A 57,671-nucleotide genomic window follows, 5' to 3' on the forward strand; every position below is an offset into this window, starting at 1 on the left:
CACCGGTTCGCTTTGCTGCACAATTCAATAAGAGAAAAGCAGGATAATTTGTGTCCACATTCTTGACGGAAGTCCAAAATTCCTTCTAAACTCGATTTTCGCCCGAATTGCGCAAAATATCGGGAGTTTTTCCCGTTAATTACCTTTTGCAACCGCAAGCGCTGCTGCTAGGGCAGCTGGCACTTCGGCGGCATTCACTGCTGCATGCATGCCGTAGCACTGCTTCAAGCTTAGCCCCTTGCGCTGCTGCATAGCTCAGCCCCTTGCGCTGCTGCAAATCACAGCCCTTGCTCTGCTGCAAAGCACAGCATCTTTCGCTGCTACAAATCACAGCATCTTGCCTCGCCCCTCGCGCTGCTGCAAAGCTCAGCCCCTCGCGCTGCTGCATAGCTCAGCCCCTTGCGCTGCTGCAAGCACTGCCGCATGCGACGCTGTTATCGCTGCTGCATGCTGCAGCATAGAAAAAGGTTCTCGGCCCTCTTTAGTAGGAGCAAGCTGTTCATCACTTGCTCCCCCCTTCCCTTCAAAAAAACCGCAGCACAAATCGCTCACCTGACACGCGAAAGAGCACTGAAAAAATTCCAGTGCTCTCCTCATCTTTTTCCTATGTTACAAACGATCGATGTTGAAAACAAACGTCAAATCTTGATTTGCTTGAATCAAATATTCGTCATGCACAGGCGCGCCCCAGCTGTCGTCACCGCCGACGCCCATCTGTCTGCCAGCTACTGTTACGACCGTATAGTGAACGTTCGGCAGCTCGTAATGATGATACGCATTTTCCAGCTCAAATGCGGTATACGGCGAAATATTGCATTCGACAGGCTGCGCCGCAGGCGCTGTAACCCGAATGCCGTGGCCATCGTCATTTGTGATGCTTACACGGCGTACGCCTGTGCGGTTGCCTGATTCTTGAGGCACCACGTAGCCGGATACATTATCGGCGGCATCATTTTGGAACACGCCAAGCCGTGCACCAAAGGCGCGGTCGATATAGTTCTCTTCGGGGCCCATCGCATACCAATCCAAATGGTGATAATCAGCCGGAACCTTAAATGACAAAGCAAAAATCGGCAGCTTCGGCAACCCTTCTGCACCTTTGTAGCTCGATGTGACGCTTATGCTTCCGTCAGTAAGCACCTTATAAGCAACGGTGACGAGAACCTCAGCGCTTATGCTCAGCTTGTACTGGAATGTAACGGTGGCGCTTCCCTTCTGCTCAGTCAGCTCCACACCGATGCATTTGCGCGTCAAGCTAGCCGCGAACCAAACACCGGAGTCAAAGCCAAGCGCAAAGCCCTTATCATTGTCCGTTGTCGCACGCCAAAATAATGGAGCCGGCGGAATCGCGATCATTTCTCGGCCTGCATAGTTCAACGAAATGAGCGTCCCTGCCTGCTTGGAGAACATGATGCTGAAATCTCGGCCATGAACGCCGATATTGACATCCCCCTCCACCACGCGAAGCGAACCTTCAGGCTGTGCGGTTACTGCGCCCGCTTCAATCACAAATACATATTGCCCGAACGAAGTCTCATGCCCCGCATCCGCCCATAGCGTCTTCTCCTTCAACTGAAGCGACGCATGGAGCGCGTACTCGCCAGAAGCAGCGACTGCCGGCAGCTCGATGGGCACATATGCCTCGCTTTGCGCAGCTACATCCAACCCCATTTTGCTCCTGAAAATCTCCTTGCCCTCACGTTGAAGCGAAATGACCAATTGATAGGCATCCGTACCTTCGAACAGGTTCTCGTTGATTACCTTCACGCCTTGGCGGTCTGGAATCAGCTTAATGTTCTGGTAGAGGAACTTTACCTCCTGCATCTTCGGCGATTCCTTACGGTCTGCATATACAATGCCGTTTGTACAGAAATTATAGTCGGTAGCCCGATCTTCAAAATCGCCGCCGAAAGCAAGAAACTCTTTGCCATAGCGATCCTTTTTCACGATTACTTGATCGATGTAATCCCAAATGAAGCCGCCTTGATACATCGCGTATTTCTGCTCCAGCTCCGTATATTTGTGCATGCCGCCTACCGAATTGCCCATCGCGTGCATATATTCGCAGCTAATATAAGGCTTCTGCGGGTTATCATTCAAATATTGCTCGATATCGGCCGGCTTCGCATACATGCGGCTCTCCATATCGCTAGTATCATTATACTTGCGGTTATGAAATACCCCTTCATAATGAACGAGTCTGCTCGGGTCCGTCTCGCGGAAATAGTTCGATACGTTTAGCAGCACTTCGCCAGCATACGCTTCATTGCCGACCGACCAGATAAGTATGGACGGATGGTTCTTGTCGCGCTCCACCATTGAAATCGCCCGATCCATTACGATGGGCTGCCATTCCGGTTTGTTCTCCGGGATGTTCCACGAAGGCTCGACAGCCCCCATCTTTTGCCATGATCCATGCGTTTCCAGGTTCATTTCATCAATGACATAGACGCCGTAAATGTCGCAAAGCTCATACCACAGCGATTGATTCGGATAATGTGAGGTGCGAACCGCGTTCAGATTGTTGCGCTTAAGCGTAGCAATATCCCACAGCATATCCTCCTTCGTAATCGCCCGTCCCCTGCGGCTGTTGAACTCATGGCGGTTAACGCCCTTGAATACGATGCGCTTGCCGTTCAGATGCATGACCTTATTGATCATTTCAAATTTGCGGAAGCCTACCCGCTGCGGAATCGCCTCGATTAGCCTGCCTGCTTGATCATAGATCGTAATGTAAAAAACGTACAAATAAGGCTTTTCAGCGCTCCATGCCGTTACTTTGCCAGCATCAAGCGACAACGTCAACGCATCGCTCGCGGATGATTCCGATGACGCAGTCCCTACTGTATGACCATCAGCGTCCTTTAATTCAAGCTTAACGCTATAGAGCTGTTCAGCACCCGTGAGCTTAAGATCGGCACGCAGGTTTCCAATCGTATAAGCTTGATCAAGCTCAGCATGGACAAATAGATCGCGTAAGTGAACGCTAGGAACGGTATATATATAAACGTCGCGGAAAATGCCCGAGAAACGCCAAAAATCCTGATCCTCCAGCCAGCTGCCCGTGCTCCGCTGATAAACCTCTACAGCAAGCTTGTTCTCGCCATCCTGCAGGAACGGCGAAAGATCAAACTCAGCCGGTGTGAAGCTATCCTCGCTATAGCCGACAAATTCGCCGTTTAGCCATACGTAGAAGGCCGATTCTACGCCTTGAAAAGAAATATAAACAGGCTTGCCCTGCATGTTGCTTGGCACATTAAAATATTTTACATAGCTGCCTACCGGGTTATGATCCTCGGGAATAGCCGGCGGTCGTATGTCGTTATGCCCATCCCATGGATACATCGTATTGACATACTGAGGCTTGCCGTATCCTTGCAATTGAATATGCCCTGGCACCTCGATGTCCCTCCAACCATCGCAATCATAATCCTTCTGATGAAATCGTTCAGGACGGTCAGCAGGCTTCACGGAATAGCTGAATTTCCAGCTCCCGTTTAAATCATGACGAAGGGCCATAGGCGCATTTGCCGTCGCTTCCTCTATCGACTCGTAATAACGGTGATCGGAATGCGCAGGCAACCGGTTCACCGCAAATACGCTCACATCGGTGAGCCAGCTAATATTCGGCTTTAATTGATTCATTCTATTTTCCCCTTAAAGTTATTTAAAAGTCAGGCAGCCGCGCTTAAAGCGTGCAGCCGCCTGACTTCATCTTGCTCTATTTTACCGAGCCTGTCATCCCTGCGACAAAATGCTTCTGCATGAGGAAGAACACAAGCGCGGTCGGAATGGTGGAAATAACGATCGCGGTCATAATAATGCCATAGTCCGGCGAGTAACTGGACCCCAAATTCGATATCAGCATCGGAATCGTTTTTTTCTCCGGCGATTGCAATACGATGAGCGGCCATAAGTAGTTGTTCCAGCTCGACATAAACGTTATGATGCCTGCTGCAGCGTAGGTCGTCTTCATCGTCGGCATATAGATGCGGAAGAAGAGGCTTATTTCGTTTAAACCGTCAATACGGCCTGCCTCAAGCAGCTCGCGTGGAAACATTTTCGTGTTTTGACGGAAGAAGAAAATAAGAAACGCAGTCGTAAAGGTCGGCAGCACGACGCCAGAGAGCGTGTCCAAGCCGATAAACGGGATTGCCTGCGATAATCCTGCAAACATTTGATACAACGGTACCATGATCGCTGCGAACGGTATCATCATCGAGAGAAGCAGGATGGTAAATACGACGTCCTTGGCTTTGCTCCTGTAAATTTCAAAGCCGTAGCCGGCTAAGGATGCAATGACCATGGCAAGCACCGTAGTCGTAATTGAGATTTTTGCCGAGTTGAGCAGTGCGGGCACGATATCGACCGTACTGAACAAGGTGTTAATATTTTCAATAAGCTGGCTGCCGGGCAGCAATCTGCCCTTCGTGACATCAGCCGACTTGTTAGTTGCGCTGATTAACATCCATAGAAATGGAAAGATGGAAACGAATGCAACGGCGCTTAGAAAAATATAAACAAACACACGTTTTAATTTATCCATTTTTATCACCTGCCGCCTTAAACTGAATGAACGCCAATATGATGATCATAATTACGATCGAATACGACACGGTTGCCGCATAGCCAAAGTCGGACGAATATTTGAAGGAAAGATTGTAAATATATTGCGAGATGGACATGGAGGCATTCCCCGGTCCGCCCTTCGTAATATTTACGACCTCATCAAACAGCTGCAGCGTACCGATGGTAGACGTAATCGATGTAAACAAAATAATCGGCTTAAGCAGCGGTACAGTAATGCCAAAAAATTGTCTCGTTGACGAAGCGCCGTCAATCTTCGCAGCCTCGTAAATGGAATGATCGATATTTTGAAGCGCGGACAAGTAGAAAATCATGTTATAGCCCGTCCAGCGCCATGTGATTGCGATAATAACCGTCACCTTTGCCCAGAAAGGATCGGTAATCCACTGAATGGGAGTCGCGATCAAATGTAGATTGGTCAACAGCTTATTGACCAGTCCTTCCGTAGCGAACAAATATTTGAAGATGACAGAATAAGCAACAAGCGAGGTAACAGCCGGCAAGAAAATCGCCGTACGGAAAAAACCTTTGAATTTCAATTTGCTGTCGTTGAGTAGAACGGATATGAACATAGCCAGAACAATCATGACAGGGACTTGGATAATCAAATAAACGAATGTATTTTTAACCGCAGTTAAAAATGTCTTATCACTGAACAGACGAACGTAGTTATCGAAGCCGACAAACGATAAATTCATGCCTTTGCCGGATTTAAAGGACAAAAGGAGCGCTTGAATCATCGGATAAAAATAGAATGCCGCAATCATGATTACGGCTAGAATGACGAACATCCAGCCAGTCAAATTGGCTCTTGTGCGAATATTCACGCCAGGCCTCGCTGCTTTCACGGTAGCCTAACCCCTTTCTTTACGGAAATAAAACCTTGGAGACTCCTCCAGCGCTCCTGTTGCCGGAAAAACAACTTATGAATCAGGAGAAGGAGAAGCCCCAGGTTTTATTTAATTGCCGTATGATGTTAGTTATTTAACTTGTGTTTCCGCTTGCGCTTGAGCGTCGCTCAGCGCTTTGTCGATCTCTTTGCCGCCGAGGTAATTTTGCATTTCGACAACGAGAATATCTTCAACCGCATACGTATGCATGCCGTAGTTAACACGCGGAATTTGTTCCGTCCATTTTGCGAAATCTTCTACTATTTTTTGTCCGCCAAAAAATGGATCAGGCTGCTTGTAAGCATCGCCCGCTGCTGCTGCTTTGAGCGTACCGATAGCACCGATTTCCGTCACAAGCTTCTGGTAAAGCTCAACGTCAGAGCCAAATGTTTGTTTCAAAAACTCTGCCGCTGCTTCTTTCCCGTCAACGTTCATAACATACCACGAGCTGCCGCCAAGGTTAGATGCATGAACGGCATTTGGCGCTTTCGCCAGTTTAGGGAAAGGTACGACAGCCCATTTGCCGGACTGCGATGCTTCTGCTTTAACCGAAGCGGTAATCCAGTTGCCTGTAGGCACGGATGCTACTTCTTCGCTGTTGAAAGCACCAACAAATTGACTCCAGTCCGAAGTCACTTTCACGATATCCGCGTTCATTAGCTCTTTGTAAGTTTCGAATGCTTCCTTCAGCACTTCATTGCCGGCAAGGTTAGGCGTTGTGCCGTCATCCTTCAAGTACCAAGAGCCAGCTGATTGAATCATCATGCGAATTAAGCCAAGATCGTTAGGATCTTGCGTAAGAAGCGCTTTGCCTGTTTTGGCTTTCACTGCTTTACCGATTTCGATTAATTTTTGCCAGTCAATATCCTGCAGGTCAGCCGTTTTGAAGCCTGCTTCCTCTAAGTAATCGCTTCTCACGTACAAGCCAGCTACGCCAGAGTCGAATGGCACGCCGTATTGCTTGCCGTCCAAGCTAGTCGGCCCGATTTTGTACTCGGCGAAATCAGCTGGATTAATGAAATCCGTTAGCTCGAAGAAAGCTTCAGGATAAGCTTGCAGGAAGCTTTGGGCACGATAGTCCTCAATCAATACGATTGTCGGCAAGCTTTTTGTTGTACCTGCGTTTAGGCCTGCGTTCAATTTTTGAATAATATCAGCCTGTGCGTTTTCTACAATATTTACCTTCAGATCGGAATCCGGGTTTTTAGCCTTGTAGGCTTCGCTTGCACGCTCCATGGCTCCGATATTAAATACCTTATCCCAAGCCCAAACCGTAATTTCTTTCGTTCCTTCAGCAGTCGTGCCGCCCTCATTCGGTGCATTGTTTTCTTTGCCGCATGCTGTGAGCAGCACGAAGCTGGCCAACATAATAGCGAGTATTTTTTTCAATTCCTTCAACCCCTTTTAGTAACTGTAAGCTTTTTTCTGAAAGCGTTTGCCGGCTAACAAGATTCATTATAGCAACTCGTGAAAATGACTCGTTAGCAATATATTTGTGCGGATTTGTCATTCTATTGTTACCTTTCCCATCGTTAATATGTAATTAGAAATTAATTTGTGAATTGGTACTTTCTTTAGGTCTTCATAAGCGGCAATTTAATTTTCACTCTCGTTCCATCGCCAACATCGCTCACGATTTCAACACCAAATGCTTCTCCATAGAGCAGCGTAATGCGGTCATGCACGTTGCGTATGCCGATGCCTGAGAAGAAATGGCTCGTGCTGATTGAAGCATGATCGGGATTCTCGTGGTCATAACCGCTCATCCCAACGCCGTTATCGACGACCTCGCATACTAATGCATCATCCTCGCGGGAAATAAGCACATAAATATGTCCTTCGTTTCGGTCTTGGAAAGCGTGAAAGAAGGCATTTTCAATAAATGGCTGGATAATGAGCTTTGGAATGTGATAGCCGTAGCAATCATCGGAAACAAAATAGTTCACCAGAATCTGCTCCCCATATCTCACATGGTTTATAAAAACGTAGTTTTTCAAATTAACGAGCTCCTGCGCTACGCTAATCGTCTCGCTAATGTTGCTTACTGTATTTTGCAAAAGCGATATGAGCGCGTTGATCGTAGCCGCCGCTTTCTCCTTATTGCCCTGCTGCACCAATATTTTGACCGAAGCCAGCGTGTTATATAGGAAATGCGGGTTAATTTGCATTTGCAAAGCGGAAAGCTCCGCGTTGCGTTGGTTTTTCTGCGTCTCAATCAGCTTCTTGATATAATCATTCAGCTCATCGAGCATATAGTTATAGGCATTTCCTAGCTCCTTGATCTCATAGCTGCCTGTAACGGTAATATAGTTGTCGAAATTATTTTCCGTAATGCCTGACATTTGTTTGGCCAGCATCGTTAACGATTGCGTCAATCTTCTCGAAATAAGAAACACGATAAAAAGGGCAACGAGTACAATCGCAGCGCAAATAAGCGCGACCGTCTTGAAATCGACCATTTCGCTAAGCACTTCCTGCTTATCGATGAGATTAACCAAATAGAAATCATAAACCGGCAAATAATTGGACAGCACCAGGCTGCTTCGTCCCCTCACGCTCACATCTTTAAAGCTTAGCTGCTGCTCTTCCATTTCTTTGGCGTAGCCAAGCAGATCACGCTCTTTATTGCCAATAAGCTCGTGGCGGTTGCTGGATACGACAATGCCCGAACGATCCAAAATGACTACGTCATTGCCTTTGCTGGTAAAGCTCGAATAAAACCGTTTAAAATCGCTTTCTCTTATCGCAAAATAAAGAATGCCGTACTGGTTGCCGCTGGTGCGCTCCATCAATGCCCTTGAAGCAACGATAGCCGGGTCTTCGTCCGAAGAACCGGCAACATATTGGTTATCCAATTGATAAATGAGCTTCTTTGGGTTGACTAACGTATTCACGGTCAACATGCTGTTTCTCAGCTTGTCCAGCGAATTTGGCCAATACGAGCTGTCTGTCGAGTGGCTCTTCCTATTAATGCCCGAGATCGTCATCGTTACCGGATATGCCGCTACGATGGATTGAATTCGCTTCATTTGCTGGCTCGCCGAATAGTAGCTGTACATCGAGGAAAGCGAATCCATATCCGGCTTCGTCAGAAAACCTTTGATCGCGCCATTTTGCAGCACATTGTTAGATGCCGTTACGACGGAGTAGTTGAAGGATTCAAAATTCGTTTGAATCTGGCTGATGATCTTCGAGTTCGTAATGCTGAATGTATTCATGAACAGACGCTCCGACATCTGTATCGTCACAATCGAGGTAAGAAGTGCAACAGAAACGACGCTGACCAGCGTGACGATAAACATTTTTATAAAAAGGCCGTGATATTTAAATTTTCCCAAAAACCCTCTCATTGCGCTATTCCCTCATTTTGCCTGTGTATTGTTTTCTGTAATGGCTCGGCGACAGGCCCGTTAGTTTCTTAAATACTTTCGTAAAATAGCTATGGTCTGAATATCCTACCATTCCGCTAATCTCGGAGATCGAAGCCGTATCCTGCTGCAGCAGCTCTGCTGCCTTCTCCACTCTAATCTTGTTCAAATATTCGCTAAAGCCTTCTTTGTTATGCGATGTGAAATAACTCGAGAGGTACGACGGATTAAAGTGGAAATGCTTCGCAATTTCCGTCAAGCTCAGAGGCTCGGCATAATGCTCCTGTATAAAATGAAGCAGCTGCACCATGTTCGGGTTGCTGCCCGATGCTCCTCTCGATTGGATTACGTCGCTCGCTTCCGCTATAAAGGAATGAAGAAGAGAAAGCGCCTCGCTTACATGCATCGATTCTCCAATCGATTTGAAATATGCATATTTCGCATCATCCAGCTTTTTCATGTTGGATTCCAGGCGGCCTAACAAAATCGTAATATTAAAAATAACGTTGCCCAAAAAAGACTTAAATTCGAAAACATCGGTTTTATACTGGCTCGCAAGAGCATTCACATGCTCCAGCAGCATAGTAAACGCCTCTTCGAATTGCCGCCGGTTCATAAGCTCAGTGAACGAAGTCATATTAAATGGGCGTGCCTCACCGTTAGCTGCCGGCAGCTCGCCATGAACGATCAAATGCTGGGAAGCCGGAAGAAAGTAGCGGTATGCGTTTATTTTTAGAAAGCTGTCTTTATAGTTCGCTCCGAGCTCTCGCAAGTCGGTAAAGGGTTCACCGATGGTCCAGCCAATCTCAGGGAGCTGCTCCCCTGTCCTTGCAGCAAGCTTCCGAGCTATGCTGGTCAGATGATCCTGTTCCCGGTTGTCTAGGTTAACAAGCAAAACGACCGTATTCGGTTCTGTCGGCAGATGAAAATAGACCGCGTGCGGCAAGCTGGCATCGAGCTCATCCGTCATTTCATTCAGCCACTGCGAATCGGCATGCCGCTCCCTCCCCTTGCCCGCCAGCTGCTTCAAATCTGCTCCAAGCAGTCTGAATCCATGATGAGGAAACGCTTCTGCAATTACCGTGTTTTCTATATCGACCTCATAGCCCGAGATAAGCTTATCGAGGACAAGCTTGATGGACACACCAGCTTCATCGTCAGATTCAACAAGCTTCAAGGAAGGAATTTTCCGTGCTGTGCGCTTCACGATTTCAAGCAGCTGAATAGCTTCCAGCTTCGGCTTTAAAATATAATCGGCTACGCCGCTTTGAAAGGTTGACCTTACGTAATCAAATTCGCCAAAGCTGCTTAAAATAATAACTTCGATCTCCGGGAACCTCTTCTTAATCGCACGAGTCAGCTCCTCTCCCCCCATTATGGGCATGACGATATCCGTAATGACGATATGCGGCTCCAATTCCTCGATCAGCTCAAGCGCTTCTTTGCCGTTGGACGCCTCGCCGACAATTTCAACGCCCTCATTCTCCCAATTCAGCAGGTGCTTGATCCCTTGTCTCGCTAATATTTCATCATCCACGATAAGTACGCGACATGAAAAAGTCATTCCTTAACCTCCGCTTTCAAAATCTTTTTTCCTTGCTTGCCGATTTCCCGCTTACTCGTAGTAGCTGCGAATGACAATATCCTGATCATAATTGCCGAAGCCTTTTCCGTACAGCGTCAGGCCGCCGCGACCGCGCGAGACATCCTCGGCACTGATGCGGAAAGTCCACTGGTTGCTGTCCCATGGGACATCCCTTATCGTCGTCTCTGATATTTGCAGCCCATCTATATAGGTTCCTTGTTCATTGATGCGGAGAACTTTCATCAAGCCGTATTGATTAACATCATTATGCCACCAGGCTGGCGATAATCGTCCTCTCATATTCCCGAAATCGCCTGGGCTTGTCCATACCCCAAGCAGCCTCCCATTGATCGTAAACTGAATGTCCGAAGGCCAATTCTCATCAACATGCGGGGCTTCCGAGCCAATCTCCATCGATATTTCGATTTCCTGAACCGTTTGGTCTTTAAACAGGAAATTAGGTATTTTGTATTCAACAAATCCTCTAGCAAACCACAAGATGCCTGCATGAACTCGCTCCGGGTCTAAAAAATAGGTCGGATTATCATAATGCCCGATCATCTTCTCCGTAGTGGCAATTCCGCAGGTCGGCGATGCTTCTATATCCGTATAATGCCCAACAGGCACGGATACCTCGGCGAATTTTCTTGCCGCGAGCTCCTTTTTGGATAATCGGATTTGGAGATACTCCGTGCAAAGGGAGCAATATTTATACGTTCCTCCGTTGACTCTGCGCATCCGATAGCTGACGAGCCCAGCTTTTTGCAGCTGGCTGACATGCTTGCTTACAATAGCGCTGCTCAAATATAACACTGAAGCGAGCTCTTTAATATGCATCTCCTTTGTATATAATAAGTCGATGATTTGCAAGCGCACCTCGCTTGCTAACGCTTCATATACCCGCAGCGATTCCGTATCCGTTGTTAAATACAATTCCGCACCCGCTTTACAATTAGTAATTTAGTTAATCCTAACGCAATTCACACCAACCGTATTGCATGTGTTTATTTATTATGATAAATATTATATACGAAATCAACAATTAAGAATTAATTATTTGATTAATTCATCCAGGAGGTTCTTTTTATGTCCATGAAATCAACGATGCTTATCGATAAAAATTTTACCGTATCAGAGGTTGATCCGAGACTTTATGGCTCCTTCATCGAGCACTTGGGTCGTGCCGTATACGGGGGCATTTATGAGCCCGGCCATCCAACCGCTGACGAGAATGGCTTCCGCCGTGATGCGCTGGAGGCGATTCGATCCTTAAATGTTCCGATCATCCGTTACCCAGGCGGCAACTTTGTGTCCGGCTACAATTGGGAGGACGGCGTTGGTCCCAAGGCGGAGCGGAGACGGCTGCTTGAGCTCGCATGGTGGACGACTGAAACGAATGAAATGGGAACGAATGAATTTGCGGATTGGGCGAAGCTGGTCGGCTCGGAGGTCATGATGGCCGTCAATCTTGGGACTCGCGGCATTGATGCCGCCCGGAATCTCGTTGAGTATTGCAATCATCCGTCCGGCTCCTACTACAGCGACCTTCGTATATCTCATGGCTACAAGGAGCCGCATAAATTCAAAACATGGTGCCTGGGCAATGAAATGGATGGCCCCTGGCAAATCGGGGCAAAAACAGCGGTGGAATACGGCCGGCTTGCGAACGAAACCGCCAAAGCGATGCGCTGGGTTGATCCATCGATCGAGCTTGTCGCATGCGGAAGCTCCTCGAGCGGCATGAGCACCTTTGCGGATTGGGAAGCTACGGTGCTTGATCTTACCTATGATCAGGTCGACTTTTTGTCGCTGCACACCTATTACAACAATAATGAGAACGATTCGTCTAATTTCCTCGCGAAGTCGCTAGATATGGATCAATTTATTTATAGCGTTTCTGCCATTTGCGATTATGTGAAGGCGAAGAAGCGGAGCAAGAAGAAGCTTATGCTGTCGCTCGACGAGTGGAACGTATGGAATTCAATCGGTACAAGCCGCGCCGATGAGCGCTGGCAGATAGCCCCTCCTGAGTTTGAAGATGTATATACGCTTGAGGATGCTCTTGCCGTAGGCTGCTTCCTTATTACGCTGCTCAAGCATGCGGACCGTGTAAAGATGGCATGTATCGCGCAATTGATTAACGTAATCGCACCGATTATGACGGAAAACGGGGGTCCATTATGGCTGCAAACGACTTACTACCCGTATCTTCACGCGTCGCTTTACGGCAGAGGCACTGTGCTCCATCCGATCACTTCGTCGCCTAAATACGATTCCAAGGATTTTACGGATGTTCCATACCTTGAAGCCATCAGCGTTTATAATGAGGAGCTTGGCGAGGTGACGATCTTTGCTGTCAACCGTCATTTGTCGGAGGGGCTTGAGCTTGACATCGACGTTCGAAGCTTCGGCGAGGTTAGCATTACCGAGCATATCGTGTTGGAAAATGAAGATTTGAAAGCAGTCAACACCAAATCGAATCCTGCCCAAGTAGTACCTCATAATCGCGGCACCGCCAAAGCGGATAACGGTTATGTAAAAGCGATGCTTGGCAAAGCTTCATGGAATGTCATTCGTCTCCAAACCAAAAAAGGCTAACGCAACGAAAACCGCCGGATCCAGTGATCCGGCGGTTTTTTTGTCTCGTAACTATCGCATCAGCGTCAATCCGCTAACGTTATTTTTCTCGTTGAATATGAAGCATGCGAACACGCATCGCCCCAGCCGGCGTAGCCACGTTAATAACCTCGTCTCTTCGGCTCATCAACAGCTGCTTTCCTACTGGCGAAAGGAACGAAATGCAATTTTTCTCCGGATCGGCATCCATCGGATAAACGATTTTGAATGTATCCTTCGTTTGATAATCGATATAATCGATCGTAACCTCGCATCCTATAAAAACAGCTGGTGACAGGCCTGTCTCCACAGCGGCAAGCTCATTTTCAATAAATTGCACATACTCGGCAAGAAATAGCTGCGTTTGCTTCCGCTCTACCCCTTGTTTAGGAAAATAAGCGTCGAGAAACGAATGCTTCTCTTCGCCCAGTACGATAAGCTGATGAATAAGCTGCTCCCTAAAGCTGCCTGCCTGAACACTATGGTTCATAGTAGACTTCACCCCCTAGAGACCTATTACGCAGCAGCAACCCTCGAACATTCTTTTGAACCATATGGTTCTCCTCCTCATAAACAGATAGACCTCTACGCCAGAGGTCTTGTTTCCATCATATCAGACTTCTTATAGAAGTCCAGCAGCTCTCATTCGCTCTCGAAAATACAAAATAATAGTGTTAAACAGCAGCAAAAGAACCCTCTGCCAAAGCTGTGAATAACGAGAGGTTATTCGCAGCTCGGCAGAGGGTTCTTCTATCTTTTTTTACATTTTGTGCTTCGGTTTAAGGAGTGGTGACCTCATCGGTTGCCGCTGGATCAGCCGTAGCATCAGGAGTATCATTCACTCCATCCGTAATGGCGTTGTTATTGCCATTGTTATTTACATCCGCGTCGTTATTGCACGCCGAGGCGGTAAATACGACAGTAACACTCATCATGGCGATCAAAATAAGCTTGGCTATACTGCGGCTTTCATTCGTTTTCTTCATCGTTTATTCCCCTTTCAATCTGGTTGTTTATTCTTTCATACTGGAAACTTAACCAGCAGCGGTATTTTTGAATCAGATTGGTTCATGAGAATATATTTAGATTAATGATTTCGAAATGAGGGTATATTATTAACCTTTTTTAGGAGTAAAACAAAAAAAGACCGCACACGGTCTCTTTTCTTTGAAACCAACTATGAAAATAACATTCGATCAATAAAAAGATTCCGAGCGTATTTCCGTAAAATGAAATAAGCCTGTTCGATGATTAGACTCTCTAATCTTATCCATAATCTCGCATAAGTTGATCATGGAGTCGGCATCTCTCGTCGACGAGGCGATCTGATAAAGAGTGTTAAAGCTTCCTAATGCATACTCCTTATTAACTGCTCCATTCTTTAGGTTCGTTAGCACGCGTTCGATTTCGCTGTTAATGAACCACACAATTCTTTTTTTTAAATTAGAATTATTCATGAGCAACCCTCCGCTGTCGATGAAATAGTACCTGTTAAGTATAGCTCTGCGGCAACTAAAACGTTGTCGAAGCGCGAAGTCGAAAAATATTTTTTTCCAACAAAAATCACGCTTCTTCTCAGCGGCAGCATCATGATATTCAAGCACTTGCGCAGAGCGCTTTTATACGGAGATTTTCTCGACTGGCTTTACGACTAATCCTTTAAGCCCTTTGCTCTCAAGCTGCTGCACAAAGCTCTACGCTTCCTGCTTAACCCGCGCGATTACGCGAGCAATGGATGAATCCGCCTGTATGCGAAGCGGCAGCGCAATAATTTCAAAAGCTTGGATGCCGAGCAGCCGATGAACATGCTTTAAGTTTTCAATGATGAGAATGCTGCTGCCGAATAAGCTTTTATGGATGTCAAATGGATACTTGTCCGGTGAAGGCGTATCCAAGCCGACCATTTTCACTTTTTTTCGAATAAGCAGATCTGCAAATTCCTCAGTCAACACCGGATAATCTGTAAAATACGATGGCTGGCCGTACAGCTCACCATGACCGGTATATACGATAACGATTTGCCCCTCTTTGATCGACGCTTCGTATTGTTCATTATAGTCAATTGTGCTGGCGCCGCATACGTCCAGCAAGACGCCGTCCCCGACAAATTGCTCCACTGGAAGCTCATCGATATACTGCTGAATGTCTAATAAATGCATCGGACCATCAATATGAGTTCCTGCATGCATGTTGATCGACAACTGATGATTGTTATAAGAATCGCTGTTCATATGCTTGGATTGCTCCAATACGGTCTCCGCATCGCCTGGGTACACCGGCATTTGATGCAAAATGGTATGGGTAAGGTCAATAATCACGCTGCTTTACAACTCCCTTCGACAGTGTGGCTATATCCGACTATAGCATAAAAGCTGCCATTTCGAGAATAGCACGATCAAAGGGAAGGTATCTTCATCGTTTTTATTGGAATGGGTTAGTAGCTGGAAGAACAGCTGGGGAGTTTGGGAGTTTGGACGATTTGAGTTTACATGGATGGCTGTAACACTGCTGCCTTAGTCAATAGTGCTTGCTTCATGACCGCTTGCTTCACCCTATTATGCTGAAGCTGCTCGGATAGTTGAAAAAAGGATTCATCCTGCAGTATCGCAATCAACGCCTTTGTTGCCGCTTCGGCAGCAAGCGCCTCGTCTTCAACCAAGTAATAAGCAGCTTGATAGGCGTAAGTCTCGTGTTGCTTTAGAATAGCTGCTTTGCGCTGCAGCTCTTGTTTGGTATGAGTTGTAAGCATCTTCACCGCACGTATTCACCCTCCTGCAGCCATGAACCTGACTGTACTCTCGGATAAATCAACTATATACGAGTTCGGAGCGTCCACCTAGTACCATATTTCCGTAGTACTTGACAATGTTAATACAGCAGCTGCATTGCTTCGATTTTTTGCTTCATGTAGGCAACAGCCTCTGCCGGTCCCGTTATTTTCGCGTCTTCGCCTAGCTGCCAAATCCGTTCCGCATAAAACGGAATATCCTCCGCCGCAATAGAAATGGCCGCAGTTCCGCTGCCTGCTTCGGAGCGTTGAATAAACGGAGCAAACCTCGTTTCGGACTCGAGCAGCCACACCCCTTTTTCCGTCAATTCCAGCAGAAGCAAGATTTGTTCCAGATGGTCTTTCTCCGGTACGTTCAGCAGCGTCTGTTGCTCGATGTCTTCCCGGCAAGGGAACCTTTCGTTGAGCGTGGCGGAGAGAATCCGGTCAGCCCTGAATTGCCTTACTTCTTCGCGCACAAAGCAATAGGCAGGGCAATACCAATACCCAGAGCTCGCGTAGAGGCCGATCGGCTGAATATCCCGCTTCGATATGCCGCTGCCCGAGCGGTATTCAATCGTTGCGACGCTGCGAATCATAATCGCCTGCAGAAGCGTTTGAAGAACATCACGAGACATTTGCCTGTGCGGGCTGTAAATCATCACCCGATTTTTCAAGCGGTCAATCTGCTCCCTTACATCAGCAGGCAAGTAATGATAAAACTTATGGAGCGCTGAGCCGGCTCCCTCGCCGAATGGCAAGGAACTGAAATAATTTAAGGACTGGCAAGCGAAAAAAATAGCGATTGCCTCGCCCTCCGAGAAGCTGATCGGCGGGAGCAATCTCTCCTGCAGCAGCTTATAGCCGCCCCCTCTGCCCTGTATGGAATAGATGGGAACGCCTAGCTCGCTAAGCTCCTGCAAATCCCTAGTAATAGTCCGGCTTGATAAGCCAAATTCATCGGCAAGCTCTCTTACGGTAAAGGACTTTCTCGCGTTGATCATCATAATTAGCTGGATTAACCGCTGTGACTTTTGCATAATTAGCCCTCGCTCTCACTCGATACTTTTTATTTTATCTTATTCTATAAATAAGACAATAATTGTCTTGTTTATTTGTTATTATCAAATTGTAATCAAGGATAAACGATGGTTCACGGAGGAGAATAGCGATGAATAAACAAGAACTGATTCAACAAAAGATAGGGTTCGTATTCGTAAATGGAGCTGGAATGAAGGGCGAAGTGTGGAGCAAAGTGGCAGACGGAATGAGCCAGCCATCCTTGTTGGTTGATTTTCCGCTTAGAGAAGGAACGGTTGAAGCGAGGAAGGAGCTAGCTCTGGCGGATTATGTGTCCCATCTGCGAAAACAGGTAAATGAATGGGGCGTTCGAAGGTTCATTATTGTGGCTCACTCGCTCGGAGGCGTTCTTGCGCTTAGACTCGCCTACGAATTTTCTGATCGCTTGGCAGGCTTTGTTGCTGTTGGAGCAGCCATTCCGAGTAAAGGCGGTTCATTTCTATCGGTTTTGCCTTTCCCTAAACGGATGCTGCTGTCTGCCATTTTGCCGAAAATGGGCACAAAGCCGCCTGAGTCCGCGATTCGGTCCGGGCTTTGCAACGATCTGACGCCAGCGCAAACGGCCGAGATTGTGAGCGGCTTCATTCCTGAATCCCTTCGCGTATATACGGATCGTGTCGATGCTCCCATACCAGATGTTCCTAAACTATATGTGAAGTTAAGCCTGGATAAGGAATTTGGCCTGTCCCTGCAAAATAAAATGGTATCCGCTCTCTCTCCGCAATTCGTTCAAAGCTTAGAGACCGGGCATTTGCCCATGCTTAGCGATCCAGATGGGTTAAGACGCTTGCTGCAAGACTTCTACATTCAAGTGGATATATAAAAAAACGACAAGCCTCGGAAATCACTCCGATACAGGCTTGTCGTTGTATTAGGATATTGATTTGAATGCTGATATCATCCTAACTGTTGTAATAACATGCGGAAAACCTGGGCGGCTGCTTCCTCCTGCTTCTTAATCGCTTGAAGATGCTCGATCGACTTGCGAGCGTTCATTTCGCTGCCTGGCTCTCCGCCCTCCGGGAAAGGAAACATGTGATGAAGCGCCTCATAATGAGAGGAAATTCCCTCGTACAGCTGTGCAGCTTCCCCGAGCAGCTCCCGAATTCGGTTATCAACATCATCTGCTTGCGGCCAGCTTGCCATGATCTCATTTAGAAAAGGTGCTGCATGCTTGCGGCCATCCATAATGACAGCAATATTGTAGGCATTGCCGTTCGGCTCGACCGTTCCCTCTCGGAGTGCATCGCACCATACATCGTACGCCTTAATGCCCTTGACCGATCCGGAAGAGCTGGTGCTCTCTTCCCCGTCATAATGCTCGACAATCATTTGCAATGCGCTCCGCAGCTGATCTTTCTGGTTGATGCCGAATGGCTCATCAAGCGCGAGTACAAATATTTCTTCAAGTACGCTTCGGCCCAAATTTTCATAAGGAAGCGTATCTAATCGGCAGCATTCATAGGCATGAAGCAGCTTTTCTCCATCGTCATAACCATAAATAAGTCCAAATTCAGGAAAGAAGATATCCCATGCAAGCACCGGATAGCCTTCCTTAATGGAACGATGGATCAAACCGAGCGCTTCTGGCAGCGCATGATGAATTTCCCGCTTGTCCATAGCGTCCTTCCCTACCAAAGCTTGGTCGATTAAGTTGGTATTTGGGCCAATCGCAGCATTCATGCCATCAACATATTTGGCGAGAAACCCTATGTTCTTCAGCCCTCTGGCCATGGTTTCTCCAAAAGGGTAAGCGGTTGGCCCAGCGATATGAACGCTCCCCGGTATTATATTTATTCGGAAAGCTTGCCCTGTCAAACCCATAACCATCGGAAAGGTTAAACCTTTATTCGTATATTTCAGCATCGTGTACAATGAATCTACAGCGGTATTCCATGACCTCGCTTCAGCAAAAGTCTCGCTTTTCGGTAAAATTTGTTTTTTCATCCATCCCATATCCCTTCTCGTTTTAACATAGGAGTCAACCGTTATGCGGAGTCGTTCTTGAATAACTTTTTTCCGTGATCGCGAAATGATTTGATACACATTGGAGGATGAAAGCTGAAACAGCTTTGCGATCTCCTGCGGTGACAGCTGATCAAAGAAATGGGATTCGAAGACAAGCCGCTCTCTTGGCCTCAGACAGCTAATGACCTGCGTCAATACTTTAAGCGTTTCCTTCTGCATCAATCGCTCTTCCGGATGCCCTTGTTTGGTTGAGCTTTCTTCTGCCGAACGGTTCAGACGACTCAATATGCCATCCAGGTCGCTGACTTCATCGCTATCGCTGTGCCTATTAGGCATCAAGTGGCCCAGCTCCGTAAAAGTACGCTCCTTGCTGACCGAGCTGCTCTTTAGCTTCGTAATGGCTTGGTTGCGAACTATGCGATGAACCCACGGCAAAAAACGTTCAATTTCCACTAGCTTCCCAAGGTGCATAAAGGCTCTAATCAAAGCATCCTGTACGATGTCCTCCGCCAAAAACGATTCATGCGTAATCATTTTGGCATAACCGTACACCTCTGCTCTATGCCTTCTAACCAGCTCGCCAAATGCTTCATGGCTGCCCGATTGCGCATGCATAACTAGCTCGCCATCCGCAAGCTCTCCCCAGCTTTGTCCGTTGTCATCCAAGTTAATCAAGTCGATGCTCCTCGCAAAATAAAGTTGACCTACTATATAGACTCGCGGCACAAAGGATTTCTGACAAAAAAAATGACTCCCTTCTCATAAAGGAGTCATTCGCATACTGACTAACTAAATATTAAGCCAAAGGAACCCTTCTGGACAAGCGCTCCCATTTATCTAGATACAAATTGATTTCAGACTGAATGCTTTGCAAATATTTTAGATTAGCTTTATTTTCCTTCACGACTGACTCGTCAGAGCTTTTGCTCGAAGCTACGGAATATTCCCTCGTCACGCCGTAATTCGTGTACTGTATCGATTCGAATTTACCTTCCGTCCATACTTTTCTCATATTCACATTCGACCCGGACAACTGAATGTTCGTATTGGCATCCTTATAATTGAAGCTATATGGCTGACCTGCCAAGGAATGGGCAACGGAGAATCCCGCCGCAAAGCGATCATTCGCGAAGGTGCCAAATTGAATCTTATGCAGCTCAACCTTCCCATTATGGTCAGTAACCTTCGTAGAATAAGAGCCATTTCCTACTTTCAAATCTTTTTTCCATTGACCATCGTATGTAATGACAAAATCTTTGTTGTCACTCTTGTACCTGTGCACATACTTGCCGGTTCCAGTGCGCTTGCCATCCACCCAATCTCCGGAATAGGATTTTGTCGGATACCAAGTCATTGTTCCTTTTCCATGCGGCTTTCCATTTTTTACTTGACCGTAGTAAAAAACATTTTCAGAGATGTCAAGATACTGTTTCTTTACGGCCGCATCTGCAGTGGTCCCCCCCAAAGCTGATGTTGTGAAGACAATTGCCATGACAAAGCTGAATACCAAAAAAGTTATTTTTTTCATAGGAAATCACTTCTCTTTCTGTATATGTTTAGAATCATTCTATTAGGATAATAAACACGATATGCGGTTTTGTAAACAGGATACGTCAAAATATAAAAAAAAACCTCTCCTCCGCTTGTGATGAGAAGCCTGATTGATCGAGCGTTTAAGCCTTCCGATTCACAAAATAAATGCTGAGAAGAATGAGTACTAAGCCGAGCAGTAACGATGCGGTGAACGGCTCGTTCAGAAATAACGTTCCAGTCAAAATGGCGACTAACGGAATAAGAAAGGTGAAGGACGCTACCTTGCTTGCCTCGCCCGAATCCATTAATTTATAGAAAACCAACCACCCGATGGCGATGACAAACACCGAAATAAACAGCAGAGTCACCATAAACGCAGGTGTCCAAACCACATCAGACCAGCTTTCCACCTTTGAGCCCAAAAGGGTCATGAACAAGCCGCCTATTATTAATTGAAGCGTAACAAGCCAAATCGGGTCGACGCTTGGCCCCTTCTTCTTCACGTAAATCGTGCCTAAAGCCCAGCTAAGCGATGATCCAAGGGCGAGTAATATGCCTGCAACGGAAATATGTCCGGACAAGCCTCCTGCACCGCTGCAAATAACGCCCACGCCCGAAAAGCCCAGAACTAGTCCCGTAATCTTCAAGCCGTTCATTGATTCCCCAAGCCATAGCCAAAAGAATAATCCGACGAGTACGGGCTGCAAAAATACAATCGCCGAAAACAGGCCTGCCGGCAAATATTTTAGGCCAATCGTCTGCAAGCCATAATATAAAATAACATTAACGATAGCCGATACGACATAAATCATCCATGTTTCACGAAAATGCAAACGTTTATATCGCGGAATTGCAATAACGAGCAGCAGCACGCCCCCCAGCAGCGTTCTTATTCCGGAAAAAAGCACCGGCGGCATGAACGAGAGCGCATATTTCGAGAGCGGCCAATTAACTCCCCAGACGATGACTAAAAATAAAATTAAAAATATCGTTTGATTTCTTGATAGCTTTTGCATGATGTAGGTCCCCTTGTTGTCTGTATGACTGAATCTTATTCCCTCGTGTAATTTCAAAATCAGAAAAAGGAGCATCATAGGTTGCTCCTTGTTTTAAAATCCGGCTAACGGCGGTCTGTTTGATTGGCCAAATCCTCAGCTGTAATCGCATATAAGGCATGATCTTCCCAGACGCCGTTAATGTTTAAATATCTTTTTGCAAGTCCTTCATATCTAAAGCCGGCTTTCGCAAGCACCCGGATGGATGGCAGGTTTCTCGGCATTACGCCTGCTTGAATCCGGTGAAGGCCGAGCTGTTCCAGACCGAATTTGACGCATAAGGATACAGCTTCCGTCGTATAACCCTTACCATTATGCTCTTGATCTAAAAAATAGCCTAGGTTCGCATTTTGAAATGGTCCGCGGGCGACACCTGACAGCTCTATTCGGCCAATCAAAGCATGCGTTTCATTTAAAAATATGCCGAAGGAAAAGGCTTGGTCATTTTCTGCAGCCTTCCTGCCATAGTCGATTTGGTTTCTTTGTTCTTCAAGCGTGAAGTAATGTTCAGGCCGGATGGGTTCAAATGGCTGCAAAAAAGAGAAGTTGGTTTGTCTGACGGCTAGAAGCTCTTCCGCATCCTTGCGAGCAAGCGGCCTTAAATATATGTTGGTACCGTTCATAGCCATACTGTCCCTCCATGCTGTCGTTCCTCAGCCAGCTCGCCGAGGAAGCTGCAAATCCTAATCTTCAAGCATTATACGTGAGCTCGCATACTCCGTCAATGATTGACCAGCCGTTCGGCTGTTAAGATGCTCTGCCAAATCGACGCTTTCTGCAACAATAACCGCTTCGGGGCCGTTTATTTTTTTAAAAAAAATTGTTGGTTTTGATTGTATATATTTACAATTGGTTCGACATAATAACTTTACACCCAAAGAAGGAGTGAACTTACATGAGCAGAAGAAATTCAAACCAATTAGTAGTACCTCAAGCAAAAGCAGCACTTGCACAAATGAGAATTGAAGCAGCACAACAACTAGGTGTTCCGTTCTCGCAAGATGGTTACAATGGCAATTTATCCACACGTGATGCTGGTTCGATTGGTGGATATATTACAAAAAAATTGGTCCAAATCGCTGAACAGCAATTAGGCGGCCAACGCAACTTCTAGAACAAAACCAAAAAGCCCTTCATTATCTTCTAGATAATGAAGGGCTTTTTTTATGATTGATATCAGTCAACAGCCATTTTAATGACCCACTTTATTTTCAGTTGAATGATCTACAGATCTAAATCGGTTACGGCGCCTCTTGATGCGGAGGATACCAGTTTTGCGTATTTCGCCAGCACGCCTGATTTAAATTTAAGCGGAGGCTTGATCCACTCGCTCGCTCTTGCTGCCAGCTCCTCAGGCGTAACATTAAATTGAATTTCCTGCGCTTCGCTGTCGATCGTAATGAGATCGCCCTCTTGCAGCAGTGCTATGGGACCGCCTACCTGCGCTTCCGGCGATACATGTCCTACAACAAAGCCATGAGAGCCGCCGGAGAAACGTCCGTCGGTTAGAAGCGCTACCTCTCCGCCCAAGCCTTTACCTACGATCAAAGCGGTAACAGAGAGCATTTCCGGCATGCCGGGACCACCTTTTGGTCCAGCATATCGGATGACCAGCACATCACCTTTGACAATTTCGTCATTCGTTATGGCAGCTGTCGCCTCTTCCTCGCTATTGTAAACCCGTGCAGGACCGGTAAACTTTAATTTTTTCATGCCTGACATTTTAGCAACTGCTCCATCTGGAGCAAGATTGCCTCTTAGCACGACGAGCGGCCCCGTTGGTTTCAGCGGGTTGTCGAAGGTCCGGATGACCTGCTGATTTTCCTTCAATGGTTGTGCTTCGGCCAAGTTTTCCGCTAATGTTTTCCCCGTTACCGTAAGGCAATCGCCATGAAGGAGCCCTTTTTCAAGCAGCAGCTTCAATACGCCCGGCACGCCGCCATTATCATTTAAATCCTGCATCACATATTTGCCGCTTGGCTTTAAATCAGCCAGATGTGGAACGAGCTTGCGAATTCTCTCGAAATCGTCCAAGGTCAAATCAACCTCGACCGAATGCGCCATAGCCATAAGATGAAGCAGCGCATTCGTCGAGCCGCCTAGAGCCATAACGAGCGTAATGGCATTCTCGAACGCTTTCTTGGTCATAATATCGCGCGGCCGAATATCCTTCTCAAGAAGCTCAATCACCGTTCTGCCCGCTTCTGCGCATTCAACCGCCTTGTAGGAGGAAATAGCAGGTGTGGATGATGAACCAGGCAAGCTCATGCCCAAAGCTTCAACGGCTGAAGCCATTGTATTGGCTGTATACATGCCGCCGCAAGCACCAGCGCCTGGACATACGCTGCATTCGATTTCATGGAGCTCTTCCTCCGTCATTTTTCCTTCTTGATAATGTCCGACTGCCTCAAAAGCCGTTACGATATCCACATCTTTGCCGTTATGCTTGCCCGGCTGGATCGTACCGCCATAAACATAAACAGCAGGCAAATTCATTCTGCCTATCGCCATCATGCAAGCGGGCGTATTTTTGTCGCAGCCGCCAATGGCGACCAAGCCGTCGAAGCGCTCTGCATTTACGACGATCTCAATGGAATCGGCAATAACTTCCCTGCTTGGGAGCGAGAACAGCATCCCTTCATGTCCCATGGATATGCCGTCAGATACGGTAATCGTGTTAAATATCAACGGGGCTCCTCCATGAGCGCGAACTCCCTCTTTTGCCTGTACAGCCAGCTTGTCAATGTGAACATTGCACGGCGTCACTTCACTCCATGTGCTTGCCACGCCGACCATCGGCTTCTTGAAATCTTCATCCTGAAACCCTACCGCTCTTAGCATAGCCCGGTTCGGAACACGGTTTACCCCTTCACTAATCACTTTGCTGCGAATACGTAAATCCTTTTTGTTTTCCATGAAAATCACTCCTCATTTATGTAGCATTGATCGATGTTAATTGTTCAATATGCTCAGCCCGCACGGCTGTTGTCGCCATCTCGGCAGCAAGTCCGTGCAAGGCTTGCCAGAGTCGGATACATTTTCAAAATGTCAGTCTTCTCTATACGTAAACCTTTGTATAATTCCCATAATGTACCTCGACTAGTCCTTGTACCTCAGGAAGTTGGAACGCCTCACAAGAAATATATCGCATATATATACATAAAACAATATATTTCTTTAGGAGAGCCATTTTCAAAATAGCAATCCGTAAGAAACCTAAGTCAAATCGATATGATAAGATGACAACAGGTTGGATTTTCATTAAGCGGAGGAAAGGAAGTTATCTAATGGCAAAATACACTACCTTTATCAAGTCGGAGGATGCTAAAGCGCAAGCCGAATTTTATATGCAGGCGTTAGGGGGCGAGATCCAGTCTATGATGACGCACGGGCAATTGCCAGATGCAAGCGAGGAGCTCAAGGATAAGGTATTGCATCTCTGCGTACTCGCTGGCGGAGTTAACTTCTTCATGTCGGATTCCGTATTCGAACCGCTCGTTAAAGGGAACAACGTTCATTTGGCTCTCGACTTCGAAACAGAAGCCGAAGCCCGGCAAGCCTTCGAAAATTTAGCAGCAGGCGGCCACATTGCCCACCCGTTTGAACCCGCATTTTGGGGCTCGTTGTTCGGAGAAATTGAAGATAAGTTCGGAATCAAATGGATGATCACAGCAGCGCCGGAAGTACGCCAAGGTTAATTCGGTTTCAAATCACTCAGCACGTTCTGCTCGAGGCCGCCCGTTTAACAGGTTGGCCTCTTTTTGATATAGAAATAAGAATACGATAGTGAACCATTCATACAAGGGTTTATCCGAAGCGATGTCGAATAGTGTCGGAGAGATATTTTGCTCTAAAGCATAGAATTAGGGGGATGACGTTCCATGTCGTTCTTATTTAACGCCAGCGATTACCCGCAGAGCCCTGGCTGCTATCTGATGAAGGATTCACACGGCACTATTCTCTACGTCGGCAAATCAAAAAATTTGCGGAGCCGCCTTCGCTCTTATTTCCATAAAAATCATACAGTCCGAAAAACAGTGCAGCTTGTCGAAGAGATTTCATCCATTGAAGTTGTGCTAGTTAATAACGAGGCGGAAAGCCTTCTGCTGGAAAACAACCTCATTAAAATACATAAGCCACCCTATAATCGTGCGTTAAAAAAAGACAACAGCGGTTATGCGTATTTGCAGCTTACAGCAGAGCCGCTTCCTCGGCTCGATGTCTATTACCGCGATCGCAAACGCAATCTAAGGGGTGCTGCATCAAGTGACGCGCATCGTTTAGGCCCTTTCAAAAGCGCGCGCTTTCGGGATGCCTTACTTGAATTCGTAACGGAGCATTATGGTCTTCGCACCTGCAAAAAGATGCCCAAGCAGGTATGCTTGCTGTATCATATCGGCAAATGCAGCGGGGTATGTGAAGGCAAAATAGCTGAGGGCGACTATCTGGAGCATACGAGACAAGCATCTGAGCTTCTCGCTAATCGCGGGCAAGGATTGATCGAAACCTTATACGGCAAGATGGAAGCCTATGCGGCAAAAATGGAGTTTGAGAAGGCGCAGCAAATGCTGCAAAGCATCCGCAATCTGGAGCAGGCAGCAGACAAGCAGATCGTAGATCGTGAAGCCGTCATTGATCAAGATGTGCTTTTTTTCGGGGAAACGCATGTGCTGGTAGCAAAGGTGCAAGAAGGCATGCTGCGTGACTTTCAGCTTGTAAAGCTCGATCATTCTGATCGTGAATCGGCTTGTGACCAGTTTCTTATTACTCGTTACGCCGAGTCGAGCCCCGACGAATTGATCGTAAACACGATTGATGACAGAAAGCGTGTACGCGCTGCCATAAGGGCAAGCGGGAAAAAGCTGCCCGCCATTACACAACCGAAGCGAGGGCTGAAATTCGATTTGCTTCAGCTGTGCAAATACAATTATGACTATCGAATAGAGCGGCTTCATTGCAATCAGGAGCAGCTAATCCCTTAATATTGCCTTAATTTTGAGCGGCTTTAGCCATATCTCTGCTTTCCAAAATGGACGATTCGTACCCTCTGTTGACGATGTGTATCATCGCTCTGCCGAGTTCGCTAAGTGTAATGACATGTCTCGGAAGAACCAGGCGCAGAACCGGATACAACCAAGTGAATGCCGCATAAAAACGATGAGCATTTTTCAAGCCTTTTGTCGGATGAATGTAGCCGGGCCTGAACATATAAGCGCCTTTAAAGGGCAGCTGCAAAAGATGGTTTTCCGTCTTCCCTTTCACACGTGCCCACATGCTTCTGCCCTGTTCTGTTCGATCCGTTCCTCCCGCGGTCACGTAGCAAAAGACCATTTCCGGGTTTGTTCTGACTAGCAAACCTGCTATATGCAAGGTCAAATCATACGTAATTCTGCTGTATTCCGCTTCATTCATCCTTACTGAAGAAACACCTAGACAATAGAAGCAGGCATCGTATCCCTTCAACTGCGGTTCAATGGAGGCTATATCAAAAAGATCAGCGAGCACGATTTCCGTTAGCTTGGGATGGGTGACGCCGGATGGCTTGCGGTTTATAATCAATACCTGTTCCACATCTAGATGACTAAGGCATTCATGTAAAACCCCTTCGCCCACCATCCCCGTCGCTCCTGTAATAATGACCTTTATGTTCTTGTTATCCCTATCATTTTTTGCGAGCATAGAAGTGCATTCCCCCCGAATAAATGAACAATTCTAATAAGTGAAAATCCGCTTACCTATTAGTGTCTTGATCTTGCCCATGTATCTCATGACCCTATGTTAAATGAACGCTCAGTTAAAGTCTAGCCGCTACAGCTTTCGCATGAGTGCTTCAAGAGGACCTCGATCGAACTTCAAACTCCATATGTGAGAAAAAAAGATCGCTGCTGCAAAATAGAAAGTCGAATACAATACGGCGAAAGGAAGTGATTGATTTTCGAGAATGCCTATAGCCTCAAGAAAACCAAGGCCGACAATAACATGCAGGACGTATTGCGTTAATGCCATTTGACCGGTCTGGATAAACAGGGAAACGAAACGACGTGCGCCCCTCATCTCCGCAACATAAACCGATAGCAAAATAAATGCGATGGCCGTACTTGTTGCCGTGGCCATGTACCATATATTCGGCGGCATTGGTTTTGTCTGAAATAAATAGACAGCCGCTTCTCCCCCGAGGTAGATGCTGCCAATTTTGATCGCGATAACCGAAATGATTTCGAGCCCAATAGCAATGATTAAGGAGGTGGTCAACCATTTTCTGCGAGCGTGGTGGTCTGCCATATCCATTCTCCCCATCCACATCCCAACCAAAAAAAATGAAAACCAAGGCAGCGCCGGATGATAGCCGTTGAACCATAAATGGCGCATAAACCCTTTGATCGTCCAAAAATCCGTATAGGTGTGAAAGGAAGCGTTCCAACCAATTGTATAATCAAAATTTAAAAGGAAAAATTGCGAAGCAAGCACGATTACAGCCGCAATGCTCAAAACCATTTTGTTAGAGGCGCGGATAAGAAATGATGCAAGAAATAAAAATAACGCATAGTAATGCAAAATATCAGCGCTCCAACCAAGGAAGAGCAGTATAAAACCAAGAAGCAGCAGGTAGATGGATCTTTTCCAAACGAGATTTCTGCTCTTTTGCATTTCTGACCGATTACCTTGTCGCGCTTTTCGTGTCATGATTGAAAAACCAATGCCAGCCAGCACGACGAATACAGCGGATGCTCTGCCCTCAAACAAACCTGCGAAGGTTATTAGCCAATCCGGTCCACCTTTGTCCGCCAGCATAGAAATTTTAAAGTTCACGATAATCATGCCAAATATGGAAAAAGCACGAGCTAAATCAAAACCTGTAATCCTGCCGCCGCTCACTTAGATACAGCTCCCTGCAAAGTTTGATGCACGCATTGACGCCATAAGCCTTCATAGTCAAGCCCGATGCCTAAGCCCATATAATTGTCGATTTGATCAACGACCAACGTCATCATTTCAGCTTTCACCCGCAGATCCTCTCCCGTCAAAACTCCGAGCCTCACCCCATGCTGAAGCAAATCTTCAAACCCTTTCACGTAAGACTCGATGATGGCTTTAACAGGCGCCAAAATTTTCTCATCTCTAGTGCTTTGAATCATAAATTCCTTCATAAGCAGGGAGTAAAGCGGATCGTTGCGCTGATCTTGGATCATCGTCAATCCGCATTGTATAAGCTGCTCCGCGAATCGGTCTGCCGTAAAGACTGGAAGTGAAAAGTATTTTTCAAATCGGATTTCATCGCATACCGCTTGCAGAAGCGCATCAAACAATACTTCCTTTGATGAAAAATAATAGTAAATAGCGGGCTTGGAAATACCGACCTCCTTCGCTATCATGGAAAGACTCGTTTTCGCATAACCGTTTCGGGCAAATAACTGATATGCCGTATCCAAAATCTGCTCATAAGTATTCATAAAAAATGGTCCCCCTTTTCACTCTCCTTACTTACCGTCCGGTAAGTAAAAGAATAGCGGAAATTGGATAAATTGCAATATTTTTATTTAAGCTATTTGATTGGTTGCTTACAGCGAAAAAAATCCGCCAGTCAACTTAGAAAAAGTTAACTAGCGGATTTTAATGTTCATTTATCGACAACTTGCAGTACGGTAAGCTCATACGCTGCATCTCCAACTCGGATGAGGGTATCAGCCGGCATATCGACCTGCTTGCCTAAGTCTACAATAACCCGGCTCACATAGCCTTCTTGCTCAGGCTCATTGCTAGGTATTGGGCTTTCGGATTCAGAGCCAGTATCATTCGGGCTGTCCGTTTCCTCGCTCACGGCATTATTGGTCGCAGTAACATCTTCTGCAATAGGCGTTTCTGTAGGCTCAGCCGTAGACGGTGCCTCGGACTCGGTCACTGCCGAATCTGCTGAATCCGCCTTGGCCTGTGATTCCATCCCCGCTGTTCCGCAATTTGAAGCTACCTTTAACGCGTTATATTCAACCGGTTCAGCACCCGGCTGCTCGATCATTAAGGAGTCTGGTGCAAATTGAGCGCAAGCTGCTGCATCCTTGAACGCGAATACAAGGGAGGTCGTTGCCTCTTGCCCATTGCTTGCCGCATTTTGCTCCGCGTATACGATCGTTTCGGGCTTGGTTAATCCCACTTCGGCAGTAGGCGTCACCTCAGGCAAAGCTCCACCCTCCTGCGTCTTCTCTCCCTTGCCAGTGAAGGACTGCGTCAAGCCCGCAACGACCAACACAATGCCTATCGCCGCAATCGATGTAATCAAGGTCGCTTTACGATTCCGGCGAAAAAGCTTGGACAGCGGCGAGGAAAGCTCCCGTTCTGCCTGCTTGTACACGGCAGTAAGTGCAGGGCCAGCCTTATCGAAAAACTGCTTCCGATTCGCGCGTTTCTTGAAAGCATCTCGGTCATATTTCTCGAAATAACCGATTATGGCCGTCTTATAGGCAGGCACGAAGCCTCTCGATCTCATGAAATCAGGGTGCTTCTCCGACAGTTGAAAAAATCGGTAAATCATCTCTTTATTCGGTGCATTCCGCTGCAAATAGTCGAGCAGCCCTACATAATCTACCGATTCCAAATCTGAGCTGCTGAGATAAGCCAGCACATGACGGGGAGCATCCTCGATCTCCAGCTGATTTGCCAAAAGCCGTCGTCCAGTCAACTGCACACGGTCGATCTCAGCCGGCGACAATCGATTGAACAAGGTAACCGTCGGCTCTGGCAGCACGAGCCATTCGTACATGGCAAGCAGCTCAAGAGCGGCTGATTTCTGCCTTGCGTCCTGAAGCTGGCTATTCCACCGCTGCAATTGGTCTTTGAAGCCGAGGAAACTCGCTTGCCTCAACTGGTCATTGGTGAGCTTGTCCATATCAAGCTCGATCAGCATCGCACGATAAACAGCAAGCTCGAGCTCCTTGAAAAGATCTTCAGCCTCATGGGAAGCCGTCTTCCCTATTCCAATCCGGGCTTCCTCACCCAAAATGCGCAGCTGCGCGAGCACATTGCTAGCCGCTGATAGGGAATAGCTTTCCCGCTCCAGCTTATCCGTCAGCTGCTTCCGCGCTAGCGTCTGAAAAGGCTCATAGCCATACAGCCTCGGATGAACGCTTCCCCAATGCACAATCTCCTCCAGTACGCTTTTTGCCCCCACTGCAGCCTTTAGCTTCTTTTCCAGAAAAGAAATGAATAAGCTGCCGGTCAAGGTTGAATCCATCATCAGCTTCGAAAAGAACGCCTTGCTTAGGGCTGGATCGCTTTCAACGGCTGCATAGACGGAAGCTGCCGTTTCTTGCACGTTCAGCCTGTTCGCTTGATTGAGCGTGTGGATGAAGAAAGTAACGATTTTGCTTTCAATATTTTTGCCGTCGATTCGGTAGTAGTCCTTAAATACGTCTATTATGAACGGTTCCGACACCAGCCCCTGCCGTACGCGATCGAATTCATAATCAAATCGGGATAGGAGCAAATCATTCAGCCGCATCTTGGAATCAAGCGAGCCGGTTGGCTGCAAATATTCGAGCAAGCTGCGAAGCACAGCTGTTTTATGCGCTTCATACAGCGCTTCATTGCCTTCCTCAATCTGATACATCACGCAAAGCTCGTGATAGGCAGATGCTGCGATTTGACGCTCCGGTCCCATCCCTGCCAGCATGAGCTCCGCAAATTGAAAGAAGCCGGCCATATGCTGAGGGCGCTCCAAATGATCCCATGCGAAATCCAAATACGGCTGATCCGTACCGTCCAGATCGACGTTGATTATCCGGCCGTTAGCGAAATCAAATGTAAAATCCTTCTCGATGCTTCGGTCTCCAGGGCGCAGGCTTCCCTGCTCCACAAATGTAAGATGCACCGACTTGCGGCTTTGCGGCTCTTTCGCATACGTAATAAAGCCAAGCTGCTTGCGGAAGGCATATGGCAGACTCGCATAAAGCACCTCAAGCAGCTGCTTTGCTTTGCTCGGAAGCTGCGCGATCGGCACGTCAAGCGATACGTAAATCTTCTTCTTGCCGCTGACCGCTGACATTACCGCATACAACAGCTGCTTAAATGACTTCTCGTCAATGTTCAGCAGCGTTAATAAGGAACGATAGGATGGCTTAATCGCTGAAGCCGCTTGAACCGGCAGGTTGGCTAATTCCGCGATCTCCGTACCGCCCGTTATATCATAGCCTCCCGCAAAGGATGCTTGCAGCCAGTTCTCATAGTCTTTTGCCGGGGTATTCGCGAGACTCTCTGGGATGATATAGTTATGCGTAAAAAACGCGCTGCGAAGCCCGGTGAAATCTGCCGCCTGATAGACGCTTCGTCCAAGCAGCACGTCGCCATTGTCCAGATGGAGCAGATGCATCGTCTCGGGATATGCATCGGCATCCTTCTCTCCGCGCGTCGCCAGCTCAGCAGGCGCATCGTATACGCAAAAAGGATGAAGCATCTTTTTGATAAAAGAAGGGTCTAAGCCGCTAGATTTGGCGATCGTGTCATAGCCCTCCGTGGATCTGAATATACCGCGTCTCTCCCGTGCGTACATCTGCTGCTGGATCATCCTGAGGGGCATAGAATCGCGCACTATTCTCTTCTCCCCTCAATGAAGTTCAGCTTATAAAGCAGCCAAATGAAGGGCTCGTCCACACGGATTGGACTTACGACGGTTTGGAGCTTCTGATCGACGGGATTGCTGCCCAGCGCGGATACCGCGTAGTAAGCCGTATCCTTGAAATAAACATCCATCGTTCCTTTGAACGGACGATCGACCTTCTCGATGAAACGCCTGATTTCGCCGTCGATATTTTCAAATTCAGTAAGGTTGAAATAATTGCGGTGCACCATATTGTTGAAAATGTTGCTGTTTGATTTAATATATTCGCCGTCCTCATCCTTTAAGGAATGAAGCATGTCGCTCTTCGTCAGCACGACGGCTGTCGGTATATCCGTTTTGTTGTTTTCCTGATACGCAATAAAATCGCCGAACATCGTCAGGACAACATCACGCGGCTCGTCATATTGGGATACCCATTCGCCGGGCTTATCGCCGATATTCATTCTAATTTTTTCGCGGATGGAACGAATTTGCAGCGGATCAACCATGAGCAGAATGCCTGCCGAATTTTTAATATGCTGGCCGTGCAGGCCAAGGTAATCCTGCTCGACCATACCCTCGCCCGCCACATCAAAAAACACGAGCGTAAGCGGCGGCTTCGAATCATCCTTAAAGACGAATTGGAAAATAAACGGCTCCTGCATCTTCTCCTTCTGCGTGGAAGCAAGCAGATCGCCGCGCTCGAATAGCGGCTCCTCGTAATAGGTGCGGAACTTGCGGCTAATCTCCGCGTTAAGCGGCATGCAGGCCGCATTAAAATGATCCGCCGTCGTATTTTGCAGCGTATGGATCAGTGAAGTCATATACACTGATTTGCCCACTTGGGATGCTCCTATAATGGAAATGATGTTGCTTGGCACTTTGCCAGCCGTCACCGGAAGCTCGTTATGGCATTTCGGGCAAAGCCTTCTGCGCGTTAGCTCGCCGTATCGGTCATTAATACCGATCAGCACATGGTCAGAGTAAACCCGATGCTCTTCCGGCACGTCCACTGGATGTAGCACCGCTTCCATATCATGAACGGAATCAAGACCGAAGCGCTCGCGGTATTTGTTCAGCTCCTCGTCTTCTCCAAGCGCATAATCCTCATCATCCTCACGGGAATGGGCTGCGCGGAAAACGACCTCATCCGGCGTGAATTTGCTAAAGCAGTAGGGACAGACGATATCGTAGAACAACGGACGCGGCTTCGTTTCCGGCTTTTTTTTGAAAAGATCGAAAATGCCCATGCGATCTTCCTCCTTTATACTGATATCAACTCGTACGTTTGACCGTATGTTCGGCCATCTGTAAAAAACAATCGAATAAAATCCTGTTTGCCGATCTCAATGGCAGGCAGGACATTTTTTCCCGCGGCAAAAGGGGCGACAAACGGATATAACATGCCGTCTTCCTTGTTCGCAGGATAGCTGCCCTGCTTCTTCACGTAGCAAAGCACATCCTTTGCAATCGGAACCTCGGTCGTCACTTGAATTTGAATCGTTTTGAACTTCCTGAAGAGACCGCCTTTGTTCGAGATCGAATAATAAATCTTAGCCCTACCGGCACTGATTTCGATACGATTCTCTCGGTTAGCCTGAAGGATGAGCTGCGGTCCTGCGCTCCCCTCCAGGCAGGCAAATACCGTAAAGACAAACAGTCCGACGCCTTCTATTCGGCTATGGTAGCCGTTATTCGCTTTATACTCGGCCTTCGTGTACAGCTTTAGATGACGAGTGTCCGGCGTACCTTCCTCCAGCTGCTCGGCTGGTTTTTTCCAAATGTAGACCGCATCTATCCCGCCCGGCCAAATCCAGCGCAGCGTGCAGCGGTCCTCCTCCACTGCGCGAGTCAAGCCGCTGATGACCGGAGAACCGTCCTCTGCATCGATAAAACGCATTTAAATCCGCCTCCCGCATCGTTTAAAATCCATGACTGCGGCTATCCTTCGTCCGTCCGCTTATGCCCGTAGAAGGACGGTCGCTTGTGCTGCTTTTTCTGCCGCCTCCGCGTAGTCTTGGGCTATTGCTGTCTTTGACAGGAACAATAAGCGTGAATACGCTAATGATTGCCGCCAGTACGAGAACAGCAAATAAGCGGGACAATCCATCCGAGAGCATATGGCCTGATAAGCCGGAGTCCAATATGAAGCCTGCCAGCAAGCCGCCTACTATACCGCCTGCGCCAAAGCTGACCGCCAAAAATCGATTGTCAAACACCAGCCCAAGCGACACGCCTATGGCTGCCCCGATAATAGCTAAGCATATAATTCGAAGCAGCGTATAGAACGTACTGTCTGCAAGCTTGCCTGTGCGCTCTGTCAGGAGTGTCTGCTTATCAATCTTGTCGTATATATTTTGGAATACGAGTCCCAGTCCGTTCGCTTCCGTCACATCATAGTAGCTGCCGCCAGTCGAATCCGCAATTTCCCTGAGCAAGGCTGAGCCTCTAGCATCAACCACGCTGAGACCAACCGTATTCACGACGATTTGCTGCTCTTGATACGCCGCAATTTGCTCATTCAAGCTTGATTCGCTGAAGCCGTCCGACAGCAGGATGACCATCTTGCCGCGATCAGCGTCTCCCATACCTTTGATCGTGTTCATGGATTCATCGAGCGCCAGACTGAAGTTTGTACCCCCATTTGTCGGCTCAATCGCATCGATCGCGGCATTCACGGCATCCTTCTCGGCCTGTGTGCTTACGCTTGTGAAAGGCTGAAGCAATTCCGCAGTATCGCTAAAGGCCACAACAGCCACCCGCTTATCGCTTTCCATGTTGGCAATCAGCTGCTTCGCTGCTGCATACCGCTCATTGTCAGGATCGGTCTCAAGCATGCTCCCCGAATTATCGATCGCCAGCACAATATCCTTTACCGGCTTCGCGCCGCCGAATTGCAGCCCATAAATAAGCTGAACCAAACCGCCGACTACGAACAACAGCAATAACGTTGCCGGCACAAGCAGCTTCCATGACAAGCCAGTATAACGCTGACGCCAAGAAGACCCGTTTAAGCGCGGCTCAATCAACTCTGCAATCAGGCAAAACAGCCCAATGCATAGAGCGACGACGCCAAAATAGAGGCCGACAACGACAAAGCGCGGCCAGCCCTCCGACAATTGGCCCAATACCACTTCGCCGATTGCAAAACCTATTGCTCCTCCTATTAAGCTGAACAACAGGAGAAATCCATTTATTTTTCGTTGCATAGTGACAGCACCCTTCTCCCTTGCTAGTAGACCAGCGCGACTAATGATGTATACCGGTCAGCGAAGCTTCGGCAGATGGGCTGGATCAAGCACGTGAAATTCGTACCCATTCTGCAAATAGGTTTCATAATATACTTTGCCGTTTCGGTAATACATCAAATCTTCTAAATGAAAGCCGCCCATTAAGTTTAATTTCAGAGCGCCGCTGCTGCGCTTCTCGTGGACGCAGCCGAGCTTGTAAATGCGTGACGTTTCGTCAACGCCAAGCGCATAGCGGATAAATTCGCTCTCTCGATCTCCGAACAAATACTTTTCCTCAGAACGATGCTCGTGGGTATAGTCGAGTAGGCGAATATTAATGGACGCGTTATCCTCCAGCGTATGGTATAGCTGGCGGAACAGCTCCTCCCGCGTCAAAGCTTTACGATTGCTGTAAGCCACGGACACATTCGCCCGCAGCAGGAGCTCTTCCTCGAAAGGGTGGGCAAACGGCTCTGCGGTCAATAATTGCTTCCGGCATACATCGATCAATCGCGCTAAGAGCACGGAATCTCCTTGCTCCAGCAGCTCCGAAACGCTGCCCACGAAGCGCTCCTCGAAAAACGCCGACGCGCCGCGTTTTTCTTCTATATCCTGCATGATGCCTTCGGTTACGCGCTCATAATATTCGTAGATGTTCTGTCCGATATAATCATCTGCCGTGCGAATGCTTTGCAGCGCAGCCGCCTTCAGCTCAACCCCCAGCTCATCCATCTGCTTCACGGACTTGCGGTACTCTTCATGCAGCTGCTCCAGCTCGCGCGCGAACCTTCGATACAGTGCAAGCTCTGTCTCCGTTTGCAGCAGCTGCCATTTCAGCCGATAGACCTTATCAAAGAAGACCCGTATAAAGGAGCGCAGATTTTGCTTATCCATAAACGGTAGGCGTTGAAATTTCAAATCCTCGACGCGCGATTCGCGGGTACGTTCAAGCTCCTCCTGAGCAAGACCGGCCTCTCTAACCAAATCTCGTATTCGAGCATGAACAGCGTTCAACGCGCTGCCCGGTTCATTCTCATCGGTCCACTCGGACACCTGATAGAAGCTGACCTGCGGCTGCTCCTTCCGATTTCGGCTGATGATGCGGCGCAGCTCATCCATAGGCTTGCGTTCACCGAGACGCATTGCTGCTGCATCGGCAAAATGTTTACGGAAAAAGGCTTCGCAGCCATCGCCGAACACAGCTTCCTCTGCTTCTTGCAGCGACATACGGCGCAGCTGATCAAAACGAATGCCGTTCGTTAAGAGACCTGCCATATCAACGAGATTATCCTCACTCGGAACGATTTGGGCAATCCGCGCCTCCATCGCCTCGGCATCAAGACCAAAAAACGCCAGCTTTTCTTTGCTTGCAAGCTCTGGCATCGTCTTCAGACGCGCTGCCAGCTGCTCAAAGAAATGGTACAGCACGGTCAAAGCGATGGAATAAGCAGGACGCTTCACTTTGGCTAGGCCAGCCGATACGAAGCCCTGCCTTCCCGATTCGGATATAAGGCTATTTCGGAACGACGAATTGTTGTAGCTTCCGTCATTGGACTGAATCTGTGCATCCGTTCGCTTCCTGTTCTTCAATAGCAGAATATGGCAAATGATTTCATAATTATCAAGCATGCCGTTTAATGTTGTCATTCCCCGCTCGTTGCGGTCAGATAAAATATAGACCAGATCAAATAGCGGAGAATGCTTATGAACGACAGGGATCGTAAGGCCATCGCTGGTCACCTGAAGGTTCGCGGAGTACGAATAATCCAGCTGCTGCATTCCCTCTAGCTCACGAAGGAAGCCGATTCCCGCAGCACCCGCATAGCCGAAAGTCTCCGACTGCTCCCGCTCGTTGATCAGGGCGTACAAATCCATTTGCACCGATTTAAAGAGCTGCAAAAAAATCGATTGCGCAAGCAGCGATATTTCCGGAACAAGCACGTTCATTGGATCATCAACCCTAGTAATGACGGCAAGGTGAAGGCGATCGAAGGAAGCATACAATCGTCCGTAGTCGGCAATCGTATCGCTGACTAGGCGCAGCGCCCGGTTGAGAGCAACCAAGCAGCGCCCCTCCTCGCGGAAGGATACAGCTATATCCTTGCGCACCGCCTTGTTATCGCCTTTAGCCTTCGTTAGACCGGTCAAAGGGACTCGTATAACCTTAGCAGCTGATCCGCTATTTCCCGCCTCGCGATCGGCTGTCGCCGGGTTAGTCTGCTTCCCCTGCTCGGTGCTGGCATCTCCTTCTCCGGATGATATATGGAGGTAAATAACACCGGCATTGTTATCCCATTTCAGCTCATTCGAGCGAATCATCGGTTCAATCGCTTGTTCCACTTCATCGCCGATGAATAGAAATACGGTCGGATAATGAATGCTGCTCTGATCATCCTCAAGACCTCTTAGCTTCTGTTCGGAGGCCGAATAATCGGCCGCAAATTGATCCAGCATGACTCTCATATCTATTTCAACTTTCTGCGAATTTCATTAAGTTTAGAAGTCATTTCCTTGTAGAATCGGTGCAGCTCCTCGCCGTTAGCCAGCTCTACCTTCTCATACTCCAGACGCTCGCGCGCATCAAGGAACGTTCCGAACAGCTCCTCCAGCTTGTGAAGCAGCAGCTTCGTATCCTCGCTTGCCGTCAATTCATTGACTCTGCGTCCCGCTTTGCGCATAAGCGTGCTACGGTTCTTCTCCTCAAGCCGGCGGAAGCTCTCGAACACTTCATGCTCCACATAGCTGCTGCTCTTCATCAAGTTAGCGAAAGGCGACCAAGCTTCCTCCTCGGCATCACGGTCGTAAACGTAAAGCGCACCCTTCTTGCAAATCGTATCCGTGTACAGCGCCTCGATAAATTGATCAAGCCATTTTTCCTCATCCTGATGCTGATGAAGCAGCTGCTCAAGCTCGTTTGCTTTAATGGCAATCGACTCGTACTTCGCGAGTTCCTCGCGAACCCGGCTAAGCTGCTCCGGCGAGCGAATGAGATTCTCCTGTGCCAGCTCCTCAGAGAAGCTACCGAAAATATCTTTTGTCGATTCAAGCTCCAGCCCTTCGGAGAGCAGACGCTTCAATTCGACTAACGCTCGTTTTACCTCGCCCAAATTAGGCTTAGCAGCATCCAGCTGCATATTGAAAGGCTTAAGCGCATCAGCAAGCTGGAACGGCTTCGTGAAGCGAACCGAATAACGGCTGCTCGTATTTTGATCAATGCCCTTTTCCACAATAACGCGGAAGCTCTCCGCCTTAGCGAACTCGGCGCGAACTCTTGCATTATAGCTTTGCACGCGTGGATTCACGTACGTATCTCCCCATGACTTCTCTGGAATCGGAGACGGCAGGTACGTCCAATTGTTGCGATCGGTTTGCACCAAGTGGCGCCCGATGCCTTCCTTGTCCAAAATCGTCCGTTCATAGCTTTCCTCATACACCTTAAGAGGCGTATAAACGAATAAAGGCACACCGTTTCTCGTATTCAGCCAGAAAATCCGGTTTTTCACTTCGCTTTCCTTAATCGTGAAGTGAGATTTGCCGATCGAGTTATTTTGATAATTCCGAATGCCTCGCAAAATGCTAGGCGCCTGTACAGGCACCGATACGAAGCCCCAAGAAGGAACATGCAAATTGCCCGAGCTGTTGCTGAGATGGAATACAGGCACTGCTTCCTCATCCAGCTTGCTCGCAATATGGCGTTCAACAAACTTCTCGATCGATTCGTCGTTCCCGTATTTCATCACGAGAAACTCTTCCATCGATTTCGTAATGAGGTCGCCGAATTTATCGGTCAAAAATTCCGAGATCGAGCTGACGATATCAATTTCCTGTTCCTTCACCCAAAGGTTCGAGTGATCGAGCAGCTCCTGCGTAAAGTCGCGAATCAGTTCATCCCCGTCCTTCTTATCCATTAAACGGCTGATGACATCGGAAATGTCAGGCACCCCGACGATATTCCAGTAATACGTTTTGTTTCCTTTATGGTCTGCTTGCTCTTCGCCACTTGTAAGAAGATCGCCGTTTTTGGCAAAGATCGTATTCAATACATTTAAAATTTCAGTGAACACGTTATAAATCCGGTTATTCTCGTTGTTCAGCAGCTGGTGCAGATCCTCATAAAACTCGATGAGCTGCTCCATGCGCTCCACATCTGCAAGCAGCCAGTACTCATTGATTTTCGCTTCAATATAATTGTTTTTCTTCTTGTCCTTGGACACGAATGCGCTCTTCGCATCGCCCATGCGTTCTTCCGCTTGCTCTCTAGCTGCTTCAATCTCTCTCGGCAGCCGCGACAGTCCTTCGCGAAGCGTCTCAATATAAGAGAGCATCATTTTCAATAAGCAAAAGCCTTTCTCCGTATACAAAAGACGAGATACATAGAACGGTCCCTGCTCCGGATGAAGAAACGTACGGCGAATTTGATCGGTAAATTGCCCGACGATTTCGCCCGGCAACTGCTTCTTGGCCTTGATGTATTCCTCTCGCGCTCGGGCCAAGAAATTTTGCTCCAGCTCAGTATCCATGTTCACGGCTTGCATTTTGATTACGTTGTTGTAGCTGAGACGCTCGCTGTTCTCAAAGCCTGGAAGCGGCTCGGGCACGCGCGAATCAAACGTCTTCATCATCGTTTCGAGATCGATGCCAAGCTTGCGCGCAAACTTCTCCACGTCGTCCTGGCTTGGCGCTTTCTCGAACATTTTGTCCATTTTATTAAAAAGCCGGTAAGCCAAATAGGTCGTCATTTCCTCAATCGGCAGCACTGCCGAGGAGGCTCCAATGATGTTGTAGTCGTAGTTAGCCGGATATATCTTGTTCATTTGGGCGATATTCGTCCGAATGTTGCTGATATAGTCGTGAATGGCAAATTCTTCGCCAGACTGCTTTTCCTCGCTGGAAATAAAGTTCGTAATGTTCTCCGCCGTCACGTTCATGCAGTAATCATAGGCATTCTCGAGCAGCTTGCCTTCCGCATTAGTAGCCGAGATAAGATGGCATAGGTTAAATGGCGGAAGCGGCGAATTAACGGACAGGATATTGCCATACTGCTGCTTGAACCGCTCTCCCCTGCTGTCCACATTCATCCAATAATCGAGTTCCTTCAGCGCAGCGTAGCCGTTTTTCTTAATGTACTCGCGTGTATGATCGCTCAAGCTTTTGTTCGAAAGGTTGATGTCCGGCGTGAACAAATAGCCTAGCGTATTGACCCGGTCGATGCCTGCAGCGCCATGGTCGCGCTCGATAATTCCTCTGACGATATACGAAATATCAAGGAAGCAGCCGCTGCCTGTTCCGCCGGATAAGCCGGTAAGCAAAAATACCATCAGCTTCTTGTTCGTACCGACAGACAGCGTCTTAATTTTTTTGTCGATGCTTTGCACAACTTGGTTGATCTTTGTGAACAGCAGCAGCCGTCCTGCTTGGCGAACGCCAGCCGCACCGTTCATGCCATCGGTAATGCTCAGCTCCGGCGACAGCCAATCGGTAATGTAAGGCTCCAAAATGCTGCGGTTTTGCAGCAGTCCGCCAACCTCGGCATTAGACAGAAGCACAAACTCATTGATCGGATCGAGGCCGATCCCTTTATACTTTTTATTGCGATCCTGTTCATTCGTCTCGAAGGCAAGGAACTCGACGTTTTCGGGCTTATCCATCTTTCTCTTGGAAACCGGATCTTCCGGCAGCTTAAAGCGGCGGTTAATTTGATATTTCAAACGAAGCAGCGCGTCAATGCCTGTGCCGCCAAGTCCAATAATTAAAATCGGGTTATCGATGGTGTCCACTCGAATTTTTTCGCTGACAATTCCTCCGCCTAGCGAAACGTCGAGCTGTTGTATATGTTCTCTTACGATTGGTTTCATTGTTTACGACCTCCAGGGCTCTATTTAAACGAGATATTCGATAAAAATCGTTTTGTCCACCTGCTTCAGCGAAACCGTAATGCGGTCCCCGCTCTTCATTTCCAATTCGCGTGACGCATCGATAGCGCGACCCGACTTCTCTATCGTGCATGTTGACCCGTTTTGGAGCACGATGCGATCGTTGCTGCCTGGTTTTAAGACCACCTTCTCGGTCTCCTTCAGCTCTGGTGCGAGCTGCAGCAGCTGGTGGAGCAGCAGCTTGCCCTTGAAGGCTGTAAGCTTCTTGTACTGCGGCGACGTTTTGTCCCCTGTATTCTCATCACGGATCTCAATGACGAGCTGGCCGACAAAGCCGCGGTTCGCCTGCTTCAGCAAACGCATAATGAAATAGGCTGCCGCCAGCAAAACCACTAAGCCTAATGCACCTAAAATGACAGGGACAAGAGGGAATGGTTTTTTTTCTGTATCTGCTGGCTGTGTTGGCGTCGTCTGCCCTGTCCCTCCCGATTTGGCCGTAATCGTTACCGGATCGGTTTCCCGGAAGAAGCTTTCCTCCTCCGCCTTTACCTTGATTTCATAATCATGCTCGTCGGCAACTGTATATGTCCCTTCGAAATGATCGCCAGCGTTTTGCAGCGGTACTTCCTCGGATTTACCTGTGTCCAAATCTTTAACGAGTAAAACCGCACTCATGTTGCTGTACTGCTCCTCGTCCGCTAACTTTTGTCCGCCGCTAACCAGATAAGAGCTAAATTTCACTTTATCGCCCTTCGAATAGCTTGTTTTCGCAAGCGGGTCCATCGCTAAGCTCAAATCATAGTTGAAGATGAGATTAATATCGATTTTATCGCGATTCACACCTTTGACCTGCAGCGTCCAATCACCTTCTGTCGGTGTAAGAAGCTTGATCAGGGAGTAGCTCTTCGACTTTGACTGCAGAACGTCATCCGACGGAATCGGTACGCTCTTGCCTGACGGATCAAGCAGCTTGGCTTCAATCGGCTTGGATGACATAATCGAAATGTTCGCTTCCAGCACATTCGCATTCGGAACCGATATTTTCACGTCCTGGTAGCTTCCGTTAGCCGTAAACGAGTCAACCGGAACGACATTTAGCTCAAGATGGCTCGCGAAAATTTCACTTAATATTTGCGGCAGATCGTCCGCCGAATTGGTTGAGAACGATTTGCCTCCGGTTACGTCCGAAAGCTTGGCTAATGCTTCTTTATTTAATTTGCCGTCTGCATTCAGCCCAATCGTATAGATCGGCACATCTTTGTCATTCGCTTCTTTTAACGCTTTCTCCATATCCGCATCGGACTGGGCCTGCGTTCTGCCGGAATTATCATTAAAATCGTTATTGCCGTCAGCCAGCAAAATAATCATTGGCTCGTGATCCGGATCTGCACCGTCATCCAAAATTTGCACGGCTTCCTTAACCCCGACAGATACGTCCGTGTAGGCGCCGCGATTCAATTGGTCGATAAAGCCCTTCAGGTTCTCCTTATCCGCAGCCGATCCGATTTCAAGCAGCGCCTTCTCGCGCTGAATTTCATCGGTATAGGCAACGATTCCTACGCGATCCCCCTTGGTCGACAGCATATCGATGAACATCTTCATCGCTTCGTTGCCAATTTTGCCCGGATCGCTCTTGCTCATGGAATGACTGACATCAAGCACCAGCACCGCATCGATTTGCGAGGCGCCTTGTGCCGCATGTGCCGTAGATAAGCTGCCGAACGGGAGCAGCAGAATGGCGGAAGCCATTATAAGTTGACGTGAAAAACGTTTTAGTCGATTCATATTTGTACTCCTTTGTAATAGGACAAACGGTTCTCCCATGCTAGTCCGATAGTCACTGTTAGTCACTGCTTCAAGTATAATGTTATACTATAAAATAAGTATACCTGATAGATTTCCATAAATCACTTTTACTGTAAGCGAGGTACAGCACATGGTTACATACGTCTGTCTTGGACTATTGTTTCTTTTTGTCACAATCAGCGTCATCGGCTATCGATCACGCAGGAGACGAGCCCCTTCTCCCGAGCAGGTCAATAAGCTGGTCTTATCTATTCTAAAAAGCAGCGGGCAGCGTGATCGCGAATGAGCAAGAAGCTTCCGGTACTACTCAACCCTTATATTAAAACACGCTTTCCTTACAATAAGCTTAAAATTTGCCGTCGATGCAATAACTTCACTGTACTCGGCGAATCGGAATGCCCGGTATGCCGCAAATTTGCCCTGCAAAATGTGGAGAATCGGGCAGCCTCCATCTTGCAGCGATCGATGTGGAGATCGTGGCTTATTGTATTGCTAATCATGACCGTTGGGCTAGTGATGAGCGAGTCAACGATGCAGACTATTCTATTCGCCGCAGGGTCTCTTCTTTTACTCGCTCTATTATGGACGACACAGCGACGGTCGACCCCTGCACTTTTACTATCACAGCTTGAAAAATTATTTCAGAAAGAAGCTTATACGCTTTTTGCCGGCCTCGTTAATGACCGAGAAATGGCTATTCAAGTATTTCATAGCGGCGACAAACCGCTTGCTTTTGAAATGCTGCGTGAGATCGGTGCACTGGTCCATACTGATCAGCTTCGGGTTGAGCAAATATTGCTGCTCCAATCGTTCGTGCTGCGCAAGGACATGGATCTTATGCTGGATCCGCTGTTAATGAATCACTTCAATCCCGATCTTGTCGAGTATATAGGCGAGATTGCAAAAATTAGGCGGGACCTCATAAAAGAAAATACGTTCCGCTATGTTATGCTGCATGAAGCCCAGATTTTGAGGATGGAGCATGGCGAGAGCATTCTAGTTAGCGTTACGGGTGCAGCGGTCAGAATGAAGCGATATATCTCACTCTATCCCTATTTGATTATGCGCTACGCTCGAAAGCTTCCTAAAGACCGCTTTCTTCGGCTTTATCGCATTATTCAAAACAGTCCAAGCTCAAGCTCCAGCTCTTTGTACGAAGAAGTTATGGGCATTTATAACGAAAAGTATAAATGGGATGAAGACTTCCAGCTCAAAAGCAAGGAACACTGATTTTCAAACTAAATAAATGTGAATGGGCGCAAGCACGTAGATGTGATTGCGCCCGTATTGCAATGGCTTCTTAATGGCAAGATACTTTTAGAAAAAGAGGTGTGGCAATTGTCAGTCGATAATCAGGCAGCATCAGACGTTTATTACTGTAAACCAGCTAAATTTAATGGTCTTCCCGATCGATTAGAGACGGTGGACTGGAGCGACTGCGGCCATGTCGAATTAACGGACACCGTAACAGGGCTGCTGCCCTTTGAACACACAGAAGTTCAAGCATGCTGGAGCACAGATAGCTTGTACGTTCGATTCTTGTGCCAGGACAATCATATCGTTTCTGATTTTACCCAAAAGGACGAACCGTTGTACGAGCAGGATGTCGTAGAATTGTTCATTGACGAAGAAGGACTGGGACAGAGCTATTTTGAGCTTGAAGTCAGTCCGCGTAACGTCATTTTTGATGCCAGGATTGAAAACGATGGCAAAGCTTCCGTTACAGGGACTGATATGGAATGGAGCTTCACTCAGCTTCAAACGATAGTTGAAGCCGTTGACGAGGGCGTATTATGCTACAGCATCCGTATTCCTTCCATTAATTTCAAGCGTAAGCCTGAACCGGGAGTCAGCTGGAAGGTCAATTTTTACCGGATTGACGAAGGGAAAAGCGGAGTCCGGCAGTTTCAAGCTTGGCGGCCGACACTTGCCATCAATTATCATATACCGTCGCGATTCGGAACGTTGAAATTCATTGAAAATGTTTAAAAAAATATGGCCCCCTCATAAACATATACGTATATGAAGGGGCTTTTCCCCCCTTAAACTTACAACGTATATACATCATAATCGAGATACTTATGATTGGTTTTGATCACACCCTCCACCTTAGCTAAGCCTGCGCTAGGCAGCGCGCTTTGATAGAAATGAAGGGTCGCATGACACGCCTGTCTCTTCCTTCACTTCCCGAATTGCTGCATCTTCAAAAGTTCCCCCCTCCTTCTGCTACCACCCGGAATCATCCCAATAAATTCATACCTTATCCCTTCCTTTTTGGAAAAATCGCTGGAATATAACACGCATATATAGAATGAAAATAATTTCTTGAATCTCTCATTAGATTGTTGCGCAAAGCGGATCGTTAACACTAAAATTAGTAGAAGAAAGATTCCAAAGATGAATGGAATGACAGGATGTCGGGGTCTATCAGAAATGGTGGAGGGAATTATATTGCATTATATCCAAAATGTTTTACTCCAATTATTGTTCGCCCTAACGCCATTTGTTCTGTATAACATCTACTACCATGACAAGCCAGTGAATTATTCGAAAAATTTCATAACAATTACATGTACGCTGTGCCTTATTTTGTCGATGACCTTTCCTTCCAGCGTGCAGTCCGGATTTATTTTTGACATTCGTTATGTCATCATGTTTTTTGGATTGGTGTTCGGCAGCATGTTCACAGGGCTTATCCTCTTAGTTGAATTTGTCATTTATCGTTTACTGATTGGTGGTGAGGGACTCGTTTCAGCTATGATTATTTTCATGATGACCTATACCCTGTCAATCGTGTTATCTACTCTTTACCGCAGCAGATCCGAATACCGAGGACTTATCACCTTCTTCGCTGGCATTTGCTTTTCCGTTATTCCAATCGGCATTTTGTTTTTAATGAAATTCAATTACTTAACCGAAAATTTACCCTTCCATCTCATCGTTATTTTTTCACAAAATTCGTTAGGCATTTGGTTATTAATTTCCCTCTTTAATAAGGCAGTTGCTGATAAGCAGCTGTACTTGAAATTTCTGCAAAAAGACAAAGTCGAAACGATAGGCCATGTGGCTGCCTCGCTTGCGCATGAAGTCCGCAATCCGCTTACTGCAGTCTTAGGTTTTCTGAAATTAATACGACAAGACTCGATTTCAAAGGAAAAAAAACAATATTATATTGATATTTGCGTGGAAGAAATACAGAGGACAGAAGAGATTCTCTCTGAATATTTATCCATCGCTAAACCCATTGATCCCACTTATGAGGAAATTGATCTAGAGCGGCAGCTGCTCTCCGTTATAGAAATTATGACTCCGTATGCAAGAATGAATGACGTCACGTTAGAGATACACAATAAGGGGCAATCCCTTCACATCTCTGCGAATTCAAAAGAAATCAATCAATTATTTATTAATTTTATAAAAAACGCGATTGAAGCTTGTACTTCAGTAACGAGAGGAAAAGTTATCATTCGAATGGACTTCGAATCCCTCTTAGCAAAGGTAATCATCCACGATAATGGGATTGGAATGAGCAATGAGCAGCTCGATAAGCTGGGAACCATTTATTTTTCGTCGAAAAATAGAGGAACTGGGCTAGGACTAACGTATTCCTATCAATTAATCCGGTCGATGAACGGCTCGGTCTCTGTAAGAAGCGAACAGGGAAAAGGGACTGAATTTATCATTACGCTCCCTGTATCTACTGCATGACCCGTAATTATACTCGGAATCAAGCGCATCAATTTTAGAGAAGTTATCCATGTTCATTAAAGCTCAATAATAGAGCAGGCTGCCATCGTCGGCGGCCTGCTCTATTATTTCCTTAGTGGTGATCATGCAGCAATGAATTTTGGGTTACCCTTTTGCCCAACAAGGCAGATTCGAACATATCGATAATTTCTAAAAACCGTTCCGCTTCCCGGAACACATGGTCGGCCAGCAAAGGATGTATAATACTTTTTATTTTGCATGCCTCGATCAAAGTCTGAGCTGTTTTCTTAAAATCTCGAAGCGATTTTACGGAAACCCTATTTTGATCCAAAAACTGTCCTAATAAAGGGACGGTTTGAGATTGCGGACGCATAGAATCTAAATCTTGGGCTTGGAACAACAGCTGATCAAAATCATGGCTAAATTCATTCGCCTGATCAATTAATTTGCGTTCAGATGGATCAAGTAAATGACTAATGAACTTTGCGTGATCCGCCATGATTTTTAAGAAAAACACATTTTCATCGATGATGGCATCGGGCAATGGCTCTAAAATACCTTGATTAAGATCTGCTAATCGGTTTCTAAAGTAATTTGCTTCCCTGCTTACATGATCAACTAGTAGAGGGAAATTATTTTGTCCGGGAAGCTTACAGGTTAGAATTAAACCTAAAACTTTTCTTTTAAACGCCCAAATATAGCTTACTGCGGTATGAACCTCCGTATTAAACTGCATGATTTCTCTAGGATCAGCATCCAGTCTGTAAGATATCGCTCGTTGTTCGATGTTCTCAAAAATGGCATAAAATTGATTAGCTTCATCAATGAGCTGTTTGTCTTCCGCCCTAAAACCAAGCCTTAGAAATAAGGAATGCTCCTTCATAATCCGTGCCCAAAAACGCACTTCATCCAAAGAACGGGCAACAAACAAATCCGACATGCATTCACCTCCTCATTTATGTTCACTTAAATACTGTATTAATTAGAGGCATTTTTATGTATGTCCATCTTTTAAAAATTACTAATGTGAATGAAGTGAAAAAGATTAAACTTCGATGGTAATGTATTTTTCAAATACAAGCTAATTCCTTGACTAAAACATGATGAACCTTACCATTTGCTTGAATGTTGTAAGCTTGAAGAGTAAATCAAAAAACGAAGAAGGACACGGAAAGGGGATACAATCATGAATCAAGCGAAGCCTTTAAAGGAATATTTGGAGGAAAGCAATACGAAACGAATTGACGCGATCGCCAGTTACATTGAAGCGCATGTCACTTCGAACTGGCAATTTGTATTTTCACATCATCAAGATAAATTGCAGAAGGCTTATAAGGAAGCAGGCGATATGGCATACGGAACCTATTTAAACCTGTTGTTCTTGCCCATTCACAAACAGCTTAAGGAGGCCGGCTTACGCCCGGAACCTAGATTTCCAGGTGAGTTTGATATTTCTAGGGAATGGGGAAACGAGGAAGAAAACGACCAGCAGCGTTGGATGTGGAGTACCGTTTATTCACCGAATGATGAGCCCCTAGGCACCATAGTCACCATCGTGTATCACGATCACACGATTGCGCGTTCCGCGCCAGCCTCGAATTATCGCTTTAATCGAAACTGGAAAGGACAACGTTGTCGCTGCTCTTTCCCTCCTATCGTCTGACTTCGAGCAAGCACTCGAATTTACGGAAGAATACGCGGAATACCTTCGAAGTCAGCAGGAATAGGAAGGGAATATAGCATTCCCTTCCTTCGTTCGTTCGCAAAAGTATCATGACCTTTATTCACCTTTACATGGGCGTCTGGAGCCTTGTCCGATACGAGGTTCAAGACGATGCCATGCTCGAGAAGCGCCTTTAGCCCGCAAAGTACAATCGTAAATCCTTCGGTTGAATCTAAAGCTTGCTTTACGATGCCATCTCCATCACCTTGAAATCCGGAGTTCGTAATCGTAACAAACGTTTCGTTCTCGGCCCGAGGAGTAAAAAGCCACTCGACGGTGGTGCCAAAATCGATGAGGATGCGCCTATTTTCAATGATTTCCTTTACCATAACCTCTGCGGAAGCACCATACATCGCCCAGTCCCACTGAACACGTTTTCCCGCTTCTAATTTGCCGCTGCTTTTGGTGAACCAAAATTTCGTAGTTATCGCAGGGTCGACAAAAGCCTGAAAAACGTCAGCAATTGGCTTTCGAATAAGCATTTCTGTTTTTGCAATGGGTTCCTCATTTAGAATTGCCATCATGATTACTCCCTTTCAACATCCCATATTTTTTATATCATAGCATATATCTTTTTTTTTATTTTGTAGTCAATGGCTTTTGTCTGTTCTCATTTCTGAGAAAACATTGCGAAGCTGCGATGCAACTGCTGCAATGTCGAATTTTGCGAGATTTTACAAGATAGATACAAGTTGATCATATCCCTGAGGCATCTTTTTTTTACAATAGCGAAGTGGTTCTGATAAGTCATCAGCCGTTGAACTAAAGGAAAAGGAGAATGCTTAAAACATGAGGACTTTTAGCGTGAGGAAACTTACTATGGGTATGATTTTAATTTTTCTTATCTTAATATCTGCTTGCAGCAATGTGCCTAGCAACAATTACCAAATAACTGTAAAGGACGTAGATCCATATCCAGAAACCTCTTTATCCATAATTAAGAAACCATCGGATACGACTGGCGCTAACGAAAAAACCATTTATTTAACCTTTGATGATGGCCCGTCTTCAGCTACTCCAGATATCTTAAATACTTTGAAGCTATTTGATGCCAAAGCCACATTTTTTATGTTGGAGCCTAAAATGCTGGAGTCACCGGATATCGTAAAACGGATTGTGGAAGAAGGACATGCTGTTGCCTTGCACGGTGTAACCCATAACAAGCATCGGTTTTACCTTTCCGAGCAAATGGCACTTGATGAAATGAATCAAGCTCAAAAAACACTAGCAGAAATTACCGGCATAACATCTAATATTATCCGAACGCCTTACGGCAGCATACCCTATTTGACTGATTCATTCAGAAAAGTATTAGACGACAATGGCTACAAGCTGTGGGATTGGAATGTTGACAGCAGTGACTGGTCTTCATCAAATGAAGATTTTATCCATTCTACGATCAGTCAAATTAAGAGCCTGGAAAAAGGAAAGGTGACTCCTATTGTGCTTATGCATGACCGATCAGAAACGGCCGCGCATTTAATCAACCTTCTAACTTATTTACATAAAGGAGGATTTGTAACAAAAACAATTGACGCCGACCTAGAGCCTTACCATTTTAGCTGCTATGATCGTTGTAAACGAATAGGTATCGAAAGCTAGCCATTTTGTTTGAAAATGGTCTGAACAGGCTGGTCTGCTATCCTTTTGTGTAAATGCTTTTTGATGCTTTCTTCCCTAGGGGAGAAAGCATCAAAGCGTTTGTACAAGGTATTTTACAAACCCATGAACTTCGTTCACTCATAGAATTTGACCACCTACCATCGTCCATAGCACCTGAAATTCATCATCCAACAGGACCAAGTCGGCATCGAAACCAGTTGAAATTTCTCCCTTTTGTTGAAATCCAAGAATATTGGCCGGCGTTGTTGAAGCCATCTGTACGGCATCAATCAAGGATATTCCGATTTCGACTGTATAACGCAACGCCTCATTCATAGTAACTGTACTGGAGGCTAATGTTCCATCCTCTAGTCTGGCAATGCCATCGGCTACCGTGACAGGATGTCCGCCAAATATATAGTTTCCATCACCCATGCCCATTGCTTGTAATGCATCTGTGATTAAGACCATTCCTTCTGGTCCTTTCAATGTATGCATCAATCGAATGATAGCAGGGTGTAGATGGACATTATCCACAATAGCTTGAAGACTCACATGCTTCTCTTCGAAAGCAGCCACAATCAGACCCGGGTCTCGATGATGAATCGGTCGCATGCCATTAAAACAATGTGTAACATGGCTTGCACCAGCTGTAAAAGCTTGTTTGGCCTCCTCATATGTGGCATCGGAGTGAGCGATCGCTATCACTACACCTTTTTCTTTCAAAAATGAAATTAAGTCCATACCTCCCGGTAACTCAGGAGCAATCGTAACCATCTTAATGAGTGAACCTGCTTCCTGAAAAATCATCTTCATTTCTTCTAGGTTGGGATGCCGCAAATACTTTTCATTCTGCATTCCTTTTCGCTTCGGGTTCAGATAAGGTCCCTCTAGGTGAATCCCTGCAATCTTTGCTCCCGCCTCTTGTCCTATTGCACGCTTGACACTACGAATCATTTCTAGAAGATCCTCCATCGTAGAACTAACCGATGTTGCCAGAAATGAGGTGCATCCTGATGATGCACAAGCACGTGAAACTTCTTGAATACTCTCTTCAGTACCGTCCATCATATCAAAACCATTGGCTCCGTGAATATGAACATCTATCATTCCGGGTACTAACAAATGCCCTCTCCCATCGATTCGTTCATGCTCTTCACCTAGAATAGGAAGATCGCCAGTGTCTATCCTCATAATTTTCCCTTCAGAAATCCAAACATTGGCTGATGAGACGATTTTGTTATGAAGCACCACTTGTACATTATGCAAAATATGATACATAAATAGCCTCCTTATCTGGTTATCAACTTTCGATCGAAACTATTCATTTTCTTCTTCGCACTCGATAACAGTGATGTTCTTCTGATCTAGAACTTCTCTTATCTCACTCGGGATTTCTTGATTTGTAATTATGATGTCAACGAAATCAAAGTCTAGCCGATAAAATGATTTGCCAACAAATTTTGTGTGATCGGCTACTACGATAACTTGATCTGATCTACGTGCCATTTCTCTCTTTACCCGAGCGTCTTCTTCATAGGGATAATAGAGTCCATCGGTCCGGATCGCCGCTGCTCCAATAAATGCTTTGTCGGCACGAATTTCACTAAGTTTATCTATAATGGAAGAGCCATATAAAAGACGGTGCTTTACATTCAAGTAACCGCCGAGCACATATATTTGAAGATCCTCTCGATTCGATAAGGTCGCTACATTATCAATCGAGTGCGTGACAACCGTAATATGTTTTGCGCTAATTTGTTCTGCGACAAATTGCACAGTGGTTGATACGTCTAAAATCACTGTCTCATGATCTTGGATAAGTTTTGCACCGGACTTCCCTATTCGCTTCTTGCTCTCGGATTCATCGATCAAACGATCCTGATAGGATAATATTTCTTTCTGCAGCTCAGGTAGAGATAGCCCCCCGTGTGTTCGAATCACAACCCCTTCTTGTACTAATCTAACGATATCCCTTCGTGCAGTATCCCTGGATACATCAAATTGCGTACAAATGTCCATAACGCTCATCGATTGGTGTTGTTTCAAGTATTCGAGTATTTTTAACAGTCTTTCCTCTTGATACACAATACTCCACCTCCCATTAAGTAAGTATAAATGATTTTTTAAGTAATTTAAAGTATTTATAAAATTAAACTAAGTAAGTATAAGTATGCATTCAAAACAGATCAAAAAATCAATTATTTGAACAATCGCGACCACTTAACCGATTTCCGGAAATTTCACCACGGTATAAAGGCTATACCCGTCGACAGGTAAAAAGGCAGCCTATGGGGGCAATGTCATTAAGTTAAGGCGCAGGGCCAAATATCAAGAAAAAGAGCAGGTTATCGAAAAGATAACCTGCTCTTTTTTTGCAAGAAAAGAGAAAAAGGACTTGACAAGCAGTTGGAAATGTGAGGCGAAGCCCTTTGAAAAACGAGGAGGTTACGCCATTGAATGAGTACGCGTATGCGCTAAAACAAACGCTGACATCCCTCATACGAGAAATGTCAGCGGCACCAGCCCCTTATGTCAAAAACCCTAACAAAGATTTTACCCGCAAGAAAAAGCTGCCCTTTGAAACGGTTATGCAACTCCTAATCTCCATGATCGGCAACAGCATTTATAAGGAACTCTTGGAATCGCAGGGCTATGACGTAAACACCGCCACCACGTCCGCTTTTGTTCAACAGAGGAATAAAATCAAGCCGTCTGCTGTGGAATTCTTGTTTCACGAATTTACGCAATCGTATACGGATTTCAAGGGCTACCGAGGATATCGATTACTTGCCATTGACGGTTCAGATTTGCACATCGCAACGGACTCTGCGGACACGGACACATATTTTCAAAGTCAATCGAACACGAAAGGCTATAATCTTCTGCATTTGAACGCAGTCTATGACTTGTGCAACAGTCTTTACGTTGATGCCATCGTTCAACCTCGAAGGCTGTGGAACGAGGGAAGGGCACTGGCAGATATGGTTGACCGTTCCCCCATCACAGGCAAAACCATTGTGATCAGTGATCGAGGTTACGAAAGTTACAACAATTTCGCGCATATTGAACGCAAAGGATGGAATTACGTCATACGGGTAAAGGATTTGGATTCCAATGGTATTCTTTCGGGCTTGCGTTTGCCCTCTAGCGGAGAGTTCGATCGTGACTTTCATCTGACGCTCACCAAAAAACAAACCAAAGAGATCAAGGCTCATCCCGAGATTTACAAGTTCGTCCCTTCCACTTCTACCTTTGATTTTTGGATTTGCAAGAGAACTTGTTTTACCCGATTTCCTTTCGGGTTGTTCGTTTCGTCCTGCCGAGTGGCGCTTATGAAACCGTCATTACGAATCTTTCCGCCGCTGATTTCCCACCCGATGAAATCAATTCTATTTATAACATGCGATGGGGTATTGAAACCTCTTTCAGGGCATTAAAATATACCGTCGGTCTGACGAATTTTCACGCAAAGAGACAAGAGTCCATCATCCAAGAGGTATTCGCAAGAATGATCATGTACAATTTCGCTGAAATGATTACCTCGCACGTAGTCATTTCTCAAATGGATAAACGACACCCATACCAAGTCAACTTCACGGTCGCCGTTCACGTTTGTAGACATTTCCTGCGCTCACGGGACGATGAACCCCCGCCCGATGTTGAAGCGCTGATTCGCAAAAACATTTTGCCGATTCGACCCATTCGCCAAGGGCAGAAGAATGCGCGCAAAATCCGCTGTAAATCAGCTGTTAGCTTCGTCTACAGAGTAGCATAATTCGTTTCCAATGAACATTTTTTTAAGTGGATATTACATCCGCTTGTTTGCTGTGCGCTGTTTTCCTTGCTAGCAACAAAAAAAGGGTATTCGGATTTTGTGGTGGAATGAGCGAAATCCACAATCCAACATTTCAAGAAAATGGTTACAGGAAATATGGTTTTCTAAACGGAAAAGAAGATTGAATGCCTATTGAAAACGTGTCGGAGGAACAAGGACATGAATAGTTAATGAACAAGAACTTGCACGCACTACTGTCCCTACTCATCTGCAATAAGAGGCCAGTTAGCACAGCGGAAGCTGCCGATTGTTGTCGGCAGCTTCGAAGTATAGTTTCACGCCTCGACACCGAGAGAGTCGATGAGCGTTCAGCCGTTGAAATAGTGACCCTGTTCAAGATCCGCGATTAGCCCGGGATGCACAGGCCGCCATCCCAAGAGTTCCTGAGTCTGTACGCTCGACCTCGGGATGTCAAGCACCGCCAAGCGGCCGAGAAAGCCGAAGTGGGCTTCTGCCTCTTCGCGGGAAATGCTGACCACCGGCATGTTCAGGTGTTTACCGATGACGCCGGCGATGTCGCGGAATGGCACGCCCTCGTCTCCGACCCCGTCAAGCCGTGACCCCGCCGGGGCGGCTTCCAGCGCCAAGCGGAACAAGTGCGCCGCATCGAGGCGATGTACGGCCGGCCAGCGGTTGGACCCGTCACCGATGTAGGCCGAGACGCCTTTGTCACGAGCAATGTCGATCAACATTGAGACGAAGCCAGCTTTTGTCTCGCCGTGCACGGACGGTGCGAGATTGACGACCGATGATCGCACTCCAGCCAGCGCGAACGCCGCGTTCTCCGATGCCGCCCCATTCATGTGAGCGGTGATCACGAACGGCTTGCCGGAGCCCTCGAGTGCCGCCCCCATTGTCTCGACGGCGCGCAGATCGGTTGTGAGCGATCCGGCGAAGTCCGAGAAGTCGTGCTTAAACGCCAGGTGAATGACGCCGTCCGCAGCGGCGGCGCCGCTGCGAAGTCTATCGAGGTCGTTAAGGGCACCGCGGTGCACCTCGGCCCCAGCTTCCTTCAGTACCGCGGCGCCATTGTCTGAGCGGGTAAGGCCAATGACCTTATGACCGGCATCAATAAGTTCGCGGACGACGGCGGAACCGATGTAGCCTGCTGCTCCTGTGACAAAAATACGCATAATAAAGTCCTCCTTATAGTGGTGGGCGGTAGCCTCAATGGGCCCACGTACTCTCGCTGCAGCTCGAAGATACTGCAGCTGTTAATCATCAGCTCGAAGGGGTTAATCTGATCGCCACACAAGTGGAAGATGTTGCAACGTAGGAACAGGTGATGAACGGTTATCACCGTAACTTAGATCTGAGAGCCGCCTCCGTCCACAGGGAACTCAGCCCCGGTGGTGTAAGTGGCGTCGAACGCAAGAAATGCGACTGCTTTGGCAACCTCGAGGGGGTCGCCTACTCGCAGCATCGGATTCTCCTGGCTCATCTGCGCCTTAGTTTGTTCGGCTGCATCCTTCGGCATCGACTTCTCCAAGATGCCTGTGTCGATGGGGCCAGGGCTGACCGCGTTGACGCGAATCTTCCGCGGCAACAGCTCGCGGGCCATACTGCGAGTCATGGAGCGCAGCGCTGCTTTACTGGCCGCGTATGCACTGATCATCGGGATCCCCAACACGTTCACGACAGAGGTGGTGAGCACCACGCCGCTTCCTTCGCTCAGCAACGGGGCGAGTTTCTGCACGGTGAAGTACGGACCCTTGGCGTTAATTGTAAGTAACTCATCGTACACATCCTCCGTCACCGCCTCAAAAGGGGCGAAGCGCGTGACGCCAGCGTTAACGAACAAGGCATCGAACGTGCCGAACTCCGCCTTCACCCGGTCGGCCAACGCGTCGATATCCTTGAGAGACGCGGCATCGCTTAGCACTGCGACCGCGTTGTCGCCAAGTTGTTCACGAGCCGAGTCGAGCGTAGCTTGGGTACGCCCGGTGATCAGAACGCACGCACCTTCATCCGCCAGCAACTTCGCCGTTGTGAAGCCGAACCCGCTGCTGCCTCCCGTGATCACGACTTTCTTACCAGCGTACTTGCCCTTACTGGAATGTTCCATTTTAATCTTGCCTCCTCTGTATAATCCGTAATTTGGATATTAGTTACAGGACCGATTATACAACAAGGGGTTAAATAAATAAACTAATATTATTAAAATAGTTAATTTAATAATTTTCGTTTGTGATAACAACGATTATATTATAATATTAGTGATGAGCATCAAAGGAGGCTTCAATCGTGAGAAAACCCGTGAGCGCAGAACATTATATTAGTAAAATCAAACCTGTAATTAGAAAAACCAGATTCAGCCAACTGAAAATAGACGATATCGCCAAACATATGGATATTAGCAAAGTGACGCTTTATAAGCATTTTTCATCGAAAGATGAAATCATCGAGCAGGTTGTAGAGCATGGAATTAACTATTTGCAGCAGGCTGATGCCGTTGTAAATGATGATTCCGTCTCTTTTATTGAGCGTTTTCAAAAAACGTTTCTGCAATCGTTGATATGTGTTATATATTTATCCGATTTGTTCCTGCAAGACCTCAAGGAATACTATCCGCGGCTTTTTGAAACTCTTGTCGTTGCCCAACAAAATCGGAATAAAAATTTACAAACATTTTTTGAAAGCGGGATGGATAAGAAGATTTTCAACAGAATACACGCTATGCTGTCTTTGGTTCAAGATGATGCTACGCTGCGGCGCATCATGGAACCGACATTTAGTATTCAGTGGTATGATCTCACCTTGAAACAAGCAGTTATGGAATTTTATAAAATGAAACGGTATCAAGTGATTAGACCTGAATATCTGGATTCTGTTGACGATTCCGATATTGAAAAAGAGATCGTTCGAATTTTACAATCCATTTCATGAATATTATTCGCACTCTCGGTCTGCTCTTATTGATGCTGGCAACTGAGCAGATTCCGGTGGCCGATAATGATGCTGTGCTGGACCCGTCTTAACAGTCTCAAGCGATCAGAGTTTTATCCGAGTCACTCTAAACTTCCACGGCACGTTAGCCAATAAAAGCAGCGAAAGTCTAGTCTTTCGAATTTCTAGTCCGTCACTGCTTCTTTATGAGTCAGTCTAATTCAGTTTGTCGGGTGACCAAACTAAGAGAAAGGAAAGGGGAAACGCCAAGTCAGACGCGATTCAGGGCTTAGGTATATTTTCGTTAGAATGTTGGCGGTACCCCTAATTATGTTCCGGCATCTTGTCACAATCATAATTAAAACATTTCAACCGGATTTTAATTTTCTAGTAGACTATACTTGTACCGTACATTCATTTCCTCCTTCTTGTCCCGTTTTTTAGTATTTACCATTTTATGGTAAATGCGGATCATTGACATCGTTCATTCCACCACAAAATCCGAATACCCCAAAAAAAGAAACGGCACTGGGCTTTTTCCCATGCCGTTTTGGATTCCATTTTTATTCCCGGTCTTGTCTTTGAGTTAACTAAATGACATTGCCTATGGGGGCTGCCTTTTTAGCACTCTGTTGATGTTTTAACCAACAATAATAGACGACTATCTTGGATTACAAATAGGACCTAAATCAAAGCGATAGCAAGCAGAGCAAACAGCGATAAAGCAAAAATACCAGCGCCAAATCCAAACCCAAACCAGCCAGATGCTCGGACACCATCCGCTCTCCTTAAATAAACATTATCGTTATCCACGTTAACGATAACGCCCTCAAAGCATTCCCCGTTACGCATTTGAACGCGAACTCTACAATTCATATTCCTCCTGCAAAAATGATACATTTCACCCATTTGCGTCACTCCTCAATCTTAAGATTCTATTAATCTATTAAAAGCTTGCGTTTTTTGAC

At 46.7% G+C, this 57,671-nt stretch carries 50 protein-coding genes and 1 pseudogene; 14 read left to right on the top strand and 37 right to left on the bottom strand.

Features of this window, described 5'->3' with window-relative positions; translation table 11 throughout:
* Nucleotides 1-366: 366 nt before the first annotated feature.
* From HI950_RS28045 to HI950_RS28080, 8 genes are all read right to left on the bottom strand, one after another.
* Nucleotides 367-543 carry a hypothetical protein gene (locus HI950_RS28045; RefSeq protein WP_169088927.1) on the bottom strand — a complete coding sequence of 59 codons (177 nt, stop codon included), beginning with the start codon at nt 541-543 and terminating at the stop codon, nt 367-369.
* 66 nt (nt 544-609) lie between these two features.
* Nucleotides 610-3,645: a beta-galactosidase, LacZ type gene (gene lacZ, locus HI950_RS28050; RefSeq protein ID WP_169088925.1), complete on the bottom strand. Its 3,036-nt coding sequence runs from the start codon at nt 3,643-3,645 to the stop codon at nt 610-612.
* Between the two features lie 76 nt (nt 3,646-3,721).
* Nucleotides 3,722-4,546: a carbohydrate ABC transporter permease gene (locus HI950_RS28055; protein ID WP_169088923.1), complete on the bottom strand. Its 825-nt coding sequence runs from the start codon at nt 4,544-4,546 to the stop codon at nt 3,722-3,724.
* Nucleotides 4,539-5,378 carry a carbohydrate ABC transporter permease gene (locus HI950_RS28060; protein ID WP_169088955.1) on the bottom strand — a complete coding sequence of 280 codons (840 nt, stop codon included), beginning with the start codon at nt 5,376-5,378 and terminating at the stop codon, nt 4,539-4,541. The genes HI950_RS28055 and HI950_RS28060 overlap by 8 nt, the downstream gene beginning before the upstream one ends.
* A gap of 189 nt (nt 5,379-5,567) precedes the next feature.
* Entirely contained in the window at nt 5,568-6,866 is a 1,299-nt protein-coding gene (locus HI950_RS28065) for an ABC transporter substrate-binding protein (protein ID WP_169088921.1), read from the bottom strand.
* Nucleotides 6,867-7,051: 185 nt separating this feature from the next.
* A complete protein-coding gene (locus HI950_RS28070; RefSeq protein WP_169088919.1) occupies nt 7,052-8,827 on the bottom strand; it encodes a sensor histidine kinase in 1,776 nt (591 codons plus the stop codon).
* 4 nt (nt 8,828-8,831) lie between these two features.
* Nucleotides 8,832-10,409 (bottom strand): response regulator transcription factor, encoded by a 1,578-nt coding sequence (locus HI950_RS28075; RefSeq protein ID WP_169088917.1) that lies wholly within the window; start codon nt 10,407-10,409, stop codon nt 8,832-8,834.
* Between the two features lie 51 nt (nt 10,410-10,460).
* A complete protein-coding gene (locus tag HI950_RS28080) occupies nt 10,461-11,363 on the bottom strand; it encodes an ArsR/SmtB family transcription factor (protein ID WP_169088915.1) in 903 nt (300 codons plus the stop codon).
* A 153-nt stretch (nt 11,364-11,516) separates the two neighbouring features.
* Between HI950_RS28080 and arfA the strand changes: the two genes are divergently transcribed.
* The gene (arfA, locus tag HI950_RS28085; RefSeq protein ID WP_169088913.1) at nt 11,517-13,028 is read left to right on the top strand and encodes an arabinosylfuranosidase ArfA; all 1,512 of its coding nucleotides are present in this window, start codon (nt 11,517-11,519) and stop codon (nt 13,026-13,028) included.
* 79 nt (nt 13,029-13,107) lie between these two features.
* On the opposite strand, the gene HI950_RS28090 is transcribed toward arfA, so the two are convergent.
* From HI950_RS28090 to HI950_RS28115, 6 genes are all read right to left on the bottom strand, one after another.
* Entirely contained in the window at nt 13,108-13,536 is a 429-nt protein-coding gene (locus tag HI950_RS28090) for a GreA/GreB family elongation factor (RefSeq protein ID WP_169088911.1), read from the bottom strand.
* Nucleotides 13,537-13,825: 289 nt separating this feature from the next.
* Nucleotides 13,826-14,032: a hypothetical protein gene (locus tag HI950_RS28095; protein WP_169088909.1), complete on the bottom strand. Its 207-nt coding sequence runs from the start codon at nt 14,030-14,032 to the stop codon at nt 13,826-13,828.
* A gap of 210 nt (nt 14,033-14,242) precedes the next feature.
* Nucleotides 14,243-14,503: a hypothetical protein gene (locus tag HI950_RS28100; RefSeq protein ID WP_169088907.1), complete on the bottom strand. Its 261-nt coding sequence runs from the start codon at nt 14,501-14,503 to the stop codon at nt 14,243-14,245.
* A 237-nt stretch (nt 14,504-14,740) separates the two neighbouring features.
* Nucleotides 14,741-15,364: a cyclase family protein gene (locus HI950_RS28105; RefSeq protein WP_169088905.1), complete on the bottom strand. Its 624-nt coding sequence runs from the start codon at nt 15,362-15,364 to the stop codon at nt 14,741-14,743.
* A gap of 167 nt (nt 15,365-15,531) precedes the next feature.
* Nucleotides 15,532-15,801: a hypothetical protein gene (locus HI950_RS28110; protein ID WP_169088903.1), complete on the bottom strand. Its 270-nt coding sequence runs from the start codon at nt 15,799-15,801 to the stop codon at nt 15,532-15,534.
* 113 nt (nt 15,802-15,914) lie between these two features.
* A complete protein-coding gene (locus tag HI950_RS28115) occupies nt 15,915-16,853 on the bottom strand; it encodes a helix-turn-helix transcriptional regulator (RefSeq protein ID WP_169088901.1) in 939 nt (312 codons plus the stop codon).
* 131 nt (nt 16,854-16,984) lie between these two features.
* Here HI950_RS28115 and HI950_RS28120 point away from each other — a divergent pair, with 131 nt between their 5' ends.
* The gene (locus tag HI950_RS28120; RefSeq protein WP_169088899.1) at nt 16,985-17,716 is read left to right on the top strand and encodes an alpha/beta fold hydrolase; all 732 of its coding nucleotides are present in this window, start codon (nt 16,985-16,987) and stop codon (nt 17,714-17,716) included.
* 74 nt (nt 17,717-17,790) lie between these two features.
* On the opposite strand, the gene HI950_RS28125 is transcribed toward HI950_RS28120, so the two are convergent.
* The 4 genes from HI950_RS28125 to HI950_RS28140 all read right to left on the bottom strand — a co-directional run bounded on the left by HI950_RS28125 (nt 17,791) and on the right by HI950_RS28140 (nt 22,078).
* Entirely contained in the window at nt 17,791-19,536 is a 1,746-nt protein-coding gene (locus HI950_RS28125; RefSeq protein WP_223285555.1) for an RNA polymerase sigma factor, read from the bottom strand.
* 121 nt (nt 19,537-19,657) lie between these two features.
* Nucleotides 19,658-20,389, bottom strand: coding sequence for an MORN repeat-containing protein (locus tag HI950_RS28130; protein WP_169088897.1), 732 nt, complete (start codon nt 20,387-20,389; stop codon nt 19,658-19,660).
* A 145-nt stretch (nt 20,390-20,534) separates the two neighbouring features.
* A complete protein-coding gene (locus tag HI950_RS28135; protein WP_169088895.1) occupies nt 20,535-21,410 on the bottom strand; it encodes a DMT family transporter in 876 nt (291 codons plus the stop codon).
* 104 nt (nt 21,411-21,514) lie between these two features.
* Nucleotides 21,515-22,078: a GNAT family N-acetyltransferase gene (locus HI950_RS28140; protein WP_169088893.1), complete on the bottom strand. Its 564-nt coding sequence runs from the start codon at nt 22,076-22,078 to the stop codon at nt 21,515-21,517.
* Nucleotides 22,079-22,344: 266 nt separating this feature from the next.
* On the opposite strand from HI950_RS28140, the gene HI950_RS28145 reads away from it, so the two are divergent.
* The gene (locus HI950_RS28145) at nt 22,345-22,563 is read left to right on the top strand and encodes an alpha/beta-type small acid-soluble spore protein (RefSeq protein ID WP_169088891.1); all 219 of its coding nucleotides are present in this window, start codon (nt 22,345-22,347) and stop codon (nt 22,561-22,563) included.
* A gap of 110 nt (nt 22,564-22,673) precedes the next feature.
* On the opposite strand, the gene ilvD is transcribed toward HI950_RS28145, so the two are convergent.
* The gene (gene ilvD / locus HI950_RS28150; protein WP_169088889.1) at nt 22,674-24,365 is read right to left on the bottom strand and encodes a dihydroxy-acid dehydratase; all 1,692 of its coding nucleotides are present in this window, start codon (nt 24,363-24,365) and stop codon (nt 22,674-22,676) included.
* A 371-nt stretch (nt 24,366-24,736) separates the two neighbouring features.
* Between ilvD and HI950_RS28155 the strand changes: the two genes are divergently transcribed.
* Together HI950_RS28155 and HI950_RS28160 are read left to right on the top strand one after the other, a co-directional pair.
* Nucleotides 24,737-25,147: a VOC family protein gene (locus tag HI950_RS28155; protein WP_169088887.1), complete on the top strand. Its 411-nt coding sequence runs from the start codon at nt 24,737-24,739 to the stop codon at nt 25,145-25,147.
* Between the two features lie 183 nt (nt 25,148-25,330).
* The gene (locus HI950_RS28160) at nt 25,331-26,431 is read left to right on the top strand and encodes a GIY-YIG nuclease family protein (RefSeq protein ID WP_169088885.1); all 1,101 of its coding nucleotides are present in this window, start codon (nt 25,331-25,333) and stop codon (nt 26,429-26,431) included.
* 7 nt (nt 26,432-26,438) lie between these two features.
* Here HI950_RS28160 and HI950_RS28165 read toward each other — a convergent pair whose 3' ends face one another.
* From HI950_RS28165 to HI950_RS28210, 10 genes are all read right to left on the bottom strand, one after another.
* Nucleotides 26,439-27,128, bottom strand: a complete 690-nt coding sequence (locus HI950_RS28165) for an NAD-dependent epimerase/dehydratase family protein (RefSeq protein ID WP_169088883.1) — start codon at nt 27,126-27,128, stop codon at nt 26,439-26,441.
* Nucleotides 27,129-27,257: 129 nt separating this feature from the next.
* Nucleotides 27,258-28,325 (bottom strand): DUF418 domain-containing protein, encoded by a 1,068-nt coding sequence (locus tag HI950_RS36825; RefSeq protein WP_317618462.1) that lies wholly within the window; start codon nt 28,323-28,325, stop codon nt 27,258-27,260.
* Nucleotides 28,322-28,900, bottom strand: a complete 579-nt coding sequence (locus tag HI950_RS28175; RefSeq protein WP_169088881.1) for a TetR/AcrR family transcriptional regulator — start codon at nt 28,898-28,900, stop codon at nt 28,322-28,324. The genes HI950_RS36825 and HI950_RS28175 overlap by 4 nt, the downstream gene beginning before the upstream one ends.
* A gap of 167 nt (nt 28,901-29,067) precedes the next feature.
* Complete coding sequence (locus HI950_RS28180) at nt 29,068-32,028, bottom strand: GAP1-N2 domain-containing protein (protein WP_169088879.1); 2,961 nt, start codon at nt 32,026-32,028, stop codon at nt 29,068-29,070.
* On the bottom strand, nt 32,028-33,287 hold the full coding sequence (locus tag HI950_RS28185; protein ID WP_169088877.1) for a TRAFAC clade GTPase domain-containing protein: 1,260 nt from the start codon (nt 33,285-33,287) through the stop codon (nt 32,028-32,030). The genes HI950_RS28180 and HI950_RS28185 overlap by 1 nt, the downstream gene beginning before the upstream one ends.
* 14 nt (nt 33,288-33,301) lie before the next feature.
* The gene (locus HI950_RS28190; protein ID WP_169088875.1) at nt 33,302-33,937 is read right to left on the bottom strand and encodes a beta-mannanase; all 636 of its coding nucleotides are present in this window, start codon (nt 33,935-33,937) and stop codon (nt 33,302-33,304) included.
* A gap of 22 nt (nt 33,938-33,959) precedes the next feature.
* Nucleotides 33,960-35,246 (bottom strand): vWA domain-containing protein, encoded by a 1,287-nt coding sequence (locus HI950_RS28195; RefSeq protein WP_169088873.1) that lies wholly within the window; start codon nt 35,244-35,246, stop codon nt 33,960-33,962.
* A gap of 57 nt (nt 35,247-35,303) precedes the next feature.
* Complete coding sequence (locus HI950_RS28200; protein ID WP_169088871.1) at nt 35,304-37,730, bottom strand: transcription initiation factor TFIID; 2,427 nt, start codon at nt 37,728-37,730, stop codon at nt 35,304-35,306.
* A gap of 2 nt (nt 37,731-37,732) precedes the next feature.
* The gene (locus tag HI950_RS28205; RefSeq protein WP_169088868.1) at nt 37,733-41,122 is read right to left on the bottom strand and encodes a tubulin-like doman-containing protein; all 3,390 of its coding nucleotides are present in this window, start codon (nt 41,120-41,122) and stop codon (nt 37,733-37,735) included.
* Nucleotides 41,123-41,146: 24 nt separating this feature from the next.
* Complete coding sequence (locus HI950_RS28210) at nt 41,147-42,889, bottom strand: vWA domain-containing protein (protein ID WP_223285564.1); 1,743 nt, start codon at nt 42,887-42,889, stop codon at nt 41,147-41,149.
* 187 nt (nt 42,890-43,076) lie between these two features.
* Here HI950_RS28210 and HI950_RS28215 point away from each other — a divergent pair, with 187 nt between their 5' ends.
* The 3 genes from HI950_RS28215 (at nt 43,077) to HI950_RS28225 (ending at nt 44,935) form a co-directional block, all read left to right on the top strand.
* On the top strand, nt 43,077-43,232 hold the full coding sequence (locus HI950_RS28215) for a hypothetical protein (protein WP_187768180.1): 156 nt from the start codon (nt 43,077-43,079) through the stop codon (nt 43,230-43,232).
* Nucleotides 43,229-44,176, top strand: coding sequence for a hypothetical protein (locus tag HI950_RS28220; RefSeq protein ID WP_169088864.1), 948 nt, complete (start codon nt 43,229-43,231; stop codon nt 44,174-44,176). Before HI950_RS28215 ends, HI950_RS28220 begins: the two co-directional genes overlap by 4 nt.
* A gap of 108 nt (nt 44,177-44,284) precedes the next feature.
* Entirely contained in the window at nt 44,285-44,935 is a 651-nt protein-coding gene (locus HI950_RS28225; RefSeq protein WP_169088862.1) for a carbohydrate-binding family 9-like protein, read from the top strand.
* A gap of 135 nt (nt 44,936-45,070) precedes the next feature.
* On the opposite strand, the pseudogene HI950_RS37130 reads toward HI950_RS28225, so the two are convergent.
* Nucleotides 45,071-45,163 (bottom strand): annotated as a pseudogene (locus HI950_RS37130) (NUDIX domain-containing protein); the annotation flags it as partial.
* A gap of 234 nt (nt 45,164-45,397) precedes the next feature.
* On the opposite strand from HI950_RS37130, the gene HI950_RS28235 reads away from it, so the two are divergent.
* A complete protein-coding gene (locus HI950_RS28235; RefSeq protein ID WP_169088860.1) occupies nt 45,398-46,654 on the top strand; it encodes a sensor histidine kinase in 1,257 nt (418 codons plus the stop codon).
* Nucleotides 46,655-46,766: 112 nt separating this feature from the next.
* Here HI950_RS28235 and HI950_RS28240 read toward each other — a convergent pair whose 3' ends face one another.
* Nucleotides 46,767-47,594, bottom strand: a complete 828-nt coding sequence (locus HI950_RS28240; RefSeq protein ID WP_169088858.1) for a DUF2935 domain-containing protein — start codon at nt 47,592-47,594, stop codon at nt 46,767-46,769.
* Between the two features lie 246 nt (nt 47,595-47,840).
* On the opposite strand from HI950_RS28240, the gene HI950_RS28245 reads away from it, so the two are divergent.
* Nucleotides 47,841-48,317, top strand: coding sequence for a DUF6022 family protein (locus tag HI950_RS28245; RefSeq protein WP_223285556.1), 477 nt, complete (start codon nt 47,841-47,843; stop codon nt 48,315-48,317).
* Nucleotides 48,318-48,337: 20 nt separating this feature from the next.
* Here the strand turns inward: HI950_RS28245 and HI950_RS28250 are convergent, their stop codons facing one another.
* A complete protein-coding gene (locus tag HI950_RS28250; protein WP_169088949.1) occupies nt 48,338-48,898 on the bottom strand; it encodes an SRPBCC family protein in 561 nt (186 codons plus the stop codon).
* A 298-nt stretch (nt 48,899-49,196) separates the two neighbouring features.
* Here HI950_RS28250 and HI950_RS28255 point away from each other — a divergent pair, with 298 nt between their 5' ends.
* A complete protein-coding gene (locus tag HI950_RS28255) occupies nt 49,197-49,979 on the top strand; it encodes a polysaccharide deacetylase family protein (protein WP_223285557.1) in 783 nt (260 codons plus the stop codon).
* 138 nt (nt 49,980-50,117) lie between these two features.
* Here HI950_RS28255 and nagA read toward each other — a convergent pair whose 3' ends face one another.
* Together nagA and HI950_RS28265 are read right to left on the bottom strand one after the other, a co-directional pair.
* On the bottom strand, nt 50,118-51,260 hold the full coding sequence (gene nagA / locus HI950_RS28260; protein ID WP_169088856.1) for an N-acetylglucosamine-6-phosphate deacetylase: 1,143 nt from the start codon (nt 51,258-51,260) through the stop codon (nt 50,118-50,120).
* A 39-nt stretch (nt 51,261-51,299) separates the two neighbouring features.
* Entirely contained in the window at nt 51,300-52,067 is a 768-nt protein-coding gene (locus HI950_RS28265; RefSeq protein WP_187768181.1) for a DeoR/GlpR family DNA-binding transcription regulator, read from the bottom strand.
* Nucleotides 52,068-52,435: 368 nt separating this feature from the next.
* On the opposite strand from HI950_RS28265, the gene HI950_RS36530 reads away from it, so the two are divergent.
* A complete protein-coding gene (locus HI950_RS36530) occupies nt 52,436-53,419 on the top strand; it encodes a transposase (protein ID WP_262985734.1) in 984 nt (327 codons plus the stop codon).
* Nucleotides 53,383-53,757: a transposase gene (locus tag HI950_RS37135; protein ID WP_411268150.1), complete on the top strand. Its 375-nt coding sequence runs from the start codon at nt 53,383-53,385 to the stop codon at nt 53,755-53,757. Before HI950_RS36530 ends, HI950_RS37135 begins: the two co-directional genes overlap by 37 nt.
* 368 nt (nt 53,758-54,125) lie before the next feature.
* Here HI950_RS37135 and HI950_RS28275 read toward each other — a convergent pair whose 3' ends face one another.
* Nucleotides 54,126-54,950, bottom strand: coding sequence for an SDR family oxidoreductase (locus HI950_RS28275; protein ID WP_169088854.1), 825 nt, complete (start codon nt 54,948-54,950; stop codon nt 54,126-54,128).
* A gap of 173 nt (nt 54,951-55,123) precedes the next feature.
* Nucleotides 55,124-55,882: an SDR family oxidoreductase gene (locus tag HI950_RS28280; RefSeq protein WP_169088853.1), complete on the bottom strand. Its 759-nt coding sequence runs from the start codon at nt 55,880-55,882 to the stop codon at nt 55,124-55,126.
* Between the two features lie 179 nt (nt 55,883-56,061).
* Between HI950_RS28280 and HI950_RS28285 the strand changes: the two genes are divergently transcribed.
* Nucleotides 56,062-56,703, top strand: a complete 642-nt coding sequence (locus HI950_RS28285) for a TetR/AcrR family transcriptional regulator (protein ID WP_169088851.1) — start codon at nt 56,062-56,064, stop codon at nt 56,701-56,703.
* Between the two features lie 684 nt (nt 56,704-57,387).
* Here the strand turns inward: HI950_RS28285 and HI950_RS28290 are convergent.
* Nucleotides 57,388-57,579 carry a hypothetical protein gene (locus tag HI950_RS28290; RefSeq protein ID WP_223285559.1) on the bottom strand — a complete coding sequence of 64 codons (192 nt, stop codon included), beginning with the start codon at nt 57,577-57,579 and terminating at the stop codon, nt 57,388-57,390.
* Between the last annotated feature and the right edge of the window lie 92 nt (nt 57,580-57,671).

This window comes from Paenibacillus sp. PL91 (assembly GCF_012935325.2).
Lineage (GTDB): Bacteria > Bacillota > Bacilli > Paenibacillales > Paenibacillaceae > Pristimantibacillus.

Coding starts and splice junctions, on each gene's coding strand:
- HI950_RS28290 (WP_223285559.1), bottom strand. CDS start 57,579: ATGAATTGTAGAGTTCGCGTTCAAATGCGTAACGGGGAATGCTTTGAG.
- HI950_RS28055 (WP_169088923.1), bottom strand. CDS start 4,546: ATGGATAAATTAAAACGTGTGTTTGTTTATATTTTTCTAAGCGCCGTT.
- HI950_RS28100 (WP_169088907.1), bottom strand. CDS start 14,503: ATGAATAATTCTAATTTAAAAAAAAGAATTGTGTGGTTCATTAACAGC.
- HI950_RS28070 (WP_169088919.1), bottom strand. CDS start 8,827: ATGAGAGGGTTTTTGGGAAAATTTAAATATCACGGCCTTTTTATAAAA.
- HI950_RS28245 (WP_223285556.1), top strand. CDS start 47,841: ATGAATCAAGCGAAGCCTTTAAAGGAATATTTGGAGGAAAGCAATACG.
- HI950_RS28165 (WP_169088883.1), bottom strand. CDS start 27,128: ATGCTCGCAAAAAATGATAGGGATAACAAGAACATAAAGGTCATTATT.
- HI950_RS28135 (WP_169088895.1), bottom strand. CDS start 21,410: ATGCAAAAGCTATCAAGAAATCAAACGATATTTTTAATTTTATTTTTA.
- HI950_RS28140 (WP_169088893.1), bottom strand. CDS start 22,078: ATGGCTATGAACGGTACCAACATATATTTAAGGCCGCTTGCTCGCAAG.
- HI950_RS28095 (WP_169088909.1), bottom strand. CDS start 14,032: ATGAAGAAAACGAATGAAAGCCGCAGTATAGCCAAGCTTATTTTGATC.
- HI950_RS28240 (WP_169088858.1), bottom strand. CDS start 47,594: ATGTCGGATTTGTTTGTTGCCCGTTCTTTGGATGAAGTGCGTTTTTGG.
- HI950_RS28190 (WP_169088875.1), bottom strand. CDS start 33,937: ATGCGTTTTATCGATGCAGAGGACGGTTCTCCGGTCATCAGCGGCTTG.
- HI950_RS28250 (WP_169088949.1), bottom strand. CDS start 48,898: ATGGCAATTCTAAATGAGGAACCCATTGCAAAAACAGAAATGCTTATT.
- HI950_RS28220 (WP_169088864.1), top strand. CDS start 43,229: ATGAGCAAGAAGCTTCCGGTACTACTCAACCCTTATATTAAAACACGC.
- HI950_RS28275 (WP_169088854.1), bottom strand. CDS start 54,950: ATGCGTATTTTTGTCACAGGAGCAGCAGGCTACATCGGTTCCGCCGTC.
- HI950_RS28115 (WP_169088901.1), bottom strand. CDS start 16,853: ATGCAAAAGTCACAGCGGTTAATCCAGCTAATTATGATGATCAACGCG.
- HI950_RS28210 (WP_223285564.1), bottom strand. CDS start 42,889: ATGGCTTCCGCCATTCTGCTGCTCCCGTTCGGCAGCTTATCTACGGCA.
- HI950_RS28155 (WP_169088887.1), top strand. CDS start 24,737: ATGGCAAAATACACTACCTTTATCAAGTCGGAGGATGCTAAAGCGCAA.
- HI950_RS28145 (WP_169088891.1), top strand. CDS start 22,345: ATGAGCAGAAGAAATTCAAACCAATTAGTAGTACCTCAAGCAAAAGCA.
- HI950_RS28120 (WP_169088899.1), top strand. CDS start 16,985: ATGAATAAACAAGAACTGATTCAACAAAAGATAGGGTTCGTATTCGTA.
- HI950_RS28205 (WP_169088868.1), bottom strand. CDS start 41,122: ATGAAACCAATCGTAAGAGAACATATACAACAGCTCGACGTTTCGCTA.
- HI950_RS28130 (WP_169088897.1), bottom strand. CDS start 20,389: ATGAAAAAAATAACTTTTTTGGTATTCAGCTTTGTCATGGCAATTGTC.
- HI950_RS28090 (WP_169088911.1), bottom strand. CDS start 13,536: ATGAACCATAGTGTTCAGGCAGGCAGCTTTAGGGAGCAGCTTATTCAT.
- HI950_RS28280 (WP_169088853.1), bottom strand. CDS start 55,882: ATGGAACATTCCAGTAAGGGCAAGTACGCTGGTAAGAAAGTCGTGATC.
- arfA (WP_169088913.1), top strand. CDS start 11,517: ATGTCCATGAAATCAACGATGCTTATCGATAAAAATTTTACCGTATCA.
- HI950_RS28075 (WP_169088917.1), bottom strand. CDS start 10,409: ATGACTTTTTCATGTCGCGTACTTATCGTGGATGATGAAATATTAGCG.
- HI950_RS28185 (WP_169088877.1), bottom strand. CDS start 33,287: ATGGGCATTTTCGATCTTTTCAAAAAAAAGCCGGAAACGAAGCCGCGT.
- HI950_RS28195 (WP_169088873.1), bottom strand. CDS start 35,246: ATGCAACGAAAAATAAATGGATTTCTCCTGTTGTTCAGCTTAATAGGA.
- HI950_RS37135 (WP_411268150.1), top strand. CDS start 53,383: ATGCGATGGGGTATTGAAACCTCTTTCAGGGCATTAAAATATACCGTC.
- HI950_RS28060 (WP_169088955.1), bottom strand. CDS start 5,378: ATGTTCGTCATTCTAGCCGTAATCATGATTGCGGCATTCTATTTTTAT.
- ilvD (WP_169088889.1), bottom strand. CDS start 24,365: ATGGAAAACAAAAAGGATTTACGTATTCGCAGCAAAGTGATTAGTGAA.
- HI950_RS28255 (WP_223285557.1), top strand. CDS start 49,197: ATGGGTATGATTTTAATTTTTCTTATCTTAATATCTGCTTGCAGCAAT.
- lacZ (WP_169088925.1), bottom strand. CDS start 3,645: ATGAATCAATTAAAGCCGAATATTAGCTGGCTCACCGATGTGAGCGTA.
- HI950_RS28175 (WP_169088881.1), bottom strand. CDS start 28,900: ATGAATACTTATGAGCAGATTTTGGATACGGCATATCAGTTATTTGCC.
- HI950_RS28200 (WP_169088871.1), bottom strand. CDS start 37,730: ATGAGAGTCATGCTGGATCAATTTGCGGCCGATTATTCGGCCTCCGAA.
- HI950_RS28215 (WP_187768180.1), top strand. CDS start 43,077: ATGGTTACATACGTCTGTCTTGGACTATTGTTTCTTTTTGTCACAATC.
- HI950_RS28160 (WP_169088885.1), top strand. CDS start 25,331: ATGTCGTTCTTATTTAACGCCAGCGATTACCCGCAGAGCCCTGGCTGC.
- nagA (WP_169088856.1), bottom strand. CDS start 51,260: ATGTATCATATTTTGCATAATGTACAAGTGGTGCTTCATAACAAAATC.